This window comes from Streptomyces sp. NPDC088157 (assembly GCF_044741545.1).
Classification (GTDB): Bacteria; Actinomycetota; Actinomycetes; order Streptomycetales; family Streptomycetaceae; genus Streptomyces.
This window is the reverse complement of sequence record NZ_JBIUSU010000002.1, coordinates 384,619-439,962: the sequence shown is the minus strand read 5'-3', so window position 1 is coordinate 439,962 and position 55,344 is coordinate 384,619. Positions and strand designations below refer to the sequence as shown.

Here is a 55,344-nt window from a genome sequence, read left to right as displayed (position 1 = left end):
TGGTTGCCAATGCGAGGGTTCTCGCCGCGGCCCTGGAGGCGGAGGGGATGAGCGTCACGACCGGCGGGACCGACACCCACCTGATCATCGCGGACCCGGCGCCGCTCGGAGTCGACGGGCGCACCGCGCGCGGGCTGCTCGCGGCCGCCGGGGTGGTGCTGGACTGCTGCGCCCTCCCGCATGTCGGAGGCGCGGACGTCACCGCCGCCCACGCCCGTGGCCTGCGCCTGGGCACCGCGGCGGTGACCACGCAGGGCATGCGGGAGGCGGAGATGAGACGGATCGCGGTCCTGCTGGCGGCGGTGCTGCGGGACGAGATCGAGAGCAGGAAAGTCCGCGAGGAGGTGCGGGAACTGACCCTCGCGTTTGCGCCGTATCCGGGCTGAACCGGGGTAGGCGTGTCCCGTGCGCCCCCTCCTGCGCACCCCCTGAGCGTCCACGCGCACAGCCTCACGTGAAACCATCGTCACTACCCGGAAGTCCTCACACATATGCGCCGTGCGGTAGTCGATCGCTAGGGTGTGGGACTGAGATGGCCGGCGAGACCTGTGGGGAAGCCCGTGCGTGAATACCTGCTGACGCTCTGCATCACGGCCGCGGTGACGTATCTGCTGACAGGGCCGGTACGGAAGTTCGCGATCGTGGCCGGAGCGATGCCGGAGATCAGGGCCCGTGACGTGCACCGGGAACCCACTCCGCGGCTCGGCGGTATCGCCATGTTCTTCGGCCTGTGCGCCGGCCTGCTGGTCGCCGACCACCTCACCAACCTCAACGAGGTCTTCGAGAAGTCGAACGAACCGCGCGCCCTGCTCTCGGGGGCCGCGCTGATCTGGCTGATCGGTGTCCTGGACGACAAGTTCGAGATCGACGCCCTGATCAAGCTGGGCGGCCAGATGATCGCCGCCGGCGTCATGGTCATGCAGGGTCTGACGATCCTGTGGCTGCCGGTGCCATGGGTCGGCACGGTCGCGCTGACCCAGTGGCAGGGCACCCTGCTGACGGTGGCGCTGGTGGTCATCACCATCAACGCGGTCAACTTCGTGGACGGCCTCGACGGCCTGGCGGCCGGCATGGTGTGCATCGCCTCGGCGGCGTTCTTCATGTACGCCTACCGCATCTGGTACTCGTACGGCATCGAGGCCGCCGCCCCGGCGACGCTGTTCGCGGCGATCCTGATGGGGATGTGCCTGGGCTTCCTGCCGCACAACATGCACCCCGCGCGGATCTTCATGGGCGACTCGGGCTCGATGCTGATCGGGCTGGTGCTGGCGGCGGGCGCGATCTCCGTCACGGGGCAGGTCGACCCGGACATCATGCGGCTGTTCTCCGGCTCCGAGCGCAACGCGGTGCACCAGATGGTGCCGGTCTACATCCCGCTGCTGATGCCGTTGACGATCATCGCGATCCCGGCCGCCGACCTGATCCTGGCGATCGTGCGCCGCACCTGGCGCGGCCAGTCGCCGTTCGCCGCGGACCGTGGGCACCTGCACCACCGACTGCTGGAGATCGGCCACTCGCACAGCCGCGCGGTGCTGATCATGTACTTCTGGTCGGCGCTGATCGCGTTCGGCGCGCTGACCTACTCCGTCAACGCGGCTTCCATGTGGATCGTCCTCGGGGTCGTGATCCTGAGCGCGATCGGTCTGGCGCTGCTTCTGCTGCCGCGCTTCCGGCCGCGCGCTCCGCGCTGGGCCGAGGCCTTCGTGCCGCCGCGTTACCGGCGGCGCCGGGCCGGTGCGGCGTCCGACCTGGAGCAGTCCACGGCGCCCGCCGGGCAGTACGGCCCGGCCGGGTCGGAGCCGGCCGCCGCGGGCGGAGAGCCGGACGGGGCCGACGGCCGGGCCGAGGAGCAGGCCCCGGTCACGGTGGGTGTGGCCGGGGTGAACGGGGCCACCGCGGTCGGCGGCCGGCGCAGCTCCAAGGTAAGAATCTGACTAGAGCATTGCCAAGTCGTGGGAGAGCGCGGGGAGGGCAAAGCACCCCAATACCAGACAAGCCCTCCCGGTTTCCGCACAGACGCGCACTGTCACTCTCATGTGTGACAGTGGGCACACCCGCCAGGTAAAGACCTCATCAAATAGTTTGTGATACGGTTCACGAGAACCCCCGGACAGAGCCCACGGACCGCACTACGACGGTTCATTGGAGCGAGGTGGCGTGAGGTCTCTCGCCCCTCGGGCCGGGACTACGCTCGTCCATGACGACACCCTGCCCCCCTTGAATGCGGAGTTGCCGCCATGCAGTCCAACGACGTACGAACACTCCTGCACTGTGCCCTGCCCACCGCGCTCGCGGGTGTGGCGGGAGTCGCGGTGAGTGCCGCCGTTGCCGGCGGCAAGGGAGCGCTCGGCGCCGTCTTCGGTGCGGTTCTCGTCCTGCTGTTCATGGGCGGCGGACTGGTGGTGCTGCTGCGCACAGCGCGCCAACTTCCCCATCTCTTCCAGTCGATGGGGCTGTTGCTCTACACCACCCAGATCCTGCTGCTGATGATCCTGCTGATCACGTTCAAGGGGACCTCGGCCTTCAACCCGAAATGTTTCGCCTTCACGCTGCTCGCGACCACCCTGGTATGGATCGCCGCCCAGGTGGTCTCGCACATGAAGGCCAAGATCCTCTACGTCGAGCCGGATTCCGCTCGGACGTCGTCGTGACCTGTAGGGCCGGTGTAAAGGGACTTCCGCTCTTTTGCTATCGTCTCGCCACAACTGCGGCAGAGCTGGCGCGGGCGGCAGTCGAGCCTGTGACGTCTCACGGTTCGGACCCCAGTAGCCGCCCCCACATCCGCAAGTCCAGTCCAGTGCCGTCCCGCGGTCGCAGGCCGCGCCGACACATCGAGGTTGCCGAACCCATGCGCCACGCTGAAGGAGCTCGCGGTGAGTAACGCCAAGACGCTCGCCTTCGAGACCGACTGTCATATTTTCGACGGGTGCGGTTTCCCGACCCCCGGCCTGCACTCGTTCCTCTTCGAACCGCTCTTCACCGTCGGCGGCATCGAGTTCAACAAGCCGATGCTGCTCTCGCTGGTGAGCACCGTCATCGTCATCGGATTCTTCTGGGCGGCCTTCAACAAGCCGAAGCTGATTCCCGGCAAGCTCCAGATGGTCGGCGAGGCGGGCTACGACTTCGTCCGTCGCGGGGTCGTCTACGAGACGATCGGCAAGCGCGAGGGCGAGAAGTACGTCCCGCTGATGGTCTCGCTGTTCTTCTTCATCTGGATCATGAACCTGTGGTCGATCGTCCCGATCGCCCAGTTCCCGGCCACCGCGGTCATCGCGTTCCCGGTCGGCCTGGCGGCCATCGTCTACGTCGTGTGGATGAGCGTGACGTTCAAGCGGCACGGGTTCATCGGTGGCTGGAAGAACATCACCGGCTACGACCCGTCGCTCGGCCCGGTGTTCCCGATGGTCATGTTCTTCGAGTTCCTGTCGAACGTGTTCATCCGGCCCTTCACCCACGCCGTCCGGCTCTTCGCCAACATGTTCGCCGGGCACGTGCTGATCCTGATCTTCACCATCGGAACCTGGTACCTGCTCAACGGCATCGGTATCGCCTACTCGGCGGTCTCGTTCCTGATGGTCCTCGTGATGACGGTCTTCGAGCTGTTCATCCAGGCCCTCCAGGCCTACGTCTTCATCCTCCTGGCGTCCAGCTACATCCAGGGCGCGCTCGCCGAGCACCACTGAGCACCTGATCAACATCCCCTGAACTTCCGGTGGCCAACCCCCACCGGCCTGTGTAAAGAGAAGGAAGTTACGGCATGTCCGCTCTCGACACCCTCGCCGCGGTCGAAATCAAGGGCAACCTCGCTGCCATCGGCTACGGTCTCGCGGCCATCGGCCCCGGCGTCGGCGTTGGCATCATCTTCGGTAACGGCACCCAGGCGCTGGCCCGCCAGCCCGAGGCCGCCGGCCTGATCCGTCAGAACCAGATCCTGGGCTTCGTCCTCTGTGAGGCGCTCGCCCTGATCGGTCTGGTCATGGGCTTCGTCTACCCGACGTCCTGATCCGGTCTTCGCCGACGAGAGAATTCCACGGAAGGAACTGATGTGATCTCGCCCTTGCTGCAAATCGCGGCTGAGGAGGAGGCCCAGAATCCTCTGATCCCGGAGATCCCCGAGCTCGTCATCGGTCTGATCGCGTTCGCGATCGTGTTCTTCGTCCTGGGCAAGAAGCTCCTTCCGAACATCAACAAGGTTCTGGAAGAGCGTCGCGAAGCCATCGAGGGCGGGATCGAACAGGCCGAGATTGCTCGCACGGAGGCTCAGAGCGTCCTGGAGCAGTACAAGGCCCAGCTCGCCGAGGCCCGCCACGAGGCCGCGCGGCTGCGCCAGGAGGCGCAGGAGCAGGGCGCCACACTCATCACCGAGATGCGTGCGGAAGGCCAGCGCCAGCGCGAGGAGATCGTCGCCGCCGGACACAGCCAGATCGAGGCGGACCGCAAGGCCGCCGCGTCCGCGCTGCGTCAGGACGTCGGCAAGCTCGCCACCGAACTGGCCGGCAAGCTCGTCGGGGAGTCCCTCGAGGACCACGCCCGCCAGAGCCGCGTCATCGACCGCTTCCTCGACGAGCTCGAGGAGAAGGCCGAGGCGTCTCGATGACCGCACACGGAGCGAGCCGCGAGGCATTCGCAGCAGCCCGTGAGCGTCTCGACGCGCTGACGGACTCCACGTCCGTGGATGCCGCGCAGCTCGCCGATGAGCTGGCGACCGTCACCGCGCTGCTCGACCGCGAGGTCTCGCTGCGTCGGGTCCTCACCGACCCGGCGCAGGCCGGCGAGGCCAAGGCCGAGCTGGTCCAGCGCCTGCTCGGTTCCCGGATCAGCGGTTCCGCCGCCGACCTGGTGTCCGGCCTGGTGCGTTCCCGCTGGTCGCAGTCCCGCGACCTGGTGGACGTGCTGGAGGAGCTGGCGGCCATCGCCGACCTCACGGCCGCGCAGAAGGCCGGCACGCTCGACGACGTCGAGGACGAGCTGTTCCGCTTCGGACGGATCGTCTCCTCGAACACCGAGCTGCGCGCCGCACTGACCAACCGGAAGGCCACCGCCTCGGCCAAGAGCGAGCTGCTGAGCAGCCTGCTCGGCAGCCGGGCCGACGCGGCCACCGAGCGACTGGTGACGCGCCTCGTGACCGCGCCCCGGGGACGTAGCCTGGAAGCGGGCCTCGAGGCCCTGTCCAAGCTCGCCGCTGAGCGCCGGGACCGCATGGTCGCCGTCGTCACCTCGGCGGTACCGCTGAGCGACCCGCAGAAGCAGCGCCTCGGCGCCGCCCTCGCCAAGCTCTACGGCCGCCCGATGCACCTCAACCTCGACGTGGACCCCGCGGTCCTCGGCGGGATCCGGGTGCAGGTCGGCGACGAGGTGATCAACGGCTCCCTCGCGGACCGCATCGAGGACGTCGCCCGCCGCATGGCGAGCTAGCAGCAACTCAAGACCGCAGTACGAACTGATGGCGGCCCTGGTTGGGCCGTGCAGAGGATTCACCTCTTTCAGGGGGGAGTCCCCATCCCCCCAAAGTGAAACTTCGGGCCCAACAAGGAGAGCAGGGAACCCAGATGGCGGAGCTCACGATCCGGCCGGAGGAGATCCGGGACGCGCTGGAGAACTTTGTCCAGTCGTACAAGCCGGACGCGGCCTCGCGCGAGGAGGTCGGTACGGTCACCCTTGCCGGCGACGGCATCGCGAAGGTCGAGGGCCTCCCCTCGGCCATGGCCAACGAACTGCTGAAGTTCGAGGACGGCACCCTCGGCCTCGCGCTCAACCTCGAAGAGCGCGAGATCGGTACCGTCATCCTCGGCGAGTTCAGCGGCGTCGAGGAGGGCCAGCCGGTCACCCGCACCGGAGAGGTCCTGTCCGTCGCCGTCGGCGAGGGCTACCTCGGCCGGGTCGTCGACCCGCTCGGCAACCCGATCGACGGCCTCGGCGAGATCGAGACGTCCGGCCGCCGTGCCCTGGAGCTTCAGGCTCCCGGTGTCATGGCCCGTAAGTCGGTGCACGAGCCGATGGAGACCGGCTACAAGGCCGTCGACGCCATGACCCCGGTCGGCCGCGGCCAGCGTCAGCTGATCATCGGTGACCGCCAGACCGGCAAGACCGCCCTGGCCGTCGACACGATCATCAACCAGCGCGACAACTGGCGTTCCGGCGACGTGAAGAAGCAGGTTCGCTGCGTCTACGTCGCCATCGGCCAGAAGGGCTCGACCATCGCCTCCGTGCGTGGCGCCCTGGAAGAGGCCGGCGCGCTGGAGTACACGACCATCGTCGCCGCCCCGGCGTCCGACCCGGCCGGCTTCAAGTACCTGGCGCCGTACACCGGTTCGGCCATCGGTCAGCAGTGGATGTACGAGGGCAAGCACGTCCTCATCATCTTCGACGACCTCTCGAAGCAGGCCGACGCCTACCGCGCCGTGTCGCTGCTGCTGCGCCGTCCGCCGGGTCGCGAGGCCTACCCGGGCGACGTCTTCTACCTGCACTCCCGTCTGCTGGAGCGCTGCGCGAAGCTCTCCGACGACCTCGGTGCCGGCTCGATGACCGGTCTGCCGATCGTCGAGACGAAGGCCAACGACGTCTCGGCGTTCATCCCGACCAACGTCATCTCCATCACCGACGGCCAGTGCTTCCTGGAGTCGGACCTGTTCAACGCCGGTCAGCGCCCCGCGCTGAACGTCGGTATCTCCGTCTCCCGAGTCGGTGGTTCCGCGCAGCACAAGGCGATGAAGCAGGTCTCCGGCCGCCTCCGCCTCGACCTCGCCCAGTACCGTGAGCTGGAGGCGTTCGCCGCCTTCGGTTCCGACCTGGACGCCGCGTCGAAGTCCCAGCTGGAGCGTGGTCAGCGACTGGTCGAGCTGCTCAAGCAGGCTCAGTACCAGCCGATGCCGACCGAGGACCAGGTCGTCTCCGTGTGGGCCGGTACCACCGGCAAGATGGACGACGTGCCGGTCAACGACGTGCGCCGCTTCGAGAAGGAGCTGCTCGAGTACCTGCACCGCAAGGAGCAGGGCCTCATGACCTCCATCAAGGAGGGCGGCAAGATGTCGGACGACACCCTCACCGCCATTGCCGACGCGATCGCCGAGTTCAAGAAGCAGTTCGAGACCTCGGACGGCAAGCTTCTCGGCGAGGACGCCCCGGCCGCGGCCAAGTGACGTAAGGAAGGACCTGACTCATGGGAGCCCAGCTCCGGGTCTACAAGCGTCGCATCCGATCCGTCACCGCGACCAAGAAGATCACCAAGGCGATGGAGATGATCGCCGCCTCGCGCGTCGTCAAGGCGCAGCGCAAGGTGGCGGCCTCCACGCCGTACGCGACCGAGCTCACCCGCGCGGTCTCGGCGGTCGGTACCGGTTCGAACACCAAGCACCCGCTGACCACGGAGGCGGAGTCGGCGACCCGTGCCGCGGTGCTGCTCCTCACGAGCGACCGCGGACTGGCCGGCGCCTTCAACTCCAACGCGATCAAGGCCGCCGAGCAGCTGACGGCGCGCCTCGAGGCGGAAGGCAAGGAGGTCGACACGTACATCGTCGGCCGCCGCGGTCTGGCCCACTACAACTTCCGCGAGCGCAAGGTCGCGGAGTCGTGGTCGGGCTTCACCGACGAGCCCACCTACGCGGACGCGAAGAAGGTCGCGGGTCCGCTGATCGAGGCCATCGAGACGGAGACGGCGGACGGCGGAGTGGACGAACTCCACATCGTCTTCACCGAGTTCGTCTCGATGATGACGCAGACGGCGCTCGACGACCGTCTGCTGCCGCTCAGCCTCGACGAGGTTGCCAAGGAGTCGGCGCCGAAGGGCGAGATCCTTCCGCTCTACGACTTCGAGCCCTCGGCGGAGGACGTCCTCGACGCCCTTCTGCCGCGGTATGTGGAGAGCCGCGTCTACAACGCTCTCCTCCAGTCGGCAGCCTCGAAGCACGCCGCCACGCGGCGCGCCATGAAGTCGGCGACCGACAACGCGGGAGATCTCATCGAGACGCTCTCTCGCCTTGCCAACGCGGCCCGCCAGGCCGAAATCACCCAGGAAATCAGCGAGATCGTCGGTGGCTCCGCAGCCCTGGCCGACGCGACCGCGGGGAGTGACAGGTAATGACGACGACAGTTGAGACGGCCGTTGCCACGGGCCGCGTCGCCCGGGTCATCGGCCCGGTCGTCGACGTGGAATTCCCCGTCGACGCCATGCCGGAGATCTACAACGCCCTTCACGTCGAGGTCGCCGACCCGGCGAACGACGGCGAGAAGAAGACGCTGACCCTGGAGGTCGCCCAGCACCTGGGTGACGGCCTGGTCCGCACCATCTCCATGCAGCCCACCGACGGTCTGGTCCGCCAGTCCTCGGTCACCGACACCGGCACGGGCATCACCGTCCCGGTCGGTGACTTCACCAAGGGCAAGGTCTTCAACACCCTCGGTGAGGTGCTGAACACCGACGAGACCTACGACGGTGAGCGCTGGACCATCCACCGCAAGGCGCCGAACTTCGACGAGCTCGAGTCGAAGACCGAGATGTTCGAGACCGGCGTCAAGGTCATCGACCTGCTGACCCCGTACGTCAAGGGCGGCAAGATCGGTCTGTTCGGTGGTGCCGGCGTCGGCAAGACGGTGCTCATCCAGGAGATGATCTACCGCGTCGCCAACAACCACGACGGTGTCTCCGTGTTCGCCGGTGTCGGCGAGCGCACCCGTGAGGGCAACGACCTCATCGAGGAGATGGCGGAGTCCGGCGTCATCGACAAGACCGCCCTGGTCTTCGGTCAGATGGACGAGCCCCCGGGCACCCGTCTGCGCGTGGCCCTGGCCGGTCTGACCATGGCGGAGTACTTCCGCGATGTGCAGAAGCAGGACGTGCTGTTCTTCATCGACAACATCTTCCGCTTCACCCAGGCCGGTTCCGAGGTCTCGACCCTGCTCGGCCGGATGCCCTCCGCGGTGGGTTACCAGCCGAACCTGGCCGACGAGATGGGTCTCCTCCAGGAGCGCATCACCTCGACGCGTGGTCACTCGATCACCTCGATGCAGGCGATCTACGTCCCCGCGGACGACCTGACCGACCCGGCCCCGGCCACCACCTTCGCCCACCTCGACGCGACGACGGTTCTCTCCCGTCCGATCTCCGAGAAGGGCATCTACCCGGCCGTGGACCCGCTGGACTCCACGTCCCGCATCCTGGACCCGCGCTACATCGCGGCGGACCACTACAACACCGCGATGCGCGTCAAGACGGTCCTGCAGAAGTACAAGGACCTTCAGGACATCATCGCGATCCTCGGTATCGACGAGCTGGGCGAGGAGGACAAGCTCACCGTCCACCGCGCCCGTCGCGTGGAGCGCTTCCTCTCCCAGAACACCCACGTCGCCAAGCAGTTCACCGGCGTCGACGGGTCGGACGTCCCGCTGGACGAGTCGATCACCGCGTTCAACGCGATCATCGACGGCGAGTACGACCACTTCCCGGAGCAGGCGTTCTTCCTGTGCGGTGGCATCGAGGACCTGAAGGCCAACGCCAAGGAGCTGGGCGTCTCCTGAACTCCCTGAGTTCGAAGTGAGCCCTTCGGCTCACGTCTGAGGGGGCGGGCGCGTCCCGCCCCCTCACTCACGCCCATTAGACTTGTAACCAACACCCGGCAGACCCGCCGGGTGGTGACCCGAGGAGCCACCTTGGCTGCTGAGCTGCACGTCGCGCTGGTCGCGGCCGACCGAGAGGTCTGGTCCGGCGAGGCCACCCTGGTCGTCGCGCGCACCACGTCCGGCGACATCGGCGTCATGCCCGGTCACCAGCCGCTGCTCGGTGTGCTGGAGTCGGGCCCGGTGACCATCCGTACGAGTGATGGTGGAACGGTCGTCGCCGCGGTGCACGGCGGTTTCATCTCGTTCGCGGACAACAAGCTGTCGTTGCTGGCCGAGATCGCCGAGCTGTCGGACGAGATCGATGTCCAGCGCGTGGAGCGGGAACTCGAGCGCGCGAAGGCGGAGGGCGACGCCGCCGCCGAGCGTCGCGCGGATGTCCGACTGCGTGCGGCGGCCTCGCGCTGAGCCTGGGGGCCCCTCCCAGGCCCGTCAGGTCCTGGGGGAGCAGAGCCGTATGACGTCATTCAGCCGCGGTCGGCACCGGAGCAATCCGGAGCCGACCGCGGCTGAGGCAGATATGGATGTTTTTTCCGTTCCGTTACCTATTTCGGTATCTAGGAGACGAGGAGGTCGGTGTCGATGGTCCTCGCTCTGACTGTGTGCGGAATCGTCGTGGCCCTGGTGGCGCTGGGGTTGTTCGTCTTCGGCCTGCGCCGCAGACTCATCCAGCGGTCCGGCGGTACCTTCGACTGTTCCCTGCGCTGGGACGTCCCCGAGAAAACGGATACCAGCGGAAAAGGGTGGAGCTACGGCGTCGCCCGCTACAACGGCGACCGCATCGAGTGGTACCGGGTCTTCTCCTACGCCTACCGCCCGCGCCGGGTCCTGGAACGCGGCACCATCGAGGTGGCCGGCCGCCGGCTCCCCGAGGGCGAGGAGGAGCTGGCGCTGCTGTCCGACGCGGTGATCCTCACCTGTGTGCACCGGGGCACCCGCCTGGAGCTCGCCATGAGCGAGGACGCGCTGACCGGTTTCCTCGCGTGGCTGGAGGCGGCCCCGCCCGGACAGCGGGTGAACGTGGCGTAGCCGCGTCCACCCTCCCCCGGAAGAGGTCCGGGGGAGGGTGAATGTCGCTCGATCACTCGGACCGCGTCACGACAGTCCGCTGTTGATGGCGCTCACCAGCTCACCGTTGGTGGTGTCTCCGCTGAACTCCCAGAAGAACGCGCCGCCCAGACCCTGGTTCTTGGCCCAGGTCATCTTTCCGGCGATGGTGGCCGGGGTGTCGTAGGACCACCAGTTGCTGCCGCACTTCGCGTACGCCGTGCCGGCGATGGTGCCGGTGGCCGGGCAGGACGTCTTGAGGACCTTGTAGTCCTCGATGCCCTGCTCGTAGGTACCGGCCGCCGGGCCCGTGGCCGTGCCGCCCGGGGCGTCCTGGGTGACACCGGTCCAGCCGCGTCCGTAGAAGCCGATGCCGATGAGCAGCTTGCTCGCGGGCACGCCCTTCGCCTTGAACTTGGCCATCGCGTCGGCCGTGGTGAACCCGGCCTGCGGGATGCCGCTGTACGAGGTGAGCGGGGAGTGCGGGGCCGTCGGGCCCTGGGCCGCCCAGGCGCCGAAGAAGTCGTACGTCATCACGTTGTACCAGTTGACGTACGCCGCGGCGCCCGCGTAGTCGGCCGCGTCGATCTTGCCGCCGCTGGAGCCGTCGGCGGTGGTGGCCGCGGTGACCAGGTTGCCCGTGCCGAACTTGGCGCGCAGGGCCTGCATCAGGTTCTTGTAGGCCGCCGCCCCGCTGGTGTCACAGGACAGACCGCAGGCGTTCGGGTACTCCCAGTCGATGTCGATGCCGTCGAAGACGTCGGCCCAGCGCGGGTCCTCGACCAGGTTGTAGCAGGACTGGGCGAAGGCGGCCGGGTTGGCCGCGGCCTGGGCGAAGCCGCCGGACCAGGTCCAGCCGCCGAAGGACCACAGCACCTTGATGTTGGGGTACTTGGCCTTCAGCTGGCGCAGCTGGTTGAAGTTGCCGCGCAGCGGCTGGTCCCAGGTGTCGGCGACGCCGCTGACCGACTGGTCGGCGGTGAAGGCCTTGTCGTAGTCGGCGTAGGAGTCGCCGATCGCGCACTGGCCGTTGGTGACGTTGCCGAAGGCGTAGTTGATGTGCGTGATCTTCGCGGCCGAGCCCGACGTCACCAGGTTCTTGACGTTGTAGTTGCGGCCGTAGATGCCCCACTCGGTGAAGTACCCGAGCTTGACCTTGTCGCCGGTGGTCGGGGGAGTGGTGCCGCCGCCGGTGGTGTGGACCGCGACGGCGCCACTGGCCGGACCGGTCTGGTCGGCGGTGTCACGGGCCTGGACGGTGTACGAGTAGTCGGTGCCGGCGGTCAGGCCCGTGTCGGTGTACGAGGTGGTCGTCACCGTGGCGACCTTGGCCCCGTCGCGCAGGACGTCGTAGTTCTTGACGCCCTTGTCGTCGGTGGCCGCGGACCAGGCCAGCTTCGCCGAGGTGTCGGTGACGGCGGACGCGGTCGGGGTGCCCGGGGCGGACGGAGCGGCGTCGCCCGGGACCGTGGTGCCGTCGCAACCGCCGCCGTTGAGTCTGCAGTTGGACGGGGAGCCGGCGCCCGCGCCGTTGAAGCCGAAGGAGACGGAGGCGCCTGCGGCGAGGCTGCCGTTCCAGGACTTGTTCTTGGCGGTCCAGTGGGTGCCGGAGGACGTGACGTCGGCGTCCCAGGCGGAGGTGACGGAGGTGCCGGAGGGGAAGTCCCACTCGACGGTCCACGAACTGATGGCGGTGGTACCGGTGTTCTTCACCGTCCACCTGCCCTCGAAGCCGGTGCCCCAGTCCGATGCCTTGGTGTAGGTGGCGGTGGCGCTCGTCGCGGCCTGGGCGGGGCTCGCGAGGCCTACCAGGCCGGCCAGCGGGAGCAACAGCGTCGCGAAGCCTGCCGCGGCTCTGTGTCTGAAGCGCATCCTGCGCCTCCTCGGGGGAGTCGGGGGGCGTGACTGAGCCTTCACGCCCACGGTGCCGCGAGAATAGAAAGGTCTGGACCACAGGTCAATAGGTCTGGACCACTGCGGCGACCTAAACCTCCGGCCCCCCTTCGGATCCCGCCCGGACGCCCAACTCCTGGGCCAGCACCGCTGCTTGCACCCGGCTGCGCAGCTCCAGCTTCCCCAGCAGACGGCTGACGTGCGTCTTCACCGTCGCCTCCGCCATGTCGAGGCGCCCGGCGATGCCCGCGTTGGACATCCCCTCGCCGAGACAGACCAGCACCTCGCGCTCGCGTCGGGTGAGGGTGTCGAGAACCGCGGGGTCGGCCCTCGGCGCCCGTACCGGCTTCGCCGCGAACTCGGCGATCAGCCGACGGGTCACCGCGGGAGCGATCAGCCCCTCCCCGCCGGCGACGGTGCGGACCGCCGCCAGGAGATCCCTCGCCTCCGTGTTCTTCAGCAGGAACCCCGCTGCGCCCGCCCGCAACGCCCCGAACACGTACTCGTCGAGGTCGAAGGTCGTCAGCACCAGGACGTCGGCGAGGCCCTCCTCGACCACCTTCCGGGTGGCCGACACCCCGTCCAGACGCGGCATCTGAACGTCCATCAGGACCACGTCGGGCCGCAACTCCCGAGCCAGTGCGACCGCCTGCTCCCCGTCCGCCGCCTCGCCCACCACCTCGATGTCGGACGCGCTGCCCAGGATGAGCACGAGCCCGGCGCGCACGGCGGACTGGTCCTCGGCGACGAGGACTCGGATGGCGGAGCTCATACGCTCTCTCCTTCGGCGAGGGGGAACCTGGCGCGCACGGTCCAGCAGGAGTCCTCCGGCCCGGCGTCGAACGTGCCGTTCAGCAGCGCCGTCCGCTCCCGCATCCCGACGAGCCCGGCACCCGAACCAGGGGCGCGGGGTCCGTCCCGACGACCGTAGGGACTCCGCACCCGGACATCGAGCACAGCGTCGCGCCGGACGAGGGCGACGGTGACCCGGCCGGGGCAGGCGTGCTTCAGCGCGTTGGTCAGCGACTCCTGGACGATCCGGTAGGCGGCGAGTGCGACGGGGGCGGGCACCTCGCCGTGTTCGGCGGCGAGGGTGACGTCGAGACCGTTGGCGCGGGCACCGTCGACGAGGGCCTCCAGGCCGTCCAGGGTGGGAGCCGCGACGGGCTCGCGGTTCTCGCTGCCGTCGCGCAGGATCCCGATCAGCCGCCGCATCTCCGCCAGTCCCTCGACGCTGTTCTCGCGGATGACGGACAGCGCCTGCCTGGAGGTGTCCGGGTCGTCGATCGAGAGGGCCGCCGTGGAGTGGATGGCGATCGCGGACAGATGGTTGGCGACCATGTCGTGCAACTCCCGCGCCATCCGCGCCCGCTCCGTCGTGACGGCCTGGGCGCGGTCCATCTCGGCGAGCAGCGCGGTCTGTTCGGCCCGCAGCCGGGCCGCCTCGGCGGCGTCCCGGTGGTCGCGCACGATCCAGCCGGTGGCGGCGGGCGCGTAGGCCACGATGCCGACCACCACCCCGATCAGCAGAGCCTGCGGCACCCGCCACACCGCGAACGGCACCAGTGTCCCGGCCACCGTCAGCAGTCCGGTGATCCACTGGATCCTGCGGGCCGACGTGAGCGAGCCGTAGAGGACGGCCGCGTACATCAGGTCGGTGTACATCAGGACCGTGAACAGGTTCCCCTGGGTGAGGGTGTCCAGGACGACCGCGACCGTGCCGGTCAGCAGGGCCGTGCGCGGCGCGACCCGGCGCACCACCTCGCAGCCGGCCATCACCCCGAGCGGAACCAGGATCGGCCAGGGGCCGTCGAGGAGCACGATCGGATCGTCGTCCGGCCGGGTGCCCAGACCGATGACCACCAGCAACAGCCCGCCGAGCAGCCCGCCGACCGCGATGTACACGTCGAAGCGGTGCGGGCGGTGCGGGCGGTGCGGGCGGTGCGGGTGACGGGGGCTACGGGGTTCCGCTACGGCCATGCCTTCCATCCAACACGCCACGCGTCACGTGCGCCTGCTCCCGGGGAACGGTCCCGAACTGCATCTTTCGATGTACGGCGACCTCGTCACCGCCGACGACGCGCCCGGCCGCGCCCGACGGGAGCCTGGGAGGGTGAGCGAGAGGAGCGAACCGTGATCGTCGGACTGATCATCGCCTGCGAGGTGGCCTTCTGGGTGCTGCTGGCCGCCGGACTGGCCTTCCGGTATGTGTTCCGGATGCCGCGACTGGGCCTGGCCCTGCTGCTGTGCGAGCCGCTGCTGGAGATCGTGCTGTTCGCGGTGACCGCGATCGACCTCAGACACGGCGCCGAGCCGGACTGGCGGCACGGCCTCGCCGCCGTCTACATCGGCTTCACCGTGGGCCTCGGCCACTCGACCGTCAAGTGGGCGGACGCCAGGGTCGCCCACCGCTTCGCCGACGGCCCGCCGCCCGTGCGGCCGCCGAAGTACGGCCGGGCCCGCGCCGTCCACGAGTGGAAGGTCGCGGGCCGCTGGACGCTCGCCGCGCTCGTCGCCGTCGCCCTGCTCCAGGCGGCCGCCTGGTACGTCGGCGGGGACGGCGACACCGACTCGTTGCGGGCGTGGCAGCTGCGGATGGTGTGGGTGATCGGCGTCAACGCCGTCATCGCCGTGAGCTACACGCTGTTCCCGAAGAAGGAACCGAAGAAGGAACCGAAGGTACCGAAGGAACCGAAGGGGGAACCGCCCGCGGCACCGGGGAAGGAACCGGGGAAGGAACCGGGGAAGGAACCGGGGGCGGAACCGACGGGTGAATCGGAGCGGGAACCGGCCAAGATGCGCTAACGCTCCCCGCCCGGCACCCACAGCACGTCGCCGACCGCCTTGTTGGCGGTACGGGCCAGGATGAACAACAGGTCCGAGAGACGGTTGAGGTAGGTCGCGGTGAGCGGGTTCATCAGCTCGCCGTGCGCCTCCAGCGCGGCCCAGGTGGAGCGTTCGGCCCGCCGGACGACCGTGCAGGCCTGGTGGAGCAGGGCCGCGCCCGGGGTGCCGCCGGGCAGGATGAACGACCGCAGCTTCTCCAGCCGCTCGTTGAACCGGTCGCAGTCCGCCTCCAGGCGGTCGACGTAGAACTGCTCGACCCTCAGGGGCGGGAACTCCGGGTTCTCCACCACCGGCGTCGACAGGTCCGCGCCCACGTCGAACAGGTCGTTCTGGACGCGGGTGACGACGACGACGAGTTCCTCGTCCAGTCCGCCCAGCGCGAGCGCCGTGCCGAGCGCCGCGTTCGCCTCGTTGACGTCGGCGTAGGCGGCGATCCGCAGGTCGGTCTTGGCGACCCGGCTCATGTCGCCGAGAGCGGTGGTGCCCTGGTCGCCGGTCCTCGTGTAGATGCGCGTCAGATTGACCATGCGGCCAATCTAGACCGTCCCGGCGCATCGGTTCCGTTCCCTTCGTCACTGTCGTCGGCACCCGGCCAGTCCAGGGCCAATCGGCGTGAATCGGACAGTATTTGACGACGTGACCGGCGTCTCACGCCCTGAGACGTGAAACGCGTTACTAACCGGTCACACAGCGCCTCACGCCCGCTAATCTCCCGCCGAGAGGCATACGGAGCGGCTGCGCCGGATGGTTGACGCCGGTGACATCGGACGCGTGAGCGGGCAGGGCTTCTACAGGCACCGAAACCGCACAGGCCCCAGGGGCCTCACCCCTGCGAGTGAATTCGGTATCGGTTCGCTCACAGACGGCAACCTCCGACCGCTTCGCGCAGTCAGAGGATGCAACACCGGACACCACACCGCGGAGCACGAGACGCACGCTTAGGGGAGCGCTATGCACATCAGGGGCGACCACGTAGAGCTGGTCGTCGGTGGCCGTCTCGACGTCCGCAGCGCGGCGGACGCCCGCACGGCCCTGCACACGGCCGTGGACGACGGCGTCGGCGACCTGGTGCTCGACCTGTCCGAGCTGGACTCCTGGGACGCCACCGGACTCGGCGTCATCATGGGCGTCCACCGACGGGCCGGCCGGTGCGGCCGACGTCTGGTGCTGCGCGGTGTGCCTCCGCAGATGCAACGCCTGCTGGTGGCCACCCGACTGCACCGGATCCTCGCGATCGAGGGCGGCATCGGCGTGGAGTCCCTGCCCCGGGTGTGACGCGTGGAAGGGGCGTGGCCTGCGGCGGAAAACGTGCGACGGGCGCAATCCTCACGAGACTGTCACGCTTCGGGCGGCCCGGCACCCCGGGCTGTCGTAGATACTGTGCGAAGGTTTACGGTTCGTCTGCCCGCCGCCCTCAACCCTCGAGCGGGTACCGGACCAGAAGCGACAGCGCAGTGTGCAGCAAGGCCGGGAGGGGCTACCGCCACACGACGCTTTTGGGGGGCTTGACCTATGGACCCGAACACCCGGGGACCCGAGGAGTACGGCCAGGACGACGACACCACCGCGCCGCGCCCGCGCCCGTCCAGGGACCCCCTCACCACCGACTTCGGCCAGCACGCGCCGGCCCTGGCCCGCACGGTACGGCTCGTCGTCGGCGAACACCTGCTCACGGTCAACCCGGTCGACGGCAGCGAGATAGAACTGTGCCCGCCCGGGGGAGAGATACCGGAGCGCCCCGCGAAGCGCACACCCGAGCAGCGGGCCGAGGCCGAACGTGCCGCCCGGCCGCCTGCCCCCGCCGGACCCGCCCGGCCCGCGCAGCCGCTCCTGAGCCGCCAGGACGAACGGGAACAACTGGTCCGGCTGCTGGCCCGCGGCCGCTCCGTGCGCCTCACCGGACCGGCCGGCTCCGGCCGCACCAGCCTCCTCGACCTCGTCGCCGAGGACTGCGAGGACCTCGCCCCCGACGGCGTCGTCCGCCTCACCGGCTTCCGCCGCACCACGGCCGAGCTGATGAACGACCTCTTCCACGCCGTCTACGACGCCCCTCGGTACCGCCCCGAGGACGAGGACCTGCGCGCCCTCCTCCGCGAGATCGGCGCGGTCGTCGTGGTCGACGACCTCGACGTCGGCGGCACCGCCCTCGACGAACTGCTGGACGCCACGCCCGAGTGCGCCTTCCTGCTCGGCGCGACCCCGGACACCCCCCTGCCCTCCGCGGAATCCGCCGTCGAGGAGGTCGTCCTCACCGGACTGGACCGCGCGGGCGGCGTCGAGGTGATCGAGAACGGCGTCGGCCGCGTCCTCACCGAGGAGGAGGCCAACTGGGCCGGCGACCTGTGGTTCGAGTCCGAGGGCCTGCCGCTCCGGTTCGTCCAGGCCGGTGCCCTGCTCTCGCAGCGCGACCAGCTGCGGGCCGGCGCCGACGCGGTCGACGCGTTCGGCGTCTTCGAGGACGCCCGGCCGTTCACCGACTCCGTCGACGGCCTCGCCGGGGCGGGCCAGGCCGAGGAGATACCCCTGCCCTCGCTCGGCGAGGCCGCCGCGCCCGCGCCGCTGCTCGCCGCCCGCCTCAGCGCCTCAGCCCGCGCCACCCTGCGCTTCGCCGTCGCCCTGGGCGGCGAGGTCCCGCACCAGGCCCACCTGCCCGCCCTGGTCGGCGACACCCACGCCGACGCGGCCCTCGGCGAACTGGCCGCCTGCGGACTCGTCTCGCCGGTCGGCACCCGCTACCGGCTCGCCGCCGGCGTCCAGACCCAGCTCGAGGCCGCCGGATACGCCGACGACGTCGAGACCCGTGCCCATGAGGCCGCCCAGCACTACGCCTGGTGGGCCGGTCACCCCTCGGTCACGCCCGAGCGGGTGTGCGCGGAGGCCGACGCCGTGCTCGCCGCCCTCACCGTGACGGTCCCCACGACGACCCGGCCCGAGGAGGGCGAGGAAGCCACCGCCGTCCAGCTCGCCCGCACCGCGGCGCCCGCCTTCGCCGCGGGCCTGCACTGGGCCGCCTGGGAGAACACCCTGCACGAGGGCGCCGAGGCCGCCCGGCTCGCCGGGGAGTCCGCCGACCGCGCCTACTTCCACCACGAGCTGGGCGTCCTCGCCCTCTGCGGCGGACAACTCGACCGCGCCCGCTCCGAGCTGGAGGCCTCCCTCGCCCTGCGCGGGGCGATCGCCGACAAGCGGGGTACCGTCGCCGGCCGTCGTGCCCTCGCCCTGGTCGCGGACCGCTCCGGGGACGTACCCGGCCTCGCCGCGGCGACGGCCGGCGAGGAGGTGCCCGACGCCCGCCACGAGGAGTCGGCGTCCCCGCCGCGCGGCATCCAGGCGGCGCTCGCGACCTACCCGCCGGAGGCCGAGACCGTCGTCGCCCGCCGTGAGCCCGCCGGCCAGCCGGCCCGCCACAACCGGGGCGGCCTGAAGAGGCTGGCCAAGCGCAACCTCGTCGCGGCCGGCGCGGGCGCGCTGCTCGTCGCCGTGCTCGGCGCGGTCGTGACGCTCGGCGCGACCTCCAACAACGACGCCAACGACCCCTCCGACCGGGTCGGCGTCAACCCGTCCGCCAGCACCGGCCCCGACGACGGCGGCCTGGACTCGGACACCCCGGGCGACGACGGCGGCTCCGCCGACACGGGGGAGGCGACCAGCCGACCGACGGACCCGGGCCCGGACGGAACGATGGGCACCTCGGACGACCCGACGCCCACGGGGACGGCGCAGCCGTCGTCGGGGGCGAGCAGCTCGCACGGGTCGGGGAGCGGTGGCTCCTCCGGTACGCCGAAGCCGTCGTCCTCGAGTTCGCACTCCGGATCCGCGTCGCCGTCGCCGTCCGGCTCCTCCAGCAGCGGCACGGGCTCGGCGTCACCCTCACCGTCGCCGTCCGAGTCCGTCCCCAGCAGCTCGCCCTCGACGGACACCACGCCTCCTACCTCCAACTCGGCCGGCAGCTCGATGTCGTCCTCGCCCGCGAGCTCGATCAGTTCCGCCGGCCCCTCCGCTCCGGTCTCGGCGGACCAGGTGATCTGAGCCTTCGGGCACACGAAAGGGCCGGTTTCCCGATCACGGGAACCCGGCCCTTCTCGTCGTTCGGGGACGTGGGTCAGAACAGCCGCAGCTTGTCGTCCTCGATGCCCCGCATCGCGTTGTAGTCGAGGACCTGGCAGCCGATGCCGCGGTCCGTGGCGAGGACGCGGGCCTGGGGCTTGATCTCCTGGGCCGCGAAGACCCCGCGAACCGGGGCGAGATGTGGGTCGCGGTTCAACAGCTCGAGATAGCGCGTGAGTTGCTCGACGCCGTCGATCTCGCCGCGCCGCTTGATCTCCACCGCGACGGTCTGTCCCTCCGCGTCCCGGCACAGGATGTCGACCGGGCCGATGGCGGTCATGTACTCGCGGCGGATGAGGGTGTAGCCCTCGCCCAGGGTCTCGATGCGGTCGGCGAGCAGTTCCTGGAGGTGTGCTTCCACGCCGTCCTTGATCAGGCCGGGATCGACGCCGAGTTCGTGCGAGGAATCGTGGAGGATCTCCTCCATCGTGATGATGAGCTTCTCCCCGCCCTTGTTGACGACGGTCCAGACGCCTGCCGTGCCCTCGGAGTCTCCCGTGTCCTCCTTCAGCGTGCAGGGCGGCGACATCCAGTTGAGGGGCTTGTAGGCCCGGTCGTCCGCGTGGATGGAGACGCTGCCGTCCGCCTTCACCAGGATGAGACGGGGGGCGGAGGGCAGGTGGGCGGTGAGCCGGCCGGCGTAGTCCACGGAGCACCGGGCGATGACGAGACGCATGGTCCGCAACGCTATCCGACGCCCCACCGCGCACGCGATTCGCCCACCCGCCACCGGCCGCCGGCCCCGACCGGGAGCACCTTCGGTTCGCCCCTTTTGCTTCAGGGGCACCACCACCACCCGCACCCGGGGCCTCTTCCGGCCCGCCCCTTTCGACCTGGAAAACGATCATTCGACAGTGGCCGATTGTGTGCCCAAGAGGGGTTCCCTATGTGCCCATTCTCCTGGTGCGGTCAAGGCCCGTTGCCTACCGTAGTGAACGGGAGGTCGCGATGCGTGTACTCAGCGTGTGCGATGTTTCGGCATGGCGAACTCCCTTTCCCTGTCCGGCAACCCCTGTTGTTCCCGGGGGTGCGAGAGGAGTACCCATGTCGCTCGACGTCTCACCGGCCCTACTCGAACAGGCCGAGCGAGGCGAGGTCGACGAAGCAGAATTCGTCGACTGCGTCCGGACCTCCCTGCCTTACGCATGGGAGATGGTCAGCTCCCTGGTGGCCCAGCTGAAGGTGGACGGCGGAGACTTCGCCGACAACCAGACGCCCCCGCCGGACGAGCAGGCACGCGGGCAGTTGCTGCGCGCGCTCGCGAGCGACGCCATACGCGGCGCGCTTCAGCGGCACTTCGGTGTGCGGCTTGCCTTCCAGAACTGCCACCGGGTGGCGGTGTTCCCGTTGGAGCCGGCTGTCGACGAGAAGCTCGCCCGTTTCACCTCGGTCCGTAGCCAGGTGCTGAACCAGTCCCCGGAATTCCGGGACTGCTGACACGTGAGCCTGTTGCTTGCCGCTCCTGACGCGGGAGGTTCCATCAGTACGGGAGCGGCAAGCCTCGCGGCCGGCTGGGCTGTTCACCGGAGGTGGGGGAGCACCTCCGCGCCCAGCCGCCGTACGTTCTCCTCCGTGGCCGCCAGGTCGCCGGAGCCTTCGACCAGCAGGGCGAAACGGGAGATGCCGGTCCGCTCGCTGGTCGCCGCGAGGCGGTCGGCGCACAGCCGCGGGGTGCCCACCGGGTGCAGCCCGCAGAGCAGTTCGGTGTATGCCACGGGGTCCCGCATGGAGCGGGGCCGGCCGTCCACCGTCACATGCGCGTCGAGCCCCTGCTTCAGCCAGCCCGGCATCGACTTCACCAGGGTCTCCACCGCGTCCGTGCGCCGGTCCGCGATCTGGCAGATGCCCGCCGAGACATGCGCCGCGCCCCGGATCTCGTCCTCGGACCGCCCGGCCGCACGCGCGTGCTGCCGCCACAGGGCGGCCATATCGGCCTTCTCCTCGTCCCCCACGTGCATGCCGAGGAGCATCGGCAGCCCGCGCTCGGCGGCCAGCCGTACGCTCGCCGGCGAGGTGCACGCGACGACGACCTCGGGACCCGAGGCGTCCGTCAGCGCCTCCGACGGCCGGGGCACGACGGGGACTTCGCGGAAGCGGAAACGCTCGCCGTCGGCTCCCACCGAGGGTTCGCGCAGCCAGCGCACCAGCAGATCGAGTGATTCCGGGAACCCCCGCTCGTACGCCTCCAGGCCCGAGCCGAACACTTCGAGGTCGACCCACGGCCCGCCGCGCCCCACGCCCAGCGAGAAGCGGCCGCCGCTCGTCAGGTGCAGCAGCGCGGCCTGCTCGCCCAGGGCGACGGGGTGGACGGTGGGCAGTACGCTGACCGCCGTGCCGACCCGGAGGCGGCGGGTGCGGCCCAGCAGCAGAGCGGCGAGCGTGACGGCCGACGGGCATGTGCCGTACGGCACGAAGTGGTGCTCGGCCAGCCAGACCGAGTCGAGACCCGCCTCCTCGGCCACCTCGGCCGAGCGGACCGCGCGGTGCAGCGCCTCCCCCTGACCCTGGCCGGGGAACTGGGCTCCCAACACGAAACTTCCAACGCGCATGGACTTTCCTGCTTCCTTGGCTCCGACACGGAGCTCCCCCACCCGGCATAACCGTCTGACACGTGCCGAGGACACGGCCTGGCGGAGAGATTTGCGGATTGTCTGGAGAATCGGACGTCCGGGAGGGCGACTTGTGGGGATCGCTGTCCTACGGATACCCACGCGGACTCCGCGTAGGCTGGACACCAATCCTGATCCCTGTATAGCCCCGTGAGGTGTCCCGTGTCCCCGCGTCGCAACCGACCCAAGGGTGAGGGTTCGTCCGGCCGGAGCGCCGAGGACGATCGCGAGAGCCGATACGGTGGCTGGCAGTCCGGGGAGAGCTGGCAGGGCGAGCAGTGGAGCGTGCGGCATGTGGCCGGCGCGAGCGCGCAGGGCAAGGCGTACCGGTGTCCTGGCTGCGACCAGCTGATCCCCGACGGCCTGCCGCATGTCGTCGCCTGGCCCGAGCACGCGGGCGTCGACGACCGCCGGCACTGGCACAAGGCGTGCTGGAACGCACGGGACCGCCGCACCCCGGGGGTGCGGCGGTCCCGTAACGCGCCGAAGTTCTAGTGGGTCACACGTCGCGCTTCTCCAGCAGGGCGAAGGCGCCGCCGAGCACGACGGCGGTCATGCCGAGCGCGATCCACAGCGGGTCCCAGCCGCTCGGGCCGCTGTCGCTGAGCGAGGTCGAGTAGAAGACGCTCAGCTGGTTCGGGATCGAGTACTCGAACAGGGCCTGGCGCAGGTCCTCCAGCGAGGACGAGAACATGAAGATCGCGATGACGAGCGGGGCCAGCAGGACGCCGATCATGATGGTGATGGCGCCGGCCGAGTGCCGGATGATCGAGCCGACGGCCAGCGAGATCAGCCCCAGCAGCGCGATGTAGAGGGATACGCCGAAGGTGGCCTTGAGCCACTCCTCGCCGGACGGCTCCCGGGCGTCGCCCAGCATGCCCACGTCCACCACGGCGACGAAGCCCGAGGACACGAGCGTGACGACGAACGCGACGACGAAGAACACGACCGCCTTCGCCGCGAGGACCCGGCCGCGGGACGGGCAGGCCACCATCGTCGTGCGGATCATGCCGGTGCCGTACTCCGAGGCCGTGGTCAGCACGCCGAGCGTGATGACGCACATGCTGCCCAGGAGCAGCCCGAAGAAGCCGAACGACAGAGCGGTGTCGCCCGCGAGGTCGTTCTCGGAGGCGTTCGCGGCGACGACCGCTCCGGCCAGCAGTCCGATGCCGATCACGAGCAGCACGAACACGCCCAGCGTCCACATGGTGGAGCGCACCGAGCGGATCTTCGTCCACTCCGAGGCGACGGCGTGCCCGAGGTGCGTGCGCACGATCGGGATCGGCGAGGTGTAGACGGGACCGGCCGTGGCGTACGAGGGACCGGGCGCCGCCTGCCAGGCGGGCGCGGCCTGCGGCGACGGGTGCTGCGGGGTGCTCATCGGGCGTCCTCGGACTTGGTCGGGGCGGCGTCGGGTGCGGGAGCCGGGGTGGCGGGAGCGGCCGGGGCGGGCGCGGAGGCCGCCGGGGCGGGCGGCGCCTTGTCCAGCGACGCGGCCGGAGCCGGAGCCTGGGGCGCGGGTGCGGCCGGGGCGGGCGGCTGGGCCGGGGCCTGTACGGGTGCCGGGGCGTACGGGTTGGCCTCGTTCGGGCCGGGCGGCACGGCGGGCGCTCCCGGGGCGCCGTACGCCCCGTAGGAGGCCGCCGGAGGCGTCTGGGCCGGCTGCGGGGGCGCGTACCCGGTCTGCTGCGCGGGCGCGTACCCGGTCTGCTGCGGGGGCGGCGGGGCGTACCAGCCCGGCTGGCCCTGGCCCGGCACCGGCATCGGCGGCTGAGCGCCGGGCGGCACCTGCTGCTGGAGACCGGCCTTCTGGTCGATGGTGGACCGGTAGTCGACGGCGCCCTGCGTCATCCGCATGTACGCCTCCTCCAGCGAGGCCTGGTGCGGCGACAGCTCCCACAGGCGTACGTCGGCCTCGTGGGCGATGTCGCTGATGCGGGGCAGCGGCAGCCCGGTCACCCGCAGCGCTCCGTCCTGCTCGGGCAGCACGTGGCCGCCCGCCTCGGTGAGCGCGGAGGCCAGCTTCTCGCGCAGCGGGGGTTCGGTGTGCGGGGTGCGGACGCGCGCGAAGTCGGCGGAGTTGGCCGAGATGAAGTCCGTCACGCTCATGTCGGAGAGCAGCTGTCCGCGGCCGATGACGATCAGGTGATCGGCGGTCACCGCCATCTCGCTCATGAGGTGGGAGGACACGAACACCGTGCGGCCCTCGGCGGCCAGCGACTTCATCAGGTTGCGCACCCAGAGGATGCCTTCGGGGTCGAGGCCGTTGACCGGCTCGTCGAAGAGCAGCACCTGCGGGTCGCCCAACAGCGCGGCCGCGATGCCGAGCCGCTGGCCCATGCCCAGGGAGAAGCCCTTGGAACGCTTGCGCGCCACGTCCTGGAGGCCGACCACGCCGAGCACCTCGTCGACCCGCCGCGCCGGGATGCCGGACAGCTGGGCCAGGCTCAGCAGATGGTTGCGGGCGTGCCGACCGCCGTGCACGGCCTTGGCGTCCAGCAGGGCGCCCACCTGGCGGGCGGCGTTCGGCAGCTTCCGGTACGGATAGCCGCCGATCGTCACCGTCCCGGCGGTGGGGTTGTCCAGGCCCAGGATCATCCGCATCGTCGTCGACTTGCCCGAGCCGTTCGGCCCGAGGAAGCCGGTGACCGCACCGGGCCGCACCTGAAAGGAAAGGTTGTACACAGCGGTCTTGTCGCCATAGCGCTTGGTCAGGCCGACTGCTTCGATCATGCTCCGCACCCATCGAAAGGTTCAGGACAGCAGGGCACACGCCCCCGTAAGGGTTAGGAGACTATCGGGGCGCTGACGGTTCCGCTCAAATGAAAGCAAAGCCCAAAGCGTTACGCGTCGCGTTTCTTCAGCAGGAGGTAGCCGCCCGCGAGCGCGCCGGCCGTCCACAGCGCCATGATGCCGAACCCGCCCCAGGGCCCGTACGGGGTGTCGTCGTCGATCGGCGTGACCACCTGCATGATCCTGCTGCCGGCCTGGTCGGGCAGATACCGGCCGATCTTCTTCGTCGCGGAGACGTTGCCGAGGATGGTGGAGATCAGGAAGAAGAACGGCATCAGGATGCCGAGCGACAGCATCGGCGAGCGCAGCATCGTGGCCACGCCCATCGAGAACACCGCGATGAGCGTCATGTACAGACCGCCGCCGATGACCGCCCGCAGGACACCGGTGTCCCCGATCGACGCCCGGTGGGAGCCGAGCACGGCCTGCCCGAGGAAGAACGTCGCGAAGCTGGTGGCGAGCCCCACGGCCAGCGCGAGCCCGGTGGCCACCGCGATCTTGCTGGACAGGAAGGCGCCGCGCTGCGGCACGGCGGCCAGCGAGGTGCGGATCATGCCGGTGCTGTACTCGTTCGACACCACCAGCACCCCGAACACGATCATCGCGAGTTGGCCGAGGCTCATCCCGGCGAAGCTGATGAAGGTGGGGTCGAAGTCGAGCCGGCGGTCGCGGCTCATGTCGTCGTACTCGTTCTTCGACAGCGCGGAGATCAGCATGCCGAGGGCGATGGTGACGACCACGGCGAGGGAGAGCGTCCACACGGTGGAGGCCACCGACCGGATCTTGGTCCACTCGGACCGGATGACCTGGGTCGCCGCCATCATCGGCTCCTCGTCCAGTCGTCGCCCCACTGCGGGCGGGGCGGTTCGGGTGACGCGTCCATGGGTGCCTCCAGGGGCGCGTCCGTATGCGCGTGGTACTCCACCGACTCCGCGGTCAGCTGCATGAACGCCTCCTCCAGAGAGGCCCGCTGCGGGCTCAGCTCGTGCAGCACGATCTGGTGCTGCGCGGCCAGCTCCCCGATGTGCTCGGACTTGCCGTCGTCGACCTCCAGCAGCCCGCTGCCGGTCTCGACGACCACCATCCCGGCGCTGTGCAGCACATCGAGCAGCCGCTCCCGCTGCGGGGTGCGGATGCGGACGAACGAGCGCGAGTTCTGCGCGATGAAGTCGGCCATGGAGGTGTCGGCGAGCAGCCGGCCCTGTCCGATGACGACGAGGTGATCGGCGGTCAGCGCCATCTCGCTCATCAGGTGCGAGGAGACGAACACGGTCCGCCCCTGCGCGGCGAGCGACTTCATCAGGTTGCGGATCCAGTGGATGCCCTCGGGGTCGAGGCCGTTGACCGGCTCGTCGAACATGAGGATCCGGGGGTCGCCGAGGAGCGCGCCCGCGATGCCCAGCCGCTGTCCCATGCCCAGCGAGAACCCCTTGGCCTTCTTCTTCGCCACGGAGGTGAGCCCGACGGTGTCCAGCACCTCGTGCACCCGGCTCTTCGGGATGCCGTTGCTCTGCGCCAGGCACAGCAGGTGGTTGAAGGCGTTGCGCCCGCCGTGCATCGCCTTCGCGTCCAGCAGGGCGCCGATGTACTTGAGAGGGTCCTTCAGCCGGTCGTAGTGCTGCCCGTCGATCCGGACGTCCCCCGCCGTCGGCCGGTCGAGGCCCAGCAGCATCCGCATGGTGGTGGACTTGCCGGCGCCGTTGGGACCGAGGAAGCCCGTGACGATGCCCGGTCTGACGGTGAAGGTGAGGTTGTTCACCGCGACCTTCTCGCCGTACCGCTTCGTCAGGCCAGACAGCTCGATCATGCGGCCACGCTAAAACGCGACGAAGCCCTCTGCCACCGGAGTGGCAAAGGGCTTCACCGATGTTCGGTCGCCGTACCCCCGGACGTTACCGGGCCTGCTGCGCCGGAACCCCGCGGGAGATCGGCTCGTCGTCCGTGGACGGCGTGCCGGCCGCGGCCACCGCGGCACCGGTCAGCGTGGCGAGCATCTCGCGCACGTTCGTCAGCTGAGCGTTGATCGAGTCGCGGCGGTTGGTGAGGGCCGCCAGCTCGCGCTCGGACTCGGAACGGATGCGGTCCGCCTTGGCGTTGGCGTCGGCCACGATGTCCTCGGCCTGGCGCTGCGCCGTCTCGACGGTCTGACGGGCGCGACGCTCGGCGTCGGTGCGCAGCTTCTCGGCCTCGAGACGCAGCTGCTCCGCGCGGTGCTCGATCTCCGCGAGACGCTTCTCCGCCTTCTGCTGACGGGACGCCAGGTCGCGCTCCGACTGCTCACGGCGCTTGGCGAGGTTGGTCTCGAAGTCGGCGGCGGCCTGCGCGGCCTTCGCGCGGGTCTCCTCGAAGAGGGCGTCCGCCTCCTCACGCTTCGACTGCGCGTCCTTCTGCGCCTCGGAGCGCAGCTGCGACGCGTCGCTCTTGGCCTTCTCGACGATCCGGACGCCCTCGTCCTCCGCCTTGGACTTGCGCTCCGCAGCGAACGATTCTGCGTCGTTGCGCACCTGCTGAGCCGCCGACTCGGCGAGCTCACGGTGCTGCTCGGCCGCGCGACGGGCCTCCTCGCGCAGATCCTTGGCCTCTTCCTCGGCGAGGCGGAGGATCTTCTCGACACGCGCGCCGAGACCGGCGTACGACGGCTCCGCGTCGCTTACCTGAGCCTGGGCGTTCTGCGTCTCGAGGTGAAGCTCCTCGATGCGCTTTTCCAGAGCAGTGATACGAGCCAGAGCGCTGTCACGGTCGGAGACGAGCTTCGAGATGCGTTCGTCCACCTGAGCGCGGTCGTACCCACGCCGCACAAGCTCGAAGCCGTAGGGGGAAGTGTCGCTCATGGGGTTCCTGTCGAATGAGACCGGTGAGGTGATAGTTGGAATCCTAGGGGCCTGAGCGGTGTGTCATCGAGCGTATGCGTGTTTGATCTGGAGAATGACACCCCTTTTGGGTGGCTGAACCGTAGACCGCTTGCCAAAGGTCCGGTCAAAGACCTCAGACTCTAACGCAATTCACACATTCCGCTAGCCGTCCGAGGGCTTCCCACCCGATCGGGGGGATCCGATGACGGCACCCGCCTTGACGCCCGTGTCCTTCCCGCCGGTCGGCACCTCGAACGACTCCAACGCCTCCAGCACATCCTGGACCCGGGAGATCTCGGCGTTGATGTCCTCGCGCCGGCGGACCAGGACCTCCAGCTCGCGCTTGCCCTCCTCGACCGTGCGCCGCGCCTCGCGGATCGCCTCGGCCTTCAGCTCCTCGGCCTCCCGCACCAGCGTCGCCTTCTTCTGCTCCGCCTCCTTGAGCAGACCCTCGGCCTTCTTCACGGCGGCGATCCGGACCTTGCCCGCCTCCGAGTTGGCGTCCGACACCAGCTCCTTCGCCTTGGCCTGCGCCTTGGCGAGCTGCTCCTCGGACGCCTTGATCAGCGCGTCGCAGCGGTCGCCGGTCGACTTCATCGTCTCGGCGGCCTCACGGCGGGCCCGCTCGTGCAGCGACTCGATCTCGTTGGTGATGCGGTCACGCAGCTCCTCCGCCCGCTCCCTTATCGCGGTCGCGTCCCGGCGGGCGCCGATCAGTAGCTCGTCGGCGTCGGTACGAGCCTTCTCCACCCGGGAGTTGCCTTCGACCGTCGCCTCGGAGACCAGCCGCTCCGCCTCGTTGCGGGCCGCGCCGACCATCGAGTCGGCCTGCGCCTCCGCGTCCGCCGTGACCTGCTGCGCCTGCTGCTGCGCCTCCGTGAGCAGCTTGTCCGCCTCGGCCGCGGTCTCCGTGATGAGGGTGTCGACCTGCTCGGCCGCCTCGGAGCGCCGCTTGTTGGCCTCCTTGCGGGCCTCGTCCAGCGTGGAGTCGGCCTCCTCGCGGGCGACGCTCATCAGACGGTCGGCCTCCGCCGCCGCCTCGGTCCTGACCCGCTCCGACTCGGCGCGGATCCGCTCGGAGTGCTGCTGCGCGGAACCCACCGTCTCGGCGGCCTCGGCGCGCAGCCGCTCCGCGTCCCCGGCGGCATCCGAGATCAGCTTCTCCGCCTTGGCCACCGACTCGGCGCGCAGCCGCTCGGCCTCCGTGATCGTCTCGGACTGGAGCCGCTCGGCCTCCGCGATGGTCTCCGTCTGGAGCCGCTCCGCCTCGTTGCGCGCCTCGGTGATGAGGGTGTCGGCCTGCGTCGCCGCGTCCGAGCGGATGCGGTTGGCGTCGTCCCGGGCGTCGGCCCGGGTGCGGGACGCGTCCTGGTCGGCCTGGGCGATGGTGTCCGAGGCCTCGGTGCGGACCCGCTGGGCGTGCGCGGACGCCTCCGAGCGCAGCCGCTCCGCCTCCGCGATCGCCTCGCCGACGGTCCGCTCGGCCAGCGCCTGAGCGGCGTCCGCCGCCTCGCTCGCCTCGCGCCGGACCCGGTTCGCGTCGTCGGCGGCCCGCTCCTGCACCGCGTAGGCGTCGGAACGGACCCGGTCCGCCTCCTCCTCGGCCTCGCGCCGGGTACGGTCCGCCGCGTGCTCGGCGGCGGAGCGCAGCCCGCTGATCTCGTCCTGCGCCTGCTCGTGCAGCCCGGCGACGGACTCCCGGACCTGCTGGGCGTGCTGCTCGGCCGCCGACACCATCTCGTTCGCGCGCCGGTCGGCCTCCTCGACCAGCCGGACGGCCTCGGTCTGCGCCTCCTCCACGCGCTTGCGCGCCGAGGCCAGCAGCTCCTCGCTCTGCCGACGGGCCTGCTCGCGCTCCTGGTCGGCCTCCTGGCGGGCGGAACCGAGGAGCTCCTCGGCCTCGCGGCGACGCCGGAGGGCCTCCTCCTGGGCGGCGGCCAGCGTCTCGGACGCCTCGGTGGCCAGCCGCTCCGCGGCGGCCTGCGCCTCCGCACGCAGCCGGTCGGCGGTGTCCTGCGCCTCCGACTTCAGCCGCTCCGCCTCGGCGGCGGCCTCGGAACGCAGCCGTACGGCGACGGCCTCGCCCTCGGCGCGCGAGGCGGACGCGTCGGCGGCGGCCTCGTCGCGCAGCCGGTCCGCCTCCGCGCCGACCTGCTGCTGGAGCGTGCGGATCCGCTCCGCGGCCTCCGAGCGAAGCCGGTCGGTCTCCTCGCCGGCCTCGCGGCGGATCCGCGCGGCCTCCTCGCGGGCGTCGGTCAGCGCCTGCTCGGCGGAGGCGAGGCGGGTCTCCGCCTCCGCGTGCAGCCGGGTCAGCTCGTCGGCGGCTTCCGCATGCCGGGCCTCGATCCCGCGCTCGGTCTCCTCGCGCAGTTCGCGCGCGGCCTCCTCGGCGTTCGAGGTGATGGTCTCGGCGAGCTCGACCGCCTCCTCGCGGGAGCGCTCGGCCTCCGCGCGGGTGCGCTCCAGGGTCTCCTCGGCCTGCCGGCGCAGCGTGGTGGCGCGCTCGATGGCCTCGGTACGCACCTTCTCGCTGTCCGAGGTGGCCTTCTGGCGCAGCTCGTCCGCGTCGGCCTTCGCCTTGGACAGCAGCTCCTCGGCGGTCCTGGCCGCCTCCTCGATCTGCTGGACGGCCTCCTTGCGGGCCTCCGCGCGGATCTTCTCGCCCTCGGCCACCGCGTCGGCGCGCAGCTGCTCGGCCTCGCCGCGCAGCCGACGGGCCTCCTCCTGGAGCTCGACCGTCTTGGCGCGGTACTCCTTGGTGTCGTCCTTCGCCGAGCCCTTGAGCTGCGCTGCGATGTCGTGCGCCTCGGCGCGCAGCCGGTCCGCCTCGGTCTCCGCCTCGCGGCGGATCCGCTCGGCCTCCTCGGCGGCGGCCTTGGTGGTGTTCTGCGCGTCCTGCTGCGCCTTGTTCAGGACGTCCTCGGCGGTCTTCGCCGCCTTCGACAGCTGGGTCGCGCTCTCCTCGGCGGTGAGCGTGCGGGCCTTCTCGGAGGCCTCCGCGACGATCTTCTCGGCCTCGGCGCGCGCGTCGGCGACGAGCTGCTCGGCGTCCGCCTTGGTGGTCTCGGCCTCCTTGGTGGCCTCGCTGACCAGCCGGGCGACCTGCTCCTTCGCCGTACGGGTGCGCTGCTCCTTGGCCGCCTCCGCGCCGGCGAGGGCCTTCTCGGCGGTGGCCTTCGCCTCCGTGAGCACCTTGTCGGCCTCGGCCTGCGCCTTGCGCAGCGCCTCCTCGGCCTCGGACATGCGCTGTTCTGCGGCGCGGCTGAGCTCACCGGCCTGGCGGCGGGCCGCGTCGGACTCCGTGACGGTGGAGGTGCGCAGCTGCTCGGCGTGGTCGCTGGCCTCCTGGGCCTGGCTGGAAGCGGCGTTCAGCAGCCGTTCGGCGTCCGTGCGGGCCCGCAGCAGCAGCTGCTCGGCCTCCGCGCGGGTCGCCTCGGCGTCGGCCTGGAGCCGCTGGCGGGCCTCCGCGGCCACCCGTTCGGCCTCGGCGCGGGCGGCCGTCAGGGCCTGCTCGGCCTCGGCCCGCGACTCGTCGAGCAGGCGGCGCGCCTGCGCCTCGGTGCGGGCCCGCAATTGCTCGGCCCACGCCACGTTCTCGTTGACGTGCGACTCGACGTTCTGCCGGCGTTCCGCCAGCTCCTGGTCGAGCTGCTGACGACGGGCCACCGCCTCCTGGTGCAGCTCCGCCTGGAGCCGGGCCGCCTGCTCGGCGTGCTCCTGGAGGATCCGCTGCGTCTGCGCCCGGGCCTGGCTCAGCTCCCGTTCGGCGTCCTGGCGCAACTGGTCGGCCTGCATCTGCGCGTTACGCAGCATCTGCTCGGCCTGGTACCCGATGTCGCCGCCGTCGAAGGCGGGCCGGGACATGATGGTGCGCCGCGCCTCGTGCAACTTGGCGCGCAGCACCTCGACCTGGTAGCCGAGGTCCTCGGCATGCTGGATCGCCTTTTCCCGCTCGGTCTTCAGCCGCTTCATCTCGGCTTCGAACCGAGTCAGGTGGTCGACGTCAGCCGCCGGCTCCCGCTCCTGGCTCTCGTAGCCCCGCACTGCGCGGTCCCATCCGTCCCTGGTCGCAAGCTTCCCGAACGAGCTCCGTCCATCCGCCGAACGGGGCTCCCGGGGAATGGTGTCAGATCAACGGCGGAGCTGGGCTGCCGCCCCGACGCTCGTCCCCCGAAACCCGGACCCCGGCTGCGTCCCGCCGCCGTACGGCAGGACCGGGTCGCCCCGGTGTGAGCGGCGACCGCCCCCAACCCTACCGGCCCATATGTACGAGGGTCAGTGCTCAGGTGACTCAACGGGCGCCGATGTGACCAGTTCTGTCAGTACTCCGTGGCAATCCTTTGGATGCAGGAAGGTGATTCGTGACCCCATGGAGCCGCGTCGCGGCTCTTCGTACAGCACGCGTACGCCCTTGTCCTTGATGTCCGCGGCGTCCGCGTCGACATCCGCCGTGCCGAAAGCGATGTGGTGGACGCCCTCGCCGTTCTTGTCGAGCCACTTGGCGACGGTCGAATCCGGTCGCGTCGGTTCCAGGAGCTGCAGGTAGGAGGCCCCGCCGTCGGACGTATCGTTGATCTTGAGCATGGCCTCCCGCACGCCCTGCTCCTCGTTGACCTCGGAGTGGAACACTTCGAAGCCGTAGGTGGCCCGGTAGAACTCGACGGTGGCGTCGAGGTCGTGACAGGCGATCCCGATGTGGTCGATTCGCGTCAGCATGCTGTCAGTGCAGCGCGCCGGAGGTGGTTACGCAACGTGCGCGCGATCACACTGAAGGGCCGGTGACGGGGCGGACTACCGCTCAGTACATTCGAAGTAAACCCTCGTTCACTCCTCGGCCCGTGCAGGCCGGTAAGGGGAATCGCAGCTCATGACTGGATCGACTGGTTCCAACGGCACGACCTCGGTGATCGTCGCGGGCGCGCGTACGCCCATGGGACGGCTGCTGGGCTCCCTCAAGTCCTTCTCCGGAGCCGACCTCGGCGGCTTCGCGATCAAGGCCGCCCTCGACCGCGCGGGGATCGGCGGCGACCAGGTGCAGTACGTGATCATGGGCCAGGTGCTCCAGGCCGGGGCGGGCCAGATCCCGGCACGCCAGGCCGCGGTCAAGGCGGGCATCCCCATGAGCGTCCCGGCGCTCACGATCAACAAGGTGTGTCTGTCGGGCCTCGACGCGATCGCGCTGGCCGACCAGCTGATCCGCGCGGGTGAGTTCGACATCGTGGTGGCCGGCGGCCAGGAGTCCATGACCAACGCCCCGCACCTGCTGCCGAAGTCGCGCGAGGGCTTCAAGTACGGCGCGATCGAGATGCTCGACGCGATGGCGTACGACGGTCTGACCGACGCGTTCGAGAACATCGCCATGGGCGAGTCCACGGAGAAGCACAACACGCGGCTCGGGATCGCGCGTCCCGAGCAGGACGAGATCGCCGCGCTGAGCCATCAGAGGGCCGCCTCCGCGCAGAAGAACGGCATCTTCGAGGCCGAGATCACCCCGGTCGAGATCCCGCAGCGCAAGGGCGAGCCGGTCGTCTTCAGCAAGGACGAGGGCATCCGCGCCGACACCACGGCGGAGTCCCTGGGCAAGCTGCGTCCGGCGTTCACCAAGGACGGCACGATCACCGCGGGCACGTCCTCGCAGATCTCCGACGGCGCGGCGGCCGTGGTCGTGATGAGCAAGGCCAAGGCGCAGGAGCTCGGCCTGGAGTGGATCGCCGAGATCGGCGCCCACGGGAACGTGGCCGGGCCGGACAACTCGCTCCAGTCCCAGCCCTCCAACGCCATCCTGCACGCCCTGAAGAAGGACGGCCTGGAGGTCTCCGACCTCGACCTGATCGAGATCAACGAGGCCTTCGCCGCCGTCGCGGTGCAGTCAATGAAGGACCTCGGCGTGTCCACGGAAAAGGTGAACGTCAACGGTGGTGCCATCGCCCTGGGCCACCCGATCGGCATGTCCGGCGCCCGCCTCGTCCTGCACCTGGCGCTGGAGCTCAGGCGCCGGGGCGGCGGCGTCGGCGCGGCCGCGCTGTGCGGCGGCGGCGGTCAGGGCGACGCGCTGATCGTGCGGGTGCCCAAGGCCTGAGTCCCGTCGTACGTCTTCTGTACGGCCTCTCGGAACGGATCTGAACGGAGCTGTGATGCAGGACGTCTCCTCGCTGGTCGCCCAGGCCAGGGAAGGCCGGCCGCGGGCCGTGGCCCGGCTGATCTCCCTGGTGGAGGGGGCGTCCCCGCAGCTCAGGGAGATCATGGAGGCGTTGGCCCCGCTCACGGGCAACGCCTACGTGGTGGGCCTGACCGGTTCACCGGGCGTCGGCAAGTCCACGTCGACGTCCGCGCTGGTCACCGCCTACCGCAAGCAGGGCCGACGGGTCGGGGTGCTGGCCGTCGACCCGTCCTCGCCGTTCTCCGGCGGCGCCCTGCTCGGCGACCGAGTCCGGATGTCGGAGCACGCCTCCGACCCGGGCGTCTACATCCGCTCGATGGCCACCCGCGGCCATCTGGGCGGCCTCGCCTGGTCGGCCCCGCAGGCGATCCGCGTGCTGGACGCGGCGGGCTGCGAGGTGATCCTGGTCGAGACGGTCGGCGTCGGCCAGTCGGAGGTCGAGATCGCGTCCCAGGCGGACACCAGTGTCGTCCTGCTGGCCCCCGGCATGGGGGACGGCATCCAGGCCGCCAAGGCCGGGATCCTGGAGATCGGCGACGTCTACGTCGTCAACAAGGCCGACCGGGACGGCGCCGACGCCACCGCCCGCGAGCTCAACCACATGCTCGGACTCGGCGAGGCCCGCGGTCCCGGGGACTGGCGTCCGCCGATCGTGAAGACGGTCGCCGCCCGCGCCGAGGGCGTCGACGAGGTCGTCGAGGCGCTGGAGAAGCACCGCGCGTGGATGGAGGAGCACGGCGTCCTCGCCGAGCGGCGCCGCTCCCGCGCGGCCCGCGAGGTCGAGACGATCGCCGTCACGGCGCTGCGCGAACGCATCGGCGACCTGCACGGCGACCGCCGCCTGAGCACACTCGCCGAACGCATCGTCGCCGGCGAACTGGACCCCTACCGCGCGGCCGACGAACTGGTGGCGGGGCTCACCGAGGGGTGAGCCCCGCCGGGTCGGGTCAGCGCCCGCCCTCCCGGCGACGCTCCGGCTCACGCCCGACCTGCTCCACAGCTTGATCAGCGTGATGCCGCCCCGCTCGCCGGTGGTGAAGGCGAACGAGCGGTCCGCCTGCCCCTCGTCGGCCATGAGGTCCCCGACGCCGACGAAGGTTCCGCCCGCGTAGGCCTGGACGAACCCCTTGGTCGCGCGCAGCCACGTGGCGGCGTGTCGGCGCCGACGGGAGCATGCGGCTGTGGGACCTCGCCGACCCGCGGCGGCCGGGTGAACCGGTCGTCCACCGGACATCGCACAGCCGGCTGCAAGCGGTCTCCTTCGGCCGCGACGGCTCCCGGATCGCCACCGGAGCCAAGGACGGACAGGACACGCTGTGGGCGCGGGGCGCGCACCGCCTCACCTACGACGTCGTGGACGCCGTGTCCTTCAGCGGCGCCCCGGTGACCGAGGCCGCGCTCAGCCCAGACGGGCGGCACCTCGCCGCCGGGCTCGCCGAGCGGGCCGACTCCGGGCGAGGCGGAAAACGCGTGGTGCGCCTTCGGGGCGCGCTGATACGTTCGTCCGCGTGTTCCTCCTCTTGGCATAGGGCCCGCCTCGGCCCGTGACCGGTGAGCGGCAGTCGGCCGCGGCGGTCGCGGCGATCCGGCGTCCCCTTTTCCGCTCTGCCTCGAGTCGAGGATCACTCATGTCCGCTTCACCCGCCGTGCGGCCTTCGTATGCCGTCGTTCTGCGCGTTCCACACGCCCGCCGTACCTTCGCCGCCGCCCTGACCGGCCGGCTGTCGTACGGGATCGTCCCGCTGTCCCTGATGCTCGCCGTGACCCGGTCCTCGGGTTCGTACGCGGTGGCCGGCACGGTGATGGCCCTGTTCGGGTCCACCACCGTCTTCCTGTCGCCCGCCAGGGCGGCCCTCATCGACCGGCACGGCCCACGCCGGGCGCTCCTCCCGATGACCGCCGCCTACCTCGCGATGCTCGCCCTGCTGACCCTGGCCCTCGAGCGCCCGGGCGCCGCCCCGGCCGCCGTGCTGGGCGGTCTCGCGGCCGCCGCGGGGGCCTGTGTGCCGCCGCTCGGGCCGACCATGCGGGCGGTGTGGGGGAGGCTCACTCCGGACCGCGCCCTGCTGCAACGCGCCTACAGCCTTGACGGGGTCGCCGAGGAACTCCTCTTCGTCACCGGGCCGTTGCTGGTCGGCGTACTCGTCGGCTTCGCGCCGCCGACCGCCGGGATCGTCGTCGGCGCGGCCCTGATGGCCGGGGGAACGGCCGGGTTTCTGTCGTCGCCGGCCGTGCGGGCGGTGCGGCCGGGGAAGGCCACCGTGCGGCGGGGTGGCGGCGGTATGCGCGGGCTCGGGCGGCCCGTGGCCGCCATCGCGGGCGTGGGGCTCGCGTTGGGCGTGGTCGATCTGCTGGTGGTGGCGTTCGCCGAGCGGCAGGGACACGGGACGGGCGGGGCGAGCGCGGCCTGGGTGCTGGCCGCGCTGTCGGCCGGCAGCGCCGTCGGGGGGCTGCTCAACGGGGCCGTCGCCTGGCGGGCGTCGGCGGGGGCGAGGCTGCCCCTGCTCACGGCGGCGCTCGGCCTGACGCTGTGCGGCGCGGGACTCGCGCCGGGGCTCGGCACGCTCGCCGCCGCCGTCGCGATCGCCGGGTTCTTCGTGTCGCCGACGATCACCACGGCGTATCTCATCGCCGACGAGATCGCCGCGCCGGAGGCCCGGGTGCGGGCCGGGGCGTGGGTCAACACGGCCGTCAACGCCGGGAGTACGGCCGGTACGGCGGTCGCGGGGGCGCTGGCCGGGCGGCTGTCGGTGGGGGTGTGCTTCGCGCTGACCGGAGCGGTGGTGCTGATGACGGCGGCGGCCGTCGCCAGAGGCGCCCGGAGGGGCACGAGCGATCTCGTGCCCCTCGCCTGACGGTCGGACGGACGTCAGATCAGTCGTCGAGCTCCTGGGTGACCTTGCCCGTGCGGACGTCGACCTGCCACTCGCCGGACTTGGCGGTGTCCACGCTCCAGACCGTGACGCGGTCGTCGTCGTCCAGTTCGACGTCGGTCACCGCGCCCTTGGCGGCGACGGCCAGCGCGGCCTCGCGGGCGTCCACGCTCGCGCCCTTCAGCGCGGCGAGGTCCTCGCGGTCGTCGTCGCCCGCCCTGCCGTCCCTGTCGTCGGCATCGTCGGCATCGTCGGCGTCCTCGCCTTCGTCGGTGTCGCGGTGGACGCCGACGACCTTGCCGGTGTCGGGGGAGACGGCGACGGTCCGCTCGACGCCGTCTCCCCCGACCACGTCCACGTGCCAGGTGCCCGCGTCGGCGCCGTCGTCCTCCCGGTCGGCGCCGACGGCGGTGCCCGGCGTGTGGCGCAGCGCGGCCCCGATCACCTCGGCGGCGGTGACCTCCGAGGAGCTCACCGTGCTCACCTCGTCCCGGTCGGCGGCCACCTGCTCGGCGACCCGCACCTGTGCCGCGCCGGTTCGCGCCTCGTCGTCCGCGAAGGCGACCGCCGTACCTCCGCCGATCACGACGGACGCGGCGACGGCGGCGATGACGAGCTTGCGCTTCATGGGGTTTCCTCCCGGTCGGTTCGGTTTCTGTCTGCTTCGGTTTCGACAGGACCAAGCTGCCTGAACCGACCTGAAGGCACGCTGAAGCAACCTGAAGATCACTTCAGGTTCGGTTTGGGACCCTGGTGCGATGCGGCTGTTGATCGTGGAGGACGAGAAGCGACTGGCCCGGTCGCTGGCCGGCGGCCTGACCGCCGAGGGCTACACCGTGGACGTCGTCCACGACGGCCTGGAGGGACTGCACCGGGCGAGCGAGTCGCCGTACGACCTGATCGTCCTCGACATCATGCTGCCCGGCATGAACGGCTACCGCGTCTGCTCCACCCTGCGCGCCGCCGGCAACGACGTCCCGATCCTCATGCTCACGGCCAAGGACGGCGAGTACGACGAGGCGGAGGGCCTGGACACGGGCGCGGACGACTACCTCACCAAGCCGTTCTCGTACGTCGTCCTCGTCGCCCGGGTCAAGGCGCTGCTGCGCAGGCGCGGACAGGGGGCCGGGGTCCCGGCCGTGCACGTCCTGGGCGACCTGAGGGTCGACACCGCCGCCCGGCGCGTGTTCCTGCGGGACGGCGGCAGGGAGGCCGAGGCGGCGCTCACCGCCAAGGAGTTCGCCGTTCTGGAACAGCTGGTCGTGCGGGCGGGCGAGGTGGTGTCCAAGACCGAGATCCTCGACCACGTCTGGGACTTCGCCTACGACGGCGACCCCAACATCGTCGAGGTGTACGTCAGCGCGCTGCGCCGCAAGCTGGGCGCGGGACTCATCCGGACGGTGCGCGGCGCCGGTTACCGGCTCGAGCGGCCGGAAGCGGCGCGATGAGGCGCCGGTTCCGGTCCGTGCGGGCCCGGGCGACGCTGGGCGCCACGTTCGTGGTCGCCGTGGCCCTCCTGGCGGCGGGAACGGCCGTGCTGCTGTCCCTGCGCGCCAGTCTGACCGGCCAGGCCGACGGACAGGCGGAGCGCTCCGCGCGCACCGTCGCCGCCCAGCTGGCCCTCGGCACGCCGTACGACCGGCTCTCCTCGCTGGACGACGACGAGCGGCCGGTCCAGGTCGTCGACGCGAACGGCGAGCAGGTCGCCGTCACCGAGGACCTGGAGCGGATCGGCGGAACCGGGACGAGCGCGGCGCGGGCACCGGAGGACGCCGGGGAGGACCCGGGACAGGACGGCGAGGGCGGCGAGGGCGGCGAGGACCGCGAGGGCGGCGCAAACGGGGAGGGCGGCGGGAGTGGCGACTTCGGCGACGACTCTGCGCAGGACTCGCTCGACCCCGGTGAGATCGACGACGAGACCCGCTTCAGCCAGGGCTCCGCGACCGTCGACGGAGACACGGCCGATTACCGCTTCGCCGCCGTCGACGTCCGGGACCCGGGAAAAGGCCTGCTCACCGTGTACGCGGGTGCGTCCCTGACGGCCGAGCGGAGCGCCGTACGCAGCGCCCTCACCGTCATGCTGATCGGCTTCCCGCTGCTGCTCGCCGTGGTCGCGGGGGTGACCTGGCTGGTCACCCGGCGGGCGCTGCGCCCGGTCGAGGGAATCCGGCGGGAGCTGGCCGCGATCACCGCCGCCGCGGATCTGACCCGTCGCGTGCCCGAGCCGGACACCCACGACGAGGTCGCCCGGCTCGCTCTGACGACGAACGAGACGCTGGCCGCGCTGGAGACCTCGGTGGAACGTCAGCGCCGGTTCGTCGCCGACGCCTCCCACGAGCTGCGCAGCCCCATCGCCTCGCTGCGCACCCAGCTCGAGGTGGGCGTCGCGCACCCCGGGCTGCTGGATGTGGCGGGCGCGGTCCAGGACACCGTACGGCTCCAGCGGCTGGCCGCCGACCTGCTGCTGCTCGCCCGGCTGGACGCGGGGGAGGGGCCGGTGTCCGGCGCCCGGGTGGACCTGGCGGCGCTGGTGCGGGAGGAGGCTGCCGGGCGACCGGACGTGGCGGTGGACGCGGAGTCCGTGGAGGTGGCCGGGTCGAGGGGGCAGCTGGGGCGGGTGCTGGCCAACCTGCTCGACAACGCGCGGCGGCACGCCAGGTCGGCGGTCACGGTGACCGTGCTGCGGGCGGGGGAGCGGGCCGTCGTCGAGGTCGCCGACGACGGGGACGGGGTGCCCGAGGCGGACCGGGAGCGGATCTTCGAGAGGTTCGTGCGGCTCGACGACGCGCGCGGCCGCGACGACGGCGGAGCCGGCCTCGGTCTGGCGATCGCCCGGGACGTGGCCGTCCGGCACGGCGGCACGCTCACGGTCCGGGAGACGCCGGCAGGCGGCGCCCTGTTCGAGCTCCGCCTGCCGATCGTCTAACGGGGGTCCCTCACGGGCGTCCCCGATGCCCGCGGAGGTGTTCCGCGACGGGCTTCAGGGCCTTGGAGAGTTCCGTGGTGGCCTCGGGGGAGAGAAGGTCGATGAAGTGCCGCCGCACGGAGTCCACATGATGGGGCGCGACCTTCTGCATCGTCTCCATGCCGTGCTCGGTCAGCACCGCGAACAGGCCGCGGCGGTCGGACTCGCAGTTCTCACGGCGCACCAGGTTGGCGCTCTCCATGCGGGTGATCTGGTGCGAGAGACGGCTCTTGGACTGGAGGGTGGCGGACGCGAGGTCGCTCATCCGCATCCGGACGCCCTCCGACTCGGAGAGATTCACCAGGATCTCGTAGTCGTTCATGGTCAGGCCGAACGGTTGGAGATCCTTCTCGAGCTGATACGTCAACAGCCTGTTGACCTCCAGGTGGGTGCGCCAGGCGCACTGCTCCGCATCGGTCAGCCAGCGCGTGGCCGTTTCGGTCTCCATAGATGAAGTCTACCTAAAATGTTGAAAGGCGAACTAGTGAGGGTGGTGTGACGGTGCGCACGCGTTCGATGTCACACTCCGCAGACTACCGCTCACAGCCCGAAGCGACGCTGGAGGTCACCCAGCTGTCCGGGAAGGCGCGGTGCGCCGGTTTGCGCGCCATGGCCGCCATGCCCACCGGCTCCGGCGCCGCCGCCGGGCACTCCGGGCTCATGCGGAACAGCCCCCGTGGCCTGCTCCGCCATGAGCAGCTCGGTCGACTGGAGCAGCACCGTGCCGGCGCCCACGAACTCGAACTGGTGCTCCTCGCCGGAAGCCCCTCCCAGGCCCGTCAGCGCACGTAGACCGCCCATTACGCCGGTCATGTACCCGTGGTCGTAGTGGTGGCACGGAGAGGGGCAGTCGGCCCAGCCGACGAGTGCCTGCGGGTCGACCCGGATCGGGGGTTCCATGAACACCACCGGGCCGTTGGAGGCCGCCACGAACTTGCCGGTTCCGATCAGCGTGAGAAATCCCGGCACGATCGACTGCTTGAGCGACAGAGTTGGCTGAAAAGCGAGCAGATTGCCCGAGCGAATGGTCAGGTTGCCGTTGTCCAGGTCATACGAATTCACGTCGAAGGCCCGGTCGGCGAGGAGCATCTTGCCCGAACCCTCCGCCACGACCCAGTCGCTCGCGTGCAGAGGCGAATGGAAGGAAGTGCGCACGAGACGGTCCAGACGGCCGTGTCCGACACCGTTGAAGTCGATCGACCCGTAGTAGGCGATCATCTTCCCCTTCTGGAGGAACCACTGGCTCCCCTTGAGCTCCACGCAGAACGTGTAGCTGTTCACGTTGTCGTCGACCGGCAGGGTCATGGGGTCGTACACCGTCGGGCCGCCGCCCGGAGCCCCGTACATGCTCACAGCTTCTCCTCCGACGCCTGGACGAACACCGCACCGCTGCCGCTCAGCTCCAGCTGGAACGCCTCGCCCGAGCCGCGGCCGACCATGTCCCGCCAGCCCAGCGCGGTCGACAGCTTGTTGCGGACGTCGCCGTGGTGGGCGACATAGGCCTGGGGGTCGACGTGCACCGGGCGCTGCGGGGTGATCGGCACCTCGAAGACTCCGCCGTGGGCCATCACGGCGACGGCCCCCTGCCCCTTCAGGGTGGTGGTGAACAGACCCTGGCCGCTCACCTGACCGCGGACCATGCCCATGACGCCGCCCTGGGAGCCCAGGAACATCGTGCCCTGCTGGAGGGTGCCCTCGAAGGCGAGCAGACGGTCCGCCTCGACGTACAGCGTGTCGCCGGTGAGCCGGATGACCTGCACGTGGTGGCCGCCGTGGCCGAAGAGAACCGTGCCGCTGCCCTCGACGGTCATCAGGGGTGTGTCCTCGTTGGCGAGCCGCCGTCCGATCATGGACATCACCCCGCCCTGCCCGCCCTGGACGTTGGGTGTGAAGGACACCTCGCCGCGGTAGGCCAGCATGGCTCCGCGCTGACTGAAGAGCCGCTGGCCGGGGATGACGGTCGCCTCGACCATCTTGGAGTTGATCTCACGGAAGGTCATGTCACACATCCCCCGCGATCGTGTTGCGCTCGCTCGGCTGGACGTACACCAGGCCGTCCCCCTCGAACCGGATCTGGAAGGCCTCGCCGCCACCCTCGCCCATGAACGTGCGGAAGGTCACACCGGACTGGAAGGACTGCCGGACGTTCCCCTGGTGCGCGACATAGGCGCCGGGGTCGACGGTCAGCGGGTACTGCGGGCTGACGCGCAGCACCACGGCCGGCCCGTCCGAGGTGATCGCCGCCTGGCCGGTGCCCTCGACGGTCGTCGTGAACAGCCCGTTGCCCTGGGTCGCGCCGCGCAGTCCGGTGAAACTCGTCCCGGTCCTGAGCCCGCCGTCGGTCGCGAGCAGGTTGCTCGACTCGACGTAGAGCTTGTCCCCCTGGAGCTGGACCAGATTGATCTCGGAGGCACGATCGGCCAGCCAGCAGGTGCCCTGCCCCCTCACCTCCATCATGATCATCTGCTCGCCGGTGAGCCTCCGGGTGACCATCCCCCGGATGCCCTCACCGCCGCCGCTGAGCTTCTTGAAGGCCATCTGCCCGTCGTACGCGACCATGGAGCCGTTCTTCGCCTTCACGGCGTCCCCGGTCACGTCGACGGCGAGCACCTTGCTGCCTTGAAGTCGAAACATCGCCACGCTGCGAAAGGTATCCGCCGGAAGGGTGCGCCGAACAGCACCCGGAGGTGGAGCACGACCCTGAACGCACCCCTAGGTGAACCGTTTGCCACAATGGACGAACGCTTGTGCGTGCATTCACAAACCGACTGTTCGTCGCCGTATCTCCCCCCGAAGGTGACCCGTGGACCTGAAGACAGCCTCCGCCCTCCGCCGCCTGCGCCTGGTCTCCGCGCCCGAGGCCGTTTCCTTCCTTCTGCTGCTGGTCTGCTCGGTGCTGAAGCGGACCACGGACTTCGACGCGGTCCGCCCGATGGGCATGGTCCACGGCATGCTGTTCATCCTGTACGTGCTCTTCTGGGCCGACGCCTGGAACCGCACGAAGTGGTCCCTGAGGACCGCGGCCCTCTACTTCGTCCTGTCGGTCCTGCCGACCGGCGGTTTCTTCGCCGAGCGCAAGCTGCGCCGTGAGGCCGAGGACGCGGTCATCGCCTCCCGTGCCCGCCAGGAAGCGGTGGCCAAGGCATGATCGTCGCCTTCTCGGTCACCCCGCTCGGTGTCGGCGAGGACGTCGGCGACTACGTCGCCGACGCCGTCCGGGTGGTCCGCGCGTCCGGCCTCCCGAACCGCACCGACGCCATGTTCACCTCCATCGAGGGTGAGTGGGACGAGGTCATGGACGTCGTCAAGCGCGCGGTGGCCGCCGTCGAGGCGCGGGCACCCCGGGTCTCCCTGGTCCTGAAGGCGGACATCCGCCCCGGCGTGACGGACGGCCTGACCTCGAAGGTGGAGACGGTGGAACGGCATCTGGGGGAGCGGCCGGAATAGAGGGAGCGTCCGCAACCGTCTGTTCCGGACGGTCCGGTGCCGCCGCCGCGCGAGGTGTACGAGACGAGGGCCGCGTGGTGGCGCGAGCAGGAGCCGCGGCTGACGGTGCCGAAGTGGCCCTCGCCGACGACGGAACATCCGTTCGTCTTGTCGCTCGAACGGATGGCATCCGTGAGGGTTTTGGCCGGTGCCGCCTGGTCAATGTCTCCCGAGGCTGATCAAGTTCCGCGCGGTGGCGTGGCAGCGAAGGGGAGTGTGCGGTGGCACGGCGGCGCGGACCGGGGCTGGTCGGCAGGGCGATCACGGCGTTCCTGGTGGTGGCATCGCTGTCGGTGGTCTGCGTGGGGGAAGTGCCCCGGCCGGCCGCGTGCGCACTCGCCCGGGGCGAGCTGACCGTGGACGACCTGCCCGCCGGCTCCTCCGTGTTCGACTGCCTCGCCGTCGGCCGCGTGGTCACCCACGCCGGCGCCGGAGTGGCGGTGCCCGAACCCGGCACGACGGTCAGCGTCGACGCGCTCACGGCCGACGGCTCGGCGCAGGGCTTCACCCTGGCGGTCGCCGCCGACGGCACGGTCTCCTACGTCTACGAGGCGGACCACGCGGGCCATACCGAAGCCGTCGCGAGGGCCCGCGCCGACGCCCCCGCCCCCTGCGCCGACGGCGCCTACTCCACTGAGGACCGCAAGGAGTACGGCACGTACAAGTGGTTCATCGGCGACGGCCCCCTGCCGGGCGGGCTCTCCCGTCACGAAGCCCGGCGGGCCTTCGAGGACGCCGTCGCCACCATCACCACGAGCCGCAACGACTGCGGCTACGACGACACGGTCAGGGCGAACGCCAGGTTCCTGTCGAGCACCGGCAACGAGGCGGGCATCGACGGGGAGGCCCGCTGTACCCACCGGGACGGCCTGAGCGTGTGGGACGCGGGCGACATCGGAAGCGCGGCCGTCGCGACGACCTGCTCATGGAGCCGGCCGGTGCCCGGCGGCGGCCCCGAAGCCCTGCTCGAGGCGGACGTCCGCTTCAACACCTATGACTTCCCGTTCACGAACCGTCCGGCAGGCAGCTGCGCGCACGCGTACGACATCCGCAGCGTCGCCACGCACGAGGCCGGGCACGTCTTCGGCCTCGGCCACTCCGGCGCCGGACACGAGAACCTCACCATGTACGCGAACTCCTTCGCCTGCTCCACGGACGCCCGCACCCTCGGCAAGGGCGACGTCCTCGGCCTGCGCAGCCTCTACTGAGCCCGGCCTCTACTGAGCCGGGCCGCTGCCGAGCACGGCGCCTGCTGAGGACGCCTGCCGCCGAGCACGCCTGCTGAGCGCCTCCGCTGCCGAGCACGGGGCCTGCTGGGCGCCCCGCCACCGAGCACCGCGCCTGCTGAGCGTCCCTGCTGTCGAGCACGTCGCCTGCTGATCCCCGCCGCCGAGAACCCCTGCTGAGCGCTCCTGCTGCCGACCATGCCTGCTGAGCGTCCCTGCCATCGAGGCCTGGGCCTGCTGAGCGCTCCTGCTGCCGAGCACGCCTGCTGAGCGTCTCCGCCTCTGAGCCCGGGGCCTGCTGAGCGCCCCCGCCATCGAGCACCGCGCCTGCTGAGGGCCCCCCGCTGCAGAGCACCGCGCCTACTGCGCGCCTCCCGACACCAGCGCCATCCCCAGTGGCGTCCGCTCGTAGAGCACCTGGTGGCCGTATCGCCGGGACACCAGCAGTCCGGAGTCGCGCAGCACCGTCAGGTGCGCGGAGACCGAGGACGGGGCGAGGCCGAGATTGTGGGCGAGGGCGGAGGTGCTGGCCGGGTCGTCGAGCGCTGCGAGCACGGCGGCGCGGCCCCGGCCCAGCAGCCGGACCAGCGTCTCGGGGGAGTGCGCCGTGGCGTCGGTCCACAGGCCGCCGATCCCCCGCGCCGGGTACACCAGCGTCGGCTGCCAGGGAGGATCGAAACCGCTCACCACGTCCGGCCACGAGAACACGCTCGGCATCAGCACCAGGCCCTGTCCACCCAGGTGGCGCTCGTGCTCGCCGTTCCAGGCGACGGTCAGTGTCCCCGCCCGCCAGCCGCAACGCGGGTTGATCTCCGGCAGCACTCCGCCCAGGCCCACTTCGGCCAGCCGTCGCGAGTGGAAGGCGACGTCCGCCTCCAGCAGGGCGCGCAGCCGGGGCCAGTCCGGCGCGAGCAGGGTGTGCCAGATCTCCTCCAGTACGCCGCTCAGCTCCCGGATCATCCGTTCCGGATCCGCCAGCCAGGCCCGTCCCCGCGGCGAGTCCAGCGCGCCGGGAGTGTCCGCCAGCGAACGGGCGGTGTCCGCGAGGGCGGCCCGCGGATCGGCGGACCGCACCGCTGCGATCTCCTCCTCGAACCCGGCCGCGGGCCCGACCGGCGGCGGGCAGAGCCAGTCGGGGGAGTGGCCCCGGCGCGGCATCAGCAGCCACAGCCCGGTCAGGTCGAGGGCCTCGGCGGCCGTCCGGATCCGGCGCAGCCAGGGCGCGTGGTAGCCCTGCCGGTCGGGCCGCTTGAGGGTGCGCGCGACCTCCTGCGTCTCCCACAGCGGCGACACGGCGAAGCGGCAGCGCAGGAAGTCGTCCTCCCCGAAGTGCAGATGCGACGGCACGACCTCACCCCTCGGACATTCGGCTGTGCCCGAAACTCTAGGGTGCGCGTCCCGGTCCGAGCACGCTGCTGCCATGTCAGAAGTCACGACACCCGCGACCACCGCGGCCTCCACGACACCCGCGACCACCGCGGCCTCCGCGACACCCGCGGCCTCCGCGGCCTCCGCGGCCTCCACGACACCCGCGACCACCGCGGCCCCCACGACCACCGCGGCCTCCGCGGCCTCCGCGGCCTCCGCGACCACCGCGGCCGACGCGGTCAAGACGCCGCGGGGCGGTTACCGCCGCGTCTTCGCCGTCCGCGAGTTCCGGGCCGTCTTCGCCGCCCACCTGCTGTCCATGCTCGGTGTGATCGTCGCCGAGGTCGCGCTGTCCGTGCTCGTCTACGACCTGACCGGCTCGCCGCTGATGAGCGCCCTGGCCTGGGCCCTCGGCTTCCTGCCCTACGTCGTCGGCGGCACCCTGCTGGCCGGGGTCGCCGACCGCTTCCCGGCCCGGCGCGTGCTGGTGGGCTGCGACCTGGTGTGCGCGGTGTGCGTGATGCCGATGACGGCGCCGGGCGCGCCCCTCGCCGTGCTGCTCGCCCTGCGCTGCTGCCTCGCCGTCGTCTCGCCGGTCTTCGCGGGCACCCGGATGGCCACCCTCGCGGACATCCTGGGTGACGGCGACCTGTTCGTCCTCGGCCGCTCCCTGCTGCGCATCACCGCGCAGAGCGCGCTGCTCGCCGGCTTCGGACTCGGCGGGCTGCTGCTCACCGTCGCCTCCCCGCGCCAGGCACTCCTCGTCACCGTCGGCACGTTCCTCGCCTCCGCCGCCCTGCTGCGGCTCGGCACCCGCCGCCGCCCCGCCCGGGCCCGGACCGGCGGCGCGCTGGTCACGGACTCCCTCAAGGGCGCCCGGCAGATCCTCGCCGACCGGCGGGTGCGGGCGTTGCTGTTGCTCTTCTGGGTGCCGCCGACCTTCACGGTCGCCCCGGAGGCGCTCTCCGCGCCCTACGCCGACGACCTCGGCGTCGGCCCCGCCGGCCTGGGCCTGCTGATGTGCGCGCTGCCGGTCGGCGCGATCGCCGGCGAGCTGTACGCGGGAGCCCGTCTGCGCCCGGTCACCCGCGAGCGCGTCGCGCTGCCCCTCGTCTGTGTGACCCTGCTGCCCTATCTCGGCTACGCCCTCCACCCCGGCCTCGGCGTCTCGCTGCTCCTTCTGGTGGTCTCGGGCGCCGGGTCGGCGTACACCCTCGGCCTCGACCAGTGGATCGTCCGGGACGTGCCCGAGGAACTGCGCGGCCGGGCCATGACGCTGCTCACCGCCGGCCTGATGACGTTCCAGGGCGTCGGCATGGCGCTGGCGGGGGTGGCCGCGGAGCTCGTGGGCGTGGCGGGCGCGGTCGCGGGGGCGGGTGTGCTGGGTACCGTCGCTTGCGTGCTCGCGGCCCGGGAGGTCCGGCGGACCGAAAGGCGAGACGGGGCTGACCATGATGTGACCGGCCGGTAAGGTCTGGAGGCGTGCCGAAACCGTCCAGTCTCCCCTTCGACCCCATCGCCCGCGCCGACGAGCTCTGGAAGCAGCGCTGGGGAAACGTGCCGTCCATGGCCGCGATCACCTCGATCATGCGCGCGCACCAGATCCTGCTCGCCGAGGTCGACGCGGTGGTCAAGCCGTACGGCCTGACGTTCGCGCGCTTCGAGGCGCTGGTGCTGCTCACCTTCTCCAAGGAGGGCGAGCTGACCATGTCGAAGATCGGCGAGCGGCTCCAGGTGCACCCCACGTCGGTGACGAACACCGTCGACCGCCTGGTCAGGTCGGGTCTGGTGGCCCGGCGCCCCAACCCCAACGACGGCCGCGGCACCCTCGCCGTCATCACCGACAAGGGCCGTGAGGCCGTCGAGGCGGCCACCCGTGACCTGATGGCGATGGACTTCGGCCTCGGGGCGTACGACGCCGAGGAGTGCGGGGAGATCTTCGCGATGCTCAGGCCGCTGCGGGTGGCCGCGGGCGACTTCGACGAGGAGTGACCCGGGGCAAGATCTCCCGGAACGGGTCGTTACGCTCGACGGCATGAAGAAGAGCGTGCTGACCCGCTACCGCGTCCTGGCCTATGTCACCGGTGTGCTGCTGGTCCTGCTGTGCCTGGGCATGATCGCCAAGTACGGCCTGGACGTCGACGGGGCCGCGGACTTCACCCGCGTCGTCGCCATCGCGCACGGCTGGCTCTACGTCCTCTACCTGGTCTTCGCCTTCGACCTGGGCTCCAAGGCGAAGTGGCCGGTCGGCAAGCAGCTCTGGGTGCTGCTGGCCGGGACCGTTCCGACGGCCGCCTTCTTCGTGGAGCGCAGGATCAACCGCGAGCTGGCGGCCGGGGTCGCGGACGAGGCTCCCGTGGCCGCCAAGGCCTAGAGCGGGCGCTGCCCCCGCTGATCCCACGCCCCGGCGTCGGCCCGACCGCCGTGCACGCACACGCGCGTGCGGCGGTCCGGCGGTCGGTCGCGGACAGTCACCTGGATGTCCTACCGGTTTCGCGTCGACACTTACTTGGACGTCCTAGTAAATTTGACGCATGGACGCTGACGCCATCGAGGAGGGCCGCCGCCGCTGGCAGGCCCGGTACGACGCTTCGCGCAAGCGTGAGGCGGACTTCACCACGCTCTCCGGGGACCCCGTGGAGCCGGCGTACGGGCCCCGGCCCGGTGACGCGTACGACGGCTTCGAGCGGATCGGCTGGCCCGGGGAGTACCCCTTCACGCGCGGCCTGTACCCGACCGGCTACCGGGGACGCGCGTGGACCATCCGGCAGTTCGCGGGGTTCGGCAACGCCGAGCAGACCAACGAGCGCTACAAGATGATCCTGGCCAACGGCGGCGGGGGCCTGTCCGTGGCCTTCGACATGCCCACGTTGATGGGGCGCGACTCCGACGACCGGCGCTCGCTGGGCGAGGTCGGGCACTGCGGGGTCGCCATCGACTCGGCCGCCGACATGGAGGTCCTGTTCAAGGACATCCCGCTGGGTGACGTCACGACCTCCATGACGATCAGCGGGCCGGCCGTCCCCGTCTTCTGCATGTACCTGGTCGCCGCCGAACGGCAGGGCGTCGACCCGGGCGTGCTCAACGGCACGCTCCAGACGGACATCTTCAAGGAGTACATCGCCCAGAAGGAGTGGCTCTTCCAGCCCGAGCCGCACCTGCGCCTCATCGGCGACCTGATGGAGTACTGCGCGGTCGGCATCCCCGCCTACAAGCCGCTGTCCGTCTCCGGCTACCACATCCGCGAGGCCGGTGCGACGGCCGCTCAGGAGCTGGCCTACGCGCTGGCGGACGGTTTCGGGTACGTGGAACTGGGGCTCAGCCGCGGTCTCGACGTGGACGTGTTCGCGCCCGGGCTGTCCTTCTTCTTCGACGCGCACGTCGACTTCTTCGAGGAGATCGCCAAGTTCCGCGCGGCGCGCAGGATCTGGGCGCGATGGATGCGGGACGTCTACGGGGCCGTCTCCGAGAAGGCGCAGTGGCTGCGGTTCCACACCCAGACGGCCGGGGTCTCGCTGACCGCCCAGCAGCCGTACAACAACGTCGTGCGCACGGCGGTGGAGGCCCTCGCGGCGGTGCTCGGCGGGACCAACTCGCTGCACACCAACGCCCTCGACGAGACCCTCGCGCTGCCGAGCGAGCAGGCGGCGGAGATCGCGCTGCGCACGCAGCAGGTGCTGATGGAGGAGACCGGGGTCGCCAACGTCGCCGATCCGCTGGGCGGTTCCTGGTATGTCGAGCAACTGACGGACCGGATCGAGGCCGACGCCGAGAGGATCTTCGAGCGGATCAGGGAGCGGGGGCTGCCGGCCCACCCCGACGGGCGGCACCCGATCGGGCCGATCACCTCGGGAATCCTGCGCGGGATCGAGGACGGCTGGTTCACCGGGGAGATCGCGGAGTCGGCGTTCCGGTACCAGCAGGCCCTGGAGAAGGGGGAGAAGAGGGTCGTCGGCGTCAACGCGCACACCGGCTCGGTGACCGGGGACCTGGAGATCCTGCGGGTCAGCCACGAGGTGGAGCGGGAGCAGGTACAGGTGCTCGCCGCGCGGAAGGCCGCCCGGGACGAGACGGCGGTGCGGGGCGCGCTCGCCGCCATGCTGGGCGCCGCCCGTGACGGCTCCAACATGATCGGGCCGATGCTGGACGCCGTACGGGCCGAGGCGACGCTGGGAGAGATCTGCGACGTGCTGCGCGAGGAGTGGGGGGTGTACACCGAGCCCCCGGGGTTCTAGCCGTGGGCGCCGACGGCGTTCGGCAGAGGCGCAGGCGGATGCGCAGTCAGCGGCGGATGCGCAGTCAGACACGAACGTGTCCGCGTCGGGCCGGGCGGCGACCTTGCGGACCATCGTGTCGACCTTGGCCAGGTAGTCGCTCAGACCGAGGTTCTCGTAGGGCCAGTTCGCGGACGCGCGGCCGGAGGCAGAGGCGCGGGAAGTGGTGAGGGCGGGGGCGAGGCGCCGCCCTCGTTCTCGGATCTCGTTCTCAGACCTCGTCGGCGGGGACGTCCCCGGAGGATCCGGTGGACGCCGTCAGGCCCAGCAGCAGGATCCGCGTGAAGCTCCGCACCCACTCCTCGTCCGCCGGTTCCGCGCTGACCAGGGTGCGGTGGACCACCGCACCGGCCACGACGTCGAAGATGAGGTCGACCGTACGGGCGGCCTCGGCCGGGTCGGTCTGCGGGGGGAGTTCGCCGCGCTCCTGGGCGCGGGCCCGGCCCTCGAGGACCAGGTCCTTCTGCGGTTCGACGATGGAGGCCCGGATGCGTTCGCGCAGGGCGTCGTCGCGGGTGGACTCGGCGACCGCCGCCATCAGGCCGCTCTTGGCCTCCGGCCGGGCCAGGATCGCGGCGAACTGAAGGACGACACCCTCGATGTCGGCGGCGAGGCTGCCGCGGTCGGGGAGTTCGAGTTCGCCGAAGAGTTCCGCGACCGCGTCGACCACCAGTTCGTTCTTGCCGGCCCAGCGGCGGTAGAGGGTCGTCTTGGCGACCCCGGCGCGCGTCGCCACGTCCCCCAGCGTCAGCTTCGACCAGCCCAGCTCGACCAGCGCCTCCCGGGTCGCGGCCAGGATCGCGGTGTCCGCGGCGGCGCTGCGCGGACGGCCGGGACGGCAGGCGGGGGTGCGGATCTGCATTCCCAGACCATAACCGGCGGTTTGTCATGGGCTTCCGTGAGGGAGATCACCGAGGGGTGGTGGTGCGGAGGCACTCCGTGCCATTACGCTACGACTCGTAGCGAAAGCTCGCGTCGGACGTGCGCGGGCCGGTCGGCCCGGCGGGGTGCGGGGTGGGGACCCAGGCGCTCGTGTTCGGGATGTTCGGGACGTATTCGGAACGCTTTTCACGCAGGCGCGCGGACGGGGGAGGATAGACGCATGCAGCCACGGAACATGTCCATGAGCGGAGTCGTCGACCTCGCCGCGGTGAAGGCGGCCCAGGAGGCCAAGGCGAAGGCGGAGCAGACGCGCGCCGAAACGGCTCGGCAAGGCGGCGCGGGGGCCGTCTCCCCGGCCGATCTCGTCATCGACGTCGATGAGGCGGGCTTCGAGCGGGAGGTCCTCCAGCGGTCGGCCGAGGTGCCCGTCGTCATCGACTTCTGGGCCGAGTGGTGCCAGCCCTGCAAGCAGCTGAGCCCCGTCCTCGAGCGGCTCGCCGTCGAGTACGACGGCCGCTTCCTGCTCGCCAAGGTCGACGTCGACGCCAACCAGATGCTGATGCAGCAGTTCGGGGTGCAGGGCATCCCGGCCGTCTTCGCGGTCGTCGCGGGGCAGGCGCTGCCGCTCTTCCAGGGAGCCGCCGGCGAGGCGCAGATCCGGCAGACCCTCGACCAGTTGGTGCAGGTCGCCGAGCAGCGGTTCGGGCTCACCGGCCTGACCGTCGACGCCGAGGCCGAGCCGGGCGCGGTGGAGGAGGCTCCGGCCGATCCCGTCGGGCCGTACGACCTGCTGCTCGAAGCGGCCGTGCGGGCGCTGGACGCCGGTGACTTCGGCGGCGCGGTGCAGGCGTACAAGAACGTGCTCGCCGACGACCCGGGCAACAGCGAAGCCCAACTCGGCCTTGCCCAGGCCGAGTTGCTCCAACGGGTGGGTGGCATGGACCCGCAGCAGGTGCGCAGGGACGCGGCCGACAGGCCCAAGGACGTCGCGGCGCAGATCGCCGCGGCCGACCTGGATCTGGTGGGCGGTCATGTCGAGGACGCCTTCGGACGGCTCATCGACACCGTGCGGAACACGGCCGGTGACGACCGGGACGCCGCGCGGCTGCGACTGCTCGAACTGTTCGAGGTCGTAGGGCCGGACGAGCCCCGGGTGGCGGCGGCCCGCCGGGCGCTGGCGCGCGCCCTGTTCTGAGCGGGCGGGCGCCGGTTCTGACCAGTCACTAAACGTCGGAGCTCGTGGTGCCCGAGTGAAAATTCTGCTGATGTGGTTCCCATGCGGCCGCGCTTTACCAAATCTTGGTAATCGCGGCCGCTGTTACTGCCAGTAAGAGTTGGGCGCTGGTCTGTCGGTTTCTGTCCAGCGATCAACAGCTTTGTCCCGGGCGTCGATGACACCCTGTGTGGCCGGTCGAGACCTATGGGTCGTTGTTCGGTTATCCGGCCGTTACTAGCGAGTAACGAACCCCCTTGTGCGGGCGGCGAGAATGCACCACGATCGGCCACGCTCGGTCCAATCCCGTACCCCGACAGCCGGTTGGGTCAACGGGTTTTCCTGGGTCCCCACCGAGTAGAGCCGCCGGCAGTGGAGTCGGCTCTTGGGCAGGGGGGTCTTCGCTGCGTCGAAGCCTGTCCAGCAAGGTTGTGCGTGATGCGTGTCAGGCGCGACCAGTGGTTGTCGCTCGGGGGTGATCGCCGGTGATCGGTGCGCGGTTCGCGCCTCCGGAACAGGCGCTCCCCTTCCCGAGGACGTAGCACTTCTCCCATCCCTGCCCGGCTGAGCCGCCGTACGAGGGGGCGAGTCAGGGTCAGGAGATGTACGTCCGAGAAGGAGGAAATATGGAGTCCCAGGTGCGTGGCGGGACCAGATGGAAGCGCTTCGCTGTGGTCATGGTGCCCAGCGTCGCAGCGACGGCATGTATAGGTGTCGCCCTCGCGCAGGGTGCACTGGCCGCGTCGTTCAGCGTGTCCGGTCAGTCGTTCAAGGTGACCGCCGACAAGCTCGAAGGCACGGGCTTCTCGCAGTACGGCGCGATCGACTCGGGTTACACCCTCGACGGCAAGAAGACGGCTCACGCCGTCGCCGTCTCGGCGTTCAAGAGCGCCTCGATCACGAACATGTGCCAGTCCGTGGTCACCCCGAACATCCCGCTGCTCGGTTCCGTCAGCCTTCAGCTGAAGGCGGGTGGCAACGGTACGCCGGTGGAGGCCGAAAACCTCTACATCGACGTCGAGGACCTGAGCGCGGACGCCGTGTTCAAGAACATCGACATCGGCGTCGCGGCCAAGGACGCCAGCAAGGGTCCGGGCGTCAAGAGCGGTGACGCGGCGAACCCGTACGGGTTCGCCCAGCAGGCGGACTCCGCCACGCTGACCGACGTGAAGCAGACGGCGTGGGCCACCACTGCCGGAACCTTCAAGCTCAGCGGCCTGAAGATGTCGCTGTCGACGGGTGTCAAGGAGTGCTACTAAGCACTCTCTGACGGGCGGGGGGGCCGGTGGCGCCCCCGCCCGTCCAGTCTGAAGCCCCTGGCTTCACCAGCAGTTCGACTCACCACCACAGCAACGCCGCACCAGGGAGCTGTTTTCCATGAGCGCCGAGACCCCTGTCGCCCCCGGCCAGTTCACCCGCCGTAGGCAGCAGTTCCGCGCCTGGCGGGGCACCAGGCCGTTCTGGGCGGGCCTGTTCGTCCTTCTCGGCGGATTCCCCATCGCCTACTTCCCCTACGCGCACCTCCAGGTGGGCCACCTGACGCTGGCGATGGCGACCACCGCGGGCGCCGGCTCGCTGATCATCGGCGTGCTGCTGGGCGTGCTGGGCATCAGCTTGTGGTTCCAGAAGCACGTACAGGTCTTCGCAGGCGTCGCGGCGATCCTGCTCGGCCTGGTGTCCATCCCGGTGTCCAATCTCGGCGGCTTCCTCATCGGCTTCCTGCTGTCGCTGATCGGCGGAGCGATGGCCGTGTCCTGGGTGCCGGGCACACCGCCCGCCCAGGCCCAGGCCCCCGAGGCCGGCGCGAGTGCCGGAGACGCCCCCGAGGGCGCGTTCCCCGATAGCCCCGCCGCGGCGGGCGACCTCACCGAGAACCCTTACAGCACGGGCCCGGCCCCCATCGGGAAGCCGTCCTTCACCAAGGACGACGGGGCGGGCGAGCCGCACGATCTGCACGATCTGTCAGGAACGAGCCCGGCCAACGGGGCGAACGGGAGGCACAGTGCCGGCTGACGAGGTTTCCACCGGGAGCGATGTGGACGCTGCCCGCGTGAGAACCACCGGGCCGCGGCACGCGGCACCAAAGAAGCCGCTCTTCACCAGGTTCCACATGCCGGCCGGCAAGGCGATAGCCCTGGCGGCCATGCCGACGGCCGTCCTGATGGGCATGGGCTTCACGCCGACCCTCGCCAACGCCGAGGACCAGCCCGCGTCCAAGAGCCTCACCATCGACGAGTACAAGGACTGCGTGGCGGCCCTCGAGGGCGCGGACGCCTCCGCGTCGGCCTCGCCGTCGCCGTCCGCCTCGGCGAGCGCGAGCGAGTCCGCCGACGACTCCAAGGACGACTCGAAGGACGACTCCTCGGACAGCTCCAAGGACGACTCGAAGGACACCTCGAGCGGCTCGGGCGACAAGGGTGACTCCGGTTCGTCGGATTCAGGTTCCGACGACGCGGCCGAGCCCGCTCCCGCCGCGTCCCCGTCGGCCGCCGCGCCCGAGAAGTCGACGACGTCCGGCGACACCGCGACGGCGAGCCCGTCGGCCTCCGAGACGAACAAGAACGTCCTGGAGACCATCGGCGACGCCATCACCGACCTCTTCGACGGCAAGGACTCCGAGGCGACGGCCACTTCGAGCCCGTCGCCGTCGGCCTCGGCCTCGGCCGGCGACTCGTCGTCGGACTCCGGCTCGGGCTCCTCGGACACCTCCGACTCCGGTTCCTCGGGTTCGTCGGGCAAGGACGCGTCCGGCACGTCCAAGGACAAGACCGACGCCGTGACCGACAAGGCGAAGGACACGGCCAAGGACGCCGCCGACACGGCCGAGGAGACGGCGAAGGACACCGAGGATGCCGCCGCCGACGCCACGGCCTCGCCGAGCCCCTCGGAGAGCGCCGGCACGGACGCCGACGACTGCCCCGTCGCCACGGACGACGAGGGCGGCATCGACAACAAGATCAGGCTGCCCGACGACCCCTGGTACCTGAACGCCAGTTCGCTGCTCCTCAAGGGCGCCGACTACCAGGGCGTCGTCAAGGTGAAGACCGCCAACGGCACGGTCAAGGAGGTGCTGAAGTACGTCATCTCCGACGGCACCGACATCGGCGACCTGCACCAGACCGTGGACGACAAGCAGA

At 70.7% G+C, this 55,344-nt stretch carries 54 protein-coding genes (2 of these 54 cut by a window edge); 34 read left to right on the top strand and 20 right to left on the bottom strand.

The features are described from left to right. The 12 genes from glyA to ACIPFH_RS08225 all read left to right on the top strand — a co-directional run. Nucleotides 1-386: the 3' portion of a serine hydroxymethyltransferase gene (gene glyA, locus ACIPFH_RS08280; protein ID WP_401824323.1), read on the top strand. Its footprint begins 877 nt before the window's first position; the window shows 386 of its 1,263 coding nt (coding positions 878-1,263); its start codon lies beyond the left edge, outside the window; the stop codon is at nt 384-386. Nucleotides 387-560: 174 nt separating this feature from the next. Beyond that, complete coding sequence (locus tag ACIPFH_RS08275) at nt 561-1,934, top strand: MraY family glycosyltransferase (RefSeq protein ID WP_356256116.1); 1,374 nt, start codon at nt 561-563, stop codon at nt 1,932-1,934. A 303-nt stretch (nt 1,935-2,237) separates the two neighbouring features. Further along, nucleotides 2,238-2,651: a hypothetical protein gene (locus tag ACIPFH_RS08270; RefSeq protein WP_401824321.1), complete on the top strand. Its 414-nt coding sequence runs from the start codon at nt 2,238-2,240 to the stop codon at nt 2,649-2,651. 222 nt (nt 2,652-2,873) lie between these two features. Continuing rightward, the gene (atpB, locus tag ACIPFH_RS08265; RefSeq protein WP_356256122.1) at nt 2,874-3,683 is read left to right on the top strand and encodes a F0F1 ATP synthase subunit A; all 810 of its coding nucleotides are present in this window, start codon (nt 2,874-2,876) and stop codon (nt 3,681-3,683) included. A 74-nt stretch (nt 3,684-3,757) separates the two neighbouring features. Continuing rightward, a complete protein-coding gene (locus ACIPFH_RS08260; protein ID WP_020131181.1) occupies nt 3,758-4,003 on the top strand; it encodes an ATP synthase subunit C in 246 nt (81 codons plus the stop codon). A 45-nt stretch (nt 4,004-4,048) separates the two neighbouring features. Beyond that, a complete protein-coding gene (locus ACIPFH_RS08255) occupies nt 4,049-4,597 on the top strand; it encodes a F0F1 ATP synthase subunit B (protein WP_190153292.1) in 549 nt (182 codons plus the stop codon). Then, complete coding sequence (locus ACIPFH_RS08250; RefSeq protein ID WP_401824318.1) at nt 4,594-5,415, top strand: F0F1 ATP synthase subunit delta; 822 nt, start codon at nt 4,594-4,596, stop codon at nt 5,413-5,415. The genes ACIPFH_RS08255 and ACIPFH_RS08250 overlap by 4 nt, the downstream gene beginning before the upstream one ends. Before the next feature lie 134 nt (nt 5,416-5,549). Then, nucleotides 5,550-7,139, top strand: coding sequence for a F0F1 ATP synthase subunit alpha (gene atpA / locus ACIPFH_RS08245; protein ID WP_356256127.1), 1,590 nt, complete (start codon nt 5,550-5,552; stop codon nt 7,137-7,139). Nucleotides 7,140-7,159: 20 nt separating this feature from the next. After that, a complete protein-coding gene (locus tag ACIPFH_RS08240; protein WP_401824316.1) occupies nt 7,160-8,077 on the top strand; it encodes a F0F1 ATP synthase subunit gamma in 918 nt (305 codons plus the stop codon). Beyond that, a complete protein-coding gene (gene atpD, locus ACIPFH_RS08235) occupies nt 8,077-9,513 on the top strand; it encodes a F0F1 ATP synthase subunit beta (protein ID WP_401824314.1) in 1,437 nt (478 codons plus the stop codon). Before ACIPFH_RS08240 ends, atpD begins: the two co-directional genes overlap by 1 nt. 132 nt (nt 9,514-9,645) lie before the next feature. Then, nucleotides 9,646-10,020 carry a F0F1 ATP synthase subunit epsilon gene (locus ACIPFH_RS08230; protein ID WP_057584029.1) on the top strand — a complete coding sequence of 125 codons (375 nt, stop codon included), beginning with the start codon at nt 9,646-9,648 and terminating at the stop codon, nt 10,018-10,020. A 174-nt stretch (nt 10,021-10,194) separates the two neighbouring features. Next, complete coding sequence (locus tag ACIPFH_RS08225; protein ID WP_401824312.1) at nt 10,195-10,641, top strand: DUF2550 domain-containing protein; 447 nt, start codon at nt 10,195-10,197, stop codon at nt 10,639-10,641. Nucleotides 10,642-10,707: 66 nt separating this feature from the next. Here ACIPFH_RS08225 and ACIPFH_RS08220 read toward each other — a convergent pair whose 3' ends face one another. The 3 genes from ACIPFH_RS08220 to ACIPFH_RS08210 form a co-directional block, all read right to left on the bottom strand. Then, nucleotides 10,708-12,531, bottom strand: coding sequence for a glycoside hydrolase family 18 chitinase (locus tag ACIPFH_RS08220; RefSeq protein WP_356256137.1), 1,824 nt, complete (start codon nt 12,529-12,531; stop codon nt 10,708-10,710). Between the two features lie 112 nt (nt 12,532-12,643). Continuing rightward, a complete protein-coding gene (locus ACIPFH_RS08215) occupies nt 12,644-13,324 on the bottom strand; it encodes a response regulator (protein ID WP_401824310.1) in 681 nt (226 codons plus the stop codon). Beyond that, nucleotides 13,321-14,532, bottom strand: coding sequence for a sensor histidine kinase (locus ACIPFH_RS08210; protein WP_401824308.1), 1,212 nt, complete (start codon nt 14,530-14,532; stop codon nt 13,321-13,323). Before ACIPFH_RS08210 ends, ACIPFH_RS08215 begins: the two co-directional genes overlap by 4 nt. A 153-nt stretch (nt 14,533-14,685) precedes the next feature. Here ACIPFH_RS08210 and ACIPFH_RS08205 point away from each other — a divergent pair, with 153 nt between their 5' ends. Then, entirely contained in the window at nt 14,686-15,357 is a 672-nt protein-coding gene (locus ACIPFH_RS08205; RefSeq protein WP_401824306.1) for a hypothetical protein, read from the top strand. On the opposite strand, the gene ACIPFH_RS08200 is transcribed toward ACIPFH_RS08205, so the two are convergent. Continuing rightward, the gene (locus ACIPFH_RS08200; protein WP_401824304.1) at nt 15,354-15,926 is read right to left on the bottom strand and encodes a cob(I)yrinic acid a,c-diamide adenosyltransferase; all 573 of its coding nucleotides are present in this window, start codon (nt 15,924-15,926) and stop codon (nt 15,354-15,356) included. The genes ACIPFH_RS08205 and ACIPFH_RS08200 overlap by 4 nt on opposite strands. Before the next feature lie 424 nt (nt 15,927-16,350). Between ACIPFH_RS08200 and ACIPFH_RS08195 the strand changes: the two genes are divergently transcribed. Together ACIPFH_RS08195 and ACIPFH_RS08190 are read left to right on the top strand one after the other, a co-directional pair. After that, on the top strand, nt 16,351-16,674 hold the full coding sequence (locus ACIPFH_RS08195; protein WP_020131168.1) for an STAS domain-containing protein: 324 nt from the start codon (nt 16,351-16,353) through the stop codon (nt 16,672-16,674). A gap of 237 nt (nt 16,675-16,911) precedes the next feature. Beyond that, nucleotides 16,912-19,428: an ATP-binding protein gene (locus tag ACIPFH_RS08190; protein WP_401824302.1), complete on the top strand. Its 2,517-nt coding sequence runs from the start codon at nt 16,912-16,914 to the stop codon at nt 19,426-19,428. Nucleotides 19,429-19,501: 73 nt separating this feature from the next. On the opposite strand, the gene nucS is transcribed toward ACIPFH_RS08190, so the two are convergent. Next, on the bottom strand, nt 19,502-20,182 hold the full coding sequence (gene nucS / locus ACIPFH_RS08185; protein WP_356260821.1) for an endonuclease NucS: 681 nt from the start codon (nt 20,180-20,182) through the stop codon (nt 19,502-19,504). A gap of 368 nt (nt 20,183-20,550) precedes the next feature. Between nucS and ACIPFH_RS08180 the strand changes: the two genes are divergently transcribed. Continuing rightward, nucleotides 20,551-20,943, top strand: a complete 393-nt coding sequence (locus tag ACIPFH_RS08180) for an SCO5389 family protein (RefSeq protein ID WP_020131165.1) — start codon at nt 20,551-20,553, stop codon at nt 20,941-20,943. 83 nt (nt 20,944-21,026) lie between these two features. Here ACIPFH_RS08180 and ACIPFH_RS08175 read toward each other — a convergent pair whose 3' ends face one another. Then, nucleotides 21,027-22,055 carry an LLM class flavin-dependent oxidoreductase gene (locus ACIPFH_RS08175; protein WP_401824299.1) on the bottom strand — a complete coding sequence of 343 codons (1,029 nt, stop codon included), beginning with the start codon at nt 22,053-22,055 and terminating at the stop codon, nt 21,027-21,029. Between the two features lie 222 nt (nt 22,056-22,277). Between ACIPFH_RS08175 and ACIPFH_RS08170 the strand changes: the two genes are divergently transcribed. After that, entirely contained in the window at nt 22,278-22,610 is a 333-nt protein-coding gene (locus ACIPFH_RS08170; RefSeq protein ID WP_401824297.1) for an ATP/GTP-binding protein, read from the top strand. Nucleotides 22,611-22,614: 4 nt separating this feature from the next. On the opposite strand, the gene ACIPFH_RS08165 is transcribed toward ACIPFH_RS08170, so the two are convergent. From ACIPFH_RS08165 to mce, 7 genes are all read right to left on the bottom strand, one after another. Next, complete coding sequence (locus ACIPFH_RS08165; protein ID WP_401824295.1) at nt 22,615-23,496, bottom strand: ABC transporter permease subunit; 882 nt, start codon at nt 23,494-23,496, stop codon at nt 22,615-22,617. Beyond that, on the bottom strand, nt 23,493-24,848 hold the full coding sequence (locus ACIPFH_RS08160; protein ID WP_401824293.1) for an ABC transporter ATP-binding protein: 1,356 nt from the start codon (nt 24,846-24,848) through the stop codon (nt 23,493-23,495). Before ACIPFH_RS08160 ends, ACIPFH_RS08165 begins: the two co-directional genes overlap by 4 nt. A gap of 110 nt (nt 24,849-24,958) precedes the next feature. Next, nucleotides 24,959-25,729: an ABC transporter permease gene (locus ACIPFH_RS08155; protein WP_401825101.1), complete on the bottom strand. Its 771-nt coding sequence runs from the start codon at nt 25,727-25,729 to the stop codon at nt 24,959-24,961. Beyond that, nucleotides 25,729-26,715, bottom strand: coding sequence for an ABC transporter ATP-binding protein (locus ACIPFH_RS08150; protein WP_401824291.1), 987 nt, complete (start codon nt 26,713-26,715; stop codon nt 25,729-25,731). Before ACIPFH_RS08150 ends, ACIPFH_RS08155 begins: the two co-directional genes overlap by 1 nt. Before the next feature lie 85 nt (nt 26,716-26,800). Continuing rightward, nucleotides 26,801-27,739 (bottom strand): cellulose-binding protein, encoded by a 939-nt coding sequence (locus ACIPFH_RS08145; RefSeq protein ID WP_356260845.1) that lies wholly within the window; start codon nt 27,737-27,739, stop codon nt 26,801-26,803. Nucleotides 27,740-27,922: 183 nt separating this feature from the next. Further along, a complete protein-coding gene (gene scy, locus ACIPFH_RS08140; RefSeq protein ID WP_401824289.1) occupies nt 27,923-31,804 on the bottom strand; it encodes a polarized growth protein Scy in 3,882 nt (1,293 codons plus the stop codon). A 231-nt stretch (nt 31,805-32,035) separates the two neighbouring features. Continuing rightward, on the bottom strand, nt 32,036-32,476 hold the full coding sequence (gene mce, locus ACIPFH_RS08135) for a methylmalonyl-CoA epimerase (RefSeq protein WP_356260852.1): 441 nt from the start codon (nt 32,474-32,476) through the stop codon (nt 32,036-32,038). 151 nt (nt 32,477-32,627) lie between these two features. On the opposite strand from mce, the gene ACIPFH_RS08130 reads away from it, so the two are divergent. The 4 genes from ACIPFH_RS08130 to ACIPFH_RS08115 all read left to right on the top strand — a co-directional run bounded on the left by ACIPFH_RS08130 (nt 32,628) and on the right by ACIPFH_RS08115 (nt 36,775). Next, on the top strand, nt 32,628-33,839 hold the full coding sequence (locus tag ACIPFH_RS08130; RefSeq protein ID WP_356260855.1) for an acetyl-CoA C-acetyltransferase: 1,212 nt from the start codon (nt 32,628-32,630) through the stop codon (nt 33,837-33,839). Nucleotides 33,840-33,894: 55 nt separating this feature from the next. Then, nucleotides 33,895-34,851, top strand: a complete 957-nt coding sequence (gene meaB, locus ACIPFH_RS08125) for a methylmalonyl Co-A mutase-associated GTPase MeaB (RefSeq protein ID WP_401824287.1) — start codon at nt 33,895-33,897, stop codon at nt 34,849-34,851. Nucleotides 34,852-35,093: 242 nt separating this feature from the next. After that, nucleotides 35,094-35,468: a hypothetical protein gene (locus ACIPFH_RS08120; protein WP_401824286.1), complete on the top strand. Its 375-nt coding sequence runs from the start codon at nt 35,094-35,096 to the stop codon at nt 35,466-35,468. 80 nt (nt 35,469-35,548) lie between these two features. Next, nucleotides 35,549-36,775: an MFS transporter gene (locus tag ACIPFH_RS08115; protein ID WP_401824284.1), complete on the top strand. Its 1,227-nt coding sequence runs from the start codon at nt 35,549-35,551 to the stop codon at nt 36,773-36,775. Nucleotides 36,776-36,794: 19 nt separating this feature from the next. On the opposite strand, the gene ACIPFH_RS08110 is transcribed toward ACIPFH_RS08115, so the two are convergent. After that, nucleotides 36,795-37,421 (bottom strand): PepSY domain-containing protein, encoded by a 627-nt coding sequence (locus ACIPFH_RS08110; RefSeq protein WP_401824282.1) that lies wholly within the window; start codon nt 37,419-37,421, stop codon nt 36,795-36,797. A 130-nt stretch (nt 37,422-37,551) separates the two neighbouring features. Between ACIPFH_RS08110 and ACIPFH_RS08105 the strand changes: the two genes are divergently transcribed. Both ACIPFH_RS08105 and ACIPFH_RS08100 read left to right on the top strand, forming a co-directional pair. Continuing rightward, on the top strand, nt 37,552-38,241 hold the full coding sequence (locus tag ACIPFH_RS08105) for a response regulator transcription factor (protein ID WP_401824281.1): 690 nt from the start codon (nt 37,552-37,554) through the stop codon (nt 38,239-38,241). After that, entirely contained in the window at nt 38,238-39,719 is a 1,482-nt protein-coding gene (locus tag ACIPFH_RS08100; RefSeq protein WP_401824279.1) for an ATP-binding protein, read from the top strand. The genes ACIPFH_RS08105 and ACIPFH_RS08100 overlap by 4 nt, the downstream gene beginning before the upstream one ends. 10 nt (nt 39,720-39,729) lie before the next feature. On the opposite strand, the gene ACIPFH_RS08095 is transcribed toward ACIPFH_RS08100, so the two are convergent. From ACIPFH_RS08095 to ACIPFH_RS08080, 4 genes are all read right to left on the bottom strand, one after another. Beyond that, entirely contained in the window at nt 39,730-40,206 is a 477-nt protein-coding gene (locus tag ACIPFH_RS08095) for a MarR family transcriptional regulator (RefSeq protein WP_356263058.1), read from the bottom strand. Between the two features lie 92 nt (nt 40,207-40,298). Then, nucleotides 40,299-41,105, bottom strand: coding sequence for an AIM24 family protein (locus tag ACIPFH_RS08090; RefSeq protein WP_356263079.1), 807 nt, complete (start codon nt 41,103-41,105; stop codon nt 40,299-40,301). 2 nt (nt 41,106-41,107) lie between these two features. Continuing rightward, nucleotides 41,108-41,758, bottom strand: a complete 651-nt coding sequence (locus ACIPFH_RS08085; RefSeq protein WP_401824277.1) for an AIM24 family protein — start codon at nt 41,756-41,758, stop codon at nt 41,108-41,110. Between the two features lies 1 nt (nt 41,759). Next, on the bottom strand, nt 41,760-42,392 hold the full coding sequence (locus ACIPFH_RS08080; protein WP_401825099.1) for an AIM24 family protein: 633 nt from the start codon (nt 42,390-42,392) through the stop codon (nt 41,760-41,762). A 169-nt stretch (nt 42,393-42,561) separates the two neighbouring features. Between ACIPFH_RS08080 and ACIPFH_RS08075 the strand changes: the two genes are divergently transcribed. From ACIPFH_RS08075 to ACIPFH_RS08065, 3 genes are all read left to right on the top strand, one after another. Then, nucleotides 42,562-42,906: a DUF3817 domain-containing protein gene (locus ACIPFH_RS08075; protein WP_401824275.1), complete on the top strand. Its 345-nt coding sequence runs from the start codon at nt 42,562-42,564 to the stop codon at nt 42,904-42,906. Beyond that, entirely contained in the window at nt 42,903-43,205 is a 303-nt protein-coding gene (locus ACIPFH_RS08070; RefSeq protein ID WP_401824274.1) for an MTH1187 family thiamine-binding protein, read from the top strand. Before ACIPFH_RS08075 ends, ACIPFH_RS08070 begins: the two co-directional genes overlap by 4 nt. A 260-nt stretch (nt 43,206-43,465) precedes the next feature. Then, on the top strand, nt 43,466-44,452 hold the full coding sequence (locus tag ACIPFH_RS08065) for a matrixin family metalloprotease (RefSeq protein WP_401824272.1): 987 nt from the start codon (nt 43,466-43,468) through the stop codon (nt 44,450-44,452). A gap of 378 nt (nt 44,453-44,830) precedes the next feature. Here ACIPFH_RS08065 and ACIPFH_RS08060 read toward each other — a convergent pair whose 3' ends face one another. Next, nucleotides 44,831-45,817, bottom strand: a complete 987-nt coding sequence (locus ACIPFH_RS08060) for a DUF5937 family protein (RefSeq protein ID WP_401824271.1) — start codon at nt 45,815-45,817, stop codon at nt 44,831-44,833. A gap of 73 nt (nt 45,818-45,890) precedes the next feature. Between ACIPFH_RS08060 and ACIPFH_RS08055 the strand changes: the two genes are divergently transcribed. From ACIPFH_RS08055 to ACIPFH_RS08040, 4 genes are all read left to right on the top strand, one after another. Continuing rightward, on the top strand, nt 45,891-47,309 hold the full coding sequence (locus ACIPFH_RS08055; protein ID WP_401824270.1) for an MFS transporter: 1,419 nt from the start codon (nt 45,891-45,893) through the stop codon (nt 47,307-47,309). 11 nt (nt 47,310-47,320) lie between these two features. Continuing rightward, nucleotides 47,321-47,830 (top strand): MarR family transcriptional regulator, encoded by a 510-nt coding sequence (locus ACIPFH_RS08050; protein ID WP_356258283.1) that lies wholly within the window; start codon nt 47,321-47,323, stop codon nt 47,828-47,830. 43 nt (nt 47,831-47,873) lie between these two features. Next, entirely contained in the window at nt 47,874-48,212 is a 339-nt protein-coding gene (locus tag ACIPFH_RS08045) for a DUF3817 domain-containing protein (protein ID WP_401824268.1), read from the top strand. Nucleotides 48,213-48,372: 160 nt separating this feature from the next. Beyond that, nucleotides 48,373-50,073, top strand: a complete 1,701-nt coding sequence (locus ACIPFH_RS08040; RefSeq protein ID WP_401824266.1) for a methylmalonyl-CoA mutase — start codon at nt 48,373-48,375, stop codon at nt 50,071-50,073. Between the two features lie 250 nt (nt 50,074-50,323). Here the strand turns inward: ACIPFH_RS08040 and ACIPFH_RS08035 are convergent, their stop codons facing one another. Continuing rightward, nucleotides 50,324-50,974: a TetR/AcrR family transcriptional regulator gene (locus ACIPFH_RS08035; protein WP_401824264.1), complete on the bottom strand. Its 651-nt coding sequence runs from the start codon at nt 50,972-50,974 to the stop codon at nt 50,324-50,326. A 240-nt stretch (nt 50,975-51,214) separates the two neighbouring features. Here ACIPFH_RS08035 and ACIPFH_RS08030 point away from each other — a divergent pair, with 240 nt between their 5' ends. From ACIPFH_RS08030 to ACIPFH_RS08015, 4 genes are all read left to right on the top strand, one after another. Continuing rightward, nucleotides 51,215-52,189: a tetratricopeptide repeat protein gene (locus ACIPFH_RS08030; protein WP_401824263.1), complete on the top strand. Its 975-nt coding sequence runs from the start codon at nt 51,215-51,217 to the stop codon at nt 52,187-52,189. Nucleotides 52,190-52,833: 644 nt separating this feature from the next. Then, the gene (locus tag ACIPFH_RS08025; RefSeq protein ID WP_401824261.1) at nt 52,834-53,466 is read left to right on the top strand and encodes a DUF6230 family protein; all 633 of its coding nucleotides are present in this window, start codon (nt 52,834-52,836) and stop codon (nt 53,464-53,466) included. Between the two features lie 118 nt (nt 53,467-53,584). Then, nucleotides 53,585-54,220, top strand: coding sequence for a DUF6114 domain-containing protein (locus ACIPFH_RS08020; RefSeq protein WP_401824260.1), 636 nt, complete (start codon nt 53,585-53,587; stop codon nt 54,218-54,220). Further along, nucleotides 54,210-55,344: the 5' portion of a hypothetical protein gene (locus ACIPFH_RS08015; RefSeq protein ID WP_401824258.1), read on the top strand. Its footprint extends 248 nt past the window's final position; the window shows 1,135 of its 1,383 coding nt (coding positions 1-1,135); the start codon lies at nt 54,210-54,212; its stop codon lies beyond the right edge, outside the window. The genes ACIPFH_RS08020 and ACIPFH_RS08015 overlap by 11 nt, the downstream gene beginning before the upstream one ends.

Bases quoted from the DNA above. Each gene is read 5' to 3' on its own strand.
- ACIPFH_RS08270 (WP_401824321.1), top strand. From the start codon at position 2,238: ATGCAGTCCAACGACGTACGAACACTCCTGCACTGTGCCCTGCCCACC.
- ACIPFH_RS08260 (WP_020131181.1), top strand. From the start codon at position 3,758: ATGTCCGCTCTCGACACCCTCGCCGCGGTCGAAATCAAGGGCAACCTC.
- ACIPFH_RS08250 (WP_401824318.1), top strand. From the start codon at position 4,594: ATGACCGCACACGGAGCGAGCCGCGAGGCATTCGCAGCAGCCCGTGAG.
- atpA (WP_356256127.1), top strand. From the start codon at position 5,550: ATGGCGGAGCTCACGATCCGGCCGGAGGAGATCCGGGACGCGCTGGAG.
- ACIPFH_RS08240 (WP_401824316.1), top strand. From the start codon at position 7,160: ATGGGAGCCCAGCTCCGGGTCTACAAGCGTCGCATCCGATCCGTCACC.
- atpD (WP_401824314.1), top strand. From the start codon at position 8,077: ATGACGACGACAGTTGAGACGGCCGTTGCCACGGGCCGCGTCGCCCGG.
- ACIPFH_RS08225 (WP_401824312.1), top strand. From the start codon at position 10,195: ATGGTCCTCGCTCTGACTGTGTGCGGAATCGTCGTGGCCCTGGTGGCG.
- ACIPFH_RS08220 (WP_356256137.1), bottom strand. From the start codon at position 12,531: ATGCGCTTCAGACACAGAGCCGCGGCAGGCTTCGCGACGCTGTTGCTC.
- ACIPFH_RS08215 (WP_401824310.1), bottom strand. From the start codon at position 13,324: ATGAGCTCCGCCATCCGAGTCCTCGTCGCCGAGGACCAGTCCGCCGTG.
- ACIPFH_RS08210 (WP_401824308.1), bottom strand. From the start codon at position 14,532: ATGGCCGTAGCGGAACCCCGTAGCCCCCGTCACCCGCACCGCCCGCAC.
- ACIPFH_RS08200 (WP_401824304.1), bottom strand. From the start codon at position 15,926: ATGGTCAATCTGACGCGCATCTACACGAGGACCGGCGACCAGGGCACC.
- ACIPFH_RS08195 (WP_020131168.1), top strand. From the start codon at position 16,351: ATGCACATCAGGGGCGACCACGTAGAGCTGGTCGTCGGTGGCCGTCTC.
- ACIPFH_RS08190 (WP_401824302.1), top strand. From the start codon at position 16,912: ATGGACCCGAACACCCGGGGACCCGAGGAGTACGGCCAGGACGACGAC.
- nucS (WP_356260821.1), bottom strand. From the start codon at position 20,182: ATGCGTCTCGTCATCGCCCGGTGCTCCGTGGACTACGCCGGCCGGCTC.
- ACIPFH_RS08180 (WP_020131165.1), top strand. From the start codon at position 20,551: ATGTCGCTCGACGTCTCACCGGCCCTACTCGAACAGGCCGAGCGAGGC.
- ACIPFH_RS08175 (WP_401824299.1), bottom strand. From the start codon at position 22,055: ATGCGCGTTGGAAGTTTCGTGTTGGGAGCCCAGTTCCCCGGCCAGGGT.
- ACIPFH_RS08165 (WP_401824295.1), bottom strand. From the start codon at position 23,496: ATGAGCACCCCGCAGCACCCGTCGCCGCAGGCCGCGCCCGCCTGGCAG.
- ACIPFH_RS08160 (WP_401824293.1), bottom strand. From the start codon at position 24,848: ATGATCGAAGCAGTCGGCCTGACCAAGCGCTATGGCGACAAGACCGCT.
- ACIPFH_RS08155 (WP_401825101.1), bottom strand. From the start codon at position 25,729: ATGGCGGCGACCCAGGTCATCCGGTCCGAGTGGACCAAGATCCGGTCG.
- ACIPFH_RS08150 (WP_401824291.1), bottom strand. From the start codon at position 26,715: ATGATCGAGCTGTCTGGCCTGACGAAGCGGTACGGCGAGAAGGTCGCG.
- ACIPFH_RS08145 (WP_356260845.1), bottom strand. From the start codon at position 27,739: ATGAGCGACACTTCCCCCTACGGCTTCGAGCTTGTGCGGCGTGGGTAC.
- mce (WP_356260852.1), bottom strand. From the start codon at position 32,476: ATGCTGACGCGAATCGACCACATCGGGATCGCCTGTCACGACCTCGAC.
- ACIPFH_RS08130 (WP_356260855.1), top strand. From the start codon at position 32,628: ATGACTGGATCGACTGGTTCCAACGGCACGACCTCGGTGATCGTCGCG.
- meaB (WP_401824287.1), top strand. From the start codon at position 33,895: ATGCAGGACGTCTCCTCGCTGGTCGCCCAGGCCAGGGAAGGCCGGCCG.
- ACIPFH_RS08120 (WP_401824286.1), top strand. From the start codon at position 35,094: ATGCGGCTGTGGGACCTCGCCGACCCGCGGCGGCCGGGTGAACCGGTC.
- ACIPFH_RS08115 (WP_401824284.1), top strand. From the start codon at position 35,549: ATGTCCGCTTCACCCGCCGTGCGGCCTTCGTATGCCGTCGTTCTGCGC.
- ACIPFH_RS08110 (WP_401824282.1), bottom strand. From the start codon at position 37,421: ATGAAGCGCAAGCTCGTCATCGCCGCCGTCGCCGCGTCCGTCGTGATC.
- ACIPFH_RS08105 (WP_401824281.1), top strand. From the start codon at position 37,552: ATGCGGCTGTTGATCGTGGAGGACGAGAAGCGACTGGCCCGGTCGCTG.
- ACIPFH_RS08100 (WP_401824279.1), top strand. From the start codon at position 38,238: ATGAGGCGCCGGTTCCGGTCCGTGCGGGCCCGGGCGACGCTGGGCGCC.
- ACIPFH_RS08095 (WP_356263058.1), bottom strand. From the start codon at position 40,206: ATGGAGACCGAAACGGCCACGCGCTGGCTGACCGATGCGGAGCAGTGC.
- ACIPFH_RS08090 (WP_356263079.1), bottom strand. From the start codon at position 41,105: ATGTACGGGGCTCCGGGCGGCGGCCCGACGGTGTACGACCCCATGACC.
- ACIPFH_RS08085 (WP_401824277.1), bottom strand. From the start codon at position 41,758: ATGACCTTCCGTGAGATCAACTCCAAGATGGTCGAGGCGACCGTCATC.
- ACIPFH_RS08080 (WP_401825099.1), bottom strand. From the start codon at position 42,392: ATGTTTCGACTTCAAGGCAGCAAGGTGCTCGCCGTCGACGTGACCGGG.
- ACIPFH_RS08070 (WP_401824274.1), top strand. From the start codon at position 42,903: ATGATCGTCGCCTTCTCGGTCACCCCGCTCGGTGTCGGCGAGGACGTC.
- ACIPFH_RS08055 (WP_401824270.1), top strand. From the start codon at position 45,891: ATGTCAGAAGTCACGACACCCGCGACCACCGCGGCCTCCACGACACCC.
- ACIPFH_RS08045 (WP_401824268.1), top strand. From the start codon at position 47,874: ATGAAGAAGAGCGTGCTGACCCGCTACCGCGTCCTGGCCTATGTCACC.
- ACIPFH_RS08040 (WP_401824266.1), top strand. From the start codon at position 48,373: ATGGACGCTGACGCCATCGAGGAGGGCCGCCGCCGCTGGCAGGCCCGG.
- ACIPFH_RS08035 (WP_401824264.1), bottom strand. From the start codon at position 50,974: ATGCAGATCCGCACCCCCGCCTGCCGTCCCGGCCGTCCGCGCAGCGCC.
- ACIPFH_RS08030 (WP_401824263.1), top strand. From the start codon at position 51,215: ATGCAGCCACGGAACATGTCCATGAGCGGAGTCGTCGACCTCGCCGCG.
- ACIPFH_RS08025 (WP_401824261.1), top strand. From the start codon at position 52,834: ATGGAGTCCCAGGTGCGTGGCGGGACCAGATGGAAGCGCTTCGCTGTG.
- ACIPFH_RS08020 (WP_401824260.1), top strand. From the start codon at position 53,585: ATGAGCGCCGAGACCCCTGTCGCCCCCGGCCAGTTCACCCGCCGTAGG.